A 42,881-nucleotide genomic window follows, 5' to 3' on the forward strand; every position below is an offset into this window, starting at 1 on the left:
AGCGTGTTGGCCATCGCCTGGACGTAGTGAAAGCGTGTTGGCCATCGCCTGGACGTAGTGAATGCCGCAATGCACGCCGGAGGGGCCCAGCGGATAGAAGCCGTTGTCGGCCAGGCTGAGCGCCGTGTAGTAGAGCGCGGCGTCGCGCACCTCCTTGCCGGCCTTGTCTTTGAAGGGGAATTTGAACGAGGGCATGGTCACTCCGTGCGCTTGCGAATCGCCCGAGACGGGAAGAAGAAGTCGCCGGCCGTGTGCTGCAAGGAGAATCTCAGGTCGGACTGACCTGGCATCGTTGACCCCCTTTTTTGGGGACGCCGGGCAATGCCGCTGCATCACGCCGCGTTCGACGGGTCGAAGCCAAGCAGCCTGCCCCATGGGATCGGAGCGCCCGCACGCGAACGCTCAGGCATGCCGACACAAAGAGCCGGACTTCCTTTGAACAAAGCTTATTTGGAATGTTGGTCCAGCCAACTCAGCCTGGATGTAGGAAAAGGCTGGTTTTTACGGTGAAACGTCTGACATGCGACCGAATACTTCTGCCATGGCAGCACGCGCCAAACGCAGTCAGGAGCGCGCTGCTCGGCAGATGAGCCGATGTCATTTACACCGATTGCGCGTGGTCGCAGGCGTATGGTTTTACCCCTTGGCCCATGTATCGGCGTCGACCGCTGTTGAATAGGGTCGTCACATGGCAAAAACCCCCGTCGCCTCAACGGCCGACGGGGGTTTTCAGGTGGTCTGGAACGACGGGAGCGGGTCGATTCAGCTCAAACGTTGATCAGACGTTAAACAAGAAATTCATCACATCCCCATCCTTCACCACATACTCCTTCCCTTCCGCCCGCATCTTCCCGGCTTCCTTGGCGCCTTGCTCACCCTTGAAGGCAATGAAGTCCTCATAGGCGATGGTCTGCGCGCGGATGAAGCCGCGTTCGAAGTCGGTGTGGATCACGCCGGCGGCCTGCGGGGCGGTGTCGCCCACGTGGATGGTCCAGGCGCGCACTTCCTTCACGCCGGCGGTGAAGTAGGTCTGCAGGCCGAGCAGGGTGAAGCCGGCGCGGATCACGCGGTCCAGGCCCGGTTCTTCCATGCCGAGGTCGGCCAGGAACACGGCCTTGTCCTCGTCTTCCAGGTCGGCGATCTCGGCTTCGATGGCGGCGCACACGGCGACCACCGGCGACTTGGTCTTGGCGGCGTGGGCGCGCACGGCGTCCAGGTGCGGGTTGTTCTCGAAGCCGTCTTCGCGCACGTTGGCCACGTACATGGTCGGCTTGGCGGTGATCAGGCAGAGCGGCTTGATGGCGGCCCATTCCTCGTCGGAGAGGTCGAGCGTGCGCACGGCCTTGGCTTCGTTGAGCACGGCCTGGGCCTTCTCCAGCACGGCCACCAGGCGCAGCGCTTCCTTGTCGCCGGCGCGCGCGGGCTTGATGTAGCGGGCGTGGGCCTTTTCGACGGTGGAGAGGTCGGCCAGCGCAAGCTCGGTATTGATCACTTCGATGTCCGACAGCGGATCGACCTTGCCGGCCACATGGATCACGTTCTCGTCTTCGAAGCAGCGCACCACGTGGGTGATGGCGTCGGTTTCGCGGATATTGGCCAGGAACTGGTTGCCCAGGCCTTCGCCCTTGGAGGCGCCCGCCACCAGGCCGGCGATGTCGACGAATTCGACCACGGCCGGCAGGATGCGCTCGGGCTTGACGATCTCAGCCAGCTTGGCAAGCCTCGAATCCGGCACTTCCACCACGCCCACATTGGGCTCGATGGTGCAGAACGGATAGTTTTCGGCGGCGATGCCGGCCTTGGTCAGGGCATYGAACAGCGTGGACTTGCCGACGTTGGGCAGGCCGACGATGCCGCATTTGAGGCTCATGGTAGAAGGCTTGAAATAGCAAAACCCCTATTCTAGCGGATGGGCGTCGCCGGGCCGTGCCTGAGGCGCCGTCAACCGGGGTGCTACGCCGCTTGCCCCGCGGCGTTGGCCGCCGCACGTGGCGCTCAGAGCCAAAGTGCCGGGGTGGCTATAATCTCCCCATGACTCGTCCATCCCCCTCCCGTTTCCAGGTTGCCGTGGTCGGCGGCGGCATCGTCGGCAAGGCTTGTGCGTTGTTGCTGGCCCAGCAGGGCATGCAGGTGGCGCTGATCGCGCCGCGTCCGCAGGCCCCCGCGCCGGAGGCGGACCAGTGGGACAGCCGCATCTACGCATTCTCTTCGAGCTCGCAGGCCTTGCTGGCGCAGTTGCGCGTCTGGGAGGCGCTGAACCCGGCGCGCGTGCAGCCGGTCTGCGACATGCGGGTGTTCGGCGATGCCAGCGCGGCGCGCGAGGATGCTGCCGCTGCCGGAGACCTGCATTTCTCGGCCTACGCGGCCACGGTGCCGCAGCTGGCCTGGATCATCGAGTCGGGCCATGTGGAGCGGGTGCTCGATACTGCCTTGCGCTTCCAGCACCAGGTGCACTGGTTCGACGATACCGCCGCGGCCTTCCTGCGCGATCACGATGGCGCCACGCTGACGCTGGGCGGTGGCGACAAGGTGCGCGCGGCGCTGGTGGTGGGCGCGGACGGCGCGCGCTCGTGGTTGCGCGACCAGTGCCATATCCCGGTTTCCAAGCGTCGCTACCGCCAGCTTGGCGTGGTGGCCAATTTCGAATGCGAGCATCCGCACCAGGACACGGCCTGGCAGTGGTTCCTGGGCGTGCCGCCCAAGCTGATGGCCGACGAGGAGCCGGCCAACGGCGAGATCCTGGCGCTGCTGCCCTTGCCGGGGCGGCGCGTGTCGATGGTGTGGTCTGCCGACGAGGGCCATGCCGCCGAGTTGCTGGCCCTGTCGCCTGAGGCGCTGGCCGACACCGTAATGCAGGCAGCCAGCGGCGCCGTGGGCCGCCAGTTCGGCACGCTGCGCTGCGTGACGCCGGCGCAGGGTTTCCCGCTGGTGCTGCAGCGGGCCGAGCAGTTCGTGCAGCCGCACGTGGCGCTGGTGGGCGACGCCGCCCACGTGGTGCATCCGCTGGCCGGCCAGGGCATGAACCTGGGCTTGCGCGACGTGGCGGAACTTGGCCGCGTGATGGCTGCCAGGGAATCGTTCCGCGGCGAGGGCGACCTGCGCCTGCTGCGCCGCTACGAGCGCGCGCGCGCCACGGACCTGTTGTCGCTGACGGCTGCCACCGATGGCCTGCACCGGCTGTTTTCGCTGCCCGGCGGCATTGCGCACACGGTACGCAATGCCGGCATGCGGGCGGTGGGCGGGCAACCGCTGCTCAAACGCTTTCTTATCGGCCGTGCGCTGGGCTGAGCCCTGAACACTGCGCGCCGAATCACCGAATTTCTGGAGTCATCATGTTGCAATTCCTGCGCCGCCGCCCCGCACTGTCGGCCACCGTCGCCACCATCGCTGGCGGCCTGGCTGCGGCCGGCTTYGCGCTGCACGCCATGGCGGCGGGCGAGCCCGGCACCGATCGCATCAAGGAGTCGATCCAGAAGATGCTGGGCGGGCGCGCCGAGGTCAAGAGCGTGTCCAAGACGCCGGTGCCGGGCCTGTTCGAGGTCAATATCGGCGGGCAGGTGGTCTATACGGACGCCACCGGGCGCTATGTCATCAACGGCGAGATGGTCGACACCAAGACCGGCACCAACCTGACCGAAGAGCGCGTGGCCGACCTGAACCGCATCAAGTGGTCGGACCTGCCGCTGGCGCGCGCCATCAAGTGGAGCAAGGGCGACGGCAGCCGCCAGGTGGCGGTGTTCTCGGACCCGAACTGCGGCTATTGCAAGCGCATCGAGCAGACCTTCCAGCAGATGGACAACATCACGGTCTACACCTTCCTCTACCCGGTGCTGTCGCCGGATTCGGAGGTGAAGGCCAAGCAGGTCTGGTGCGCCACCGACCGCACCAAGGCCTGGCGCGACTGGATGCTCAACCGCGTCGCGCTGACCGGCAACGGCAGCTGCAAGACCCCCGTGGACGAGAACCTGAGCCTGGGCCAGAGCCTCAATATCACTGGCACCCCGGCCGTGTTCTTCATGGACGGCACCCGCATCCCCGGCGCCGCCGACGCCGCCACGCTCGAGCGCAAGCTCGCCAGCCTCAAGAAGTAAGCTCCGCGCCGGCGGCCTTTCCGGCGCCGTGCGTGCCGGACCGGCCGGCGCCTCGTTCATCAGACTTTCGACATCCGCATATCCGGAGGGAGACATCATGACGTTCCAGGCATTGCTGCTGACCCAGGCCGACGGCGCCACCCAGGCCGCCGTTACCGCGCTCGAAGAATCCGCACTGCCGGCCGACGGCGACGTGCTGGTCGCGGTCGACTATTCCACCATCAACTACAAGGATGGCCTGGCCATCACGGGCCGCGCGCCGGTGGTGCGCAAATGGCCGATGGTGGCGGGCATCGACGGGGCCGGCACGGTGCTGGAGTCCGCGCATCCGCGCTGGAAGGCCGGCGACCGCGTGGTGCTCAACGGCTTTGGCGTGGGCGAGACGCACTGGGGTTGCCTGGCGCAGCGCGCACGGCTCAAGGGCGACTGGCTGGTCAGGCTGCCCGACGCGTTCAACGCGCAGCAGGCCATGGCGATCGGCACGGCCGGCTACACCGCCATGCTGTCGGTGCTGGCGCTGGAGCGCGCCGGCGTGAAGCCGGGCGACGGCGAGGTGCTGGTGACCGGCGCCTCGGGCGGCGTGGGCACGGTGGCGATCGCGCTGCTGTCCAGGCTGGGCTACCGCGTGGCGGCGTCCACCGGCAAGACCGCCGAGGCCGATTTCCTCAAGGCGCTGGGTGCGTCGGAGGTGATCGACCGGACCGAACTGGGCAAGCCGAACAAGCCGATGCAGAAGGAACGCTGGGCCGCGGTGGTGGACTCGGTAGGTTCGCACACGCTGGTCAATGCCTGCGCGCAGGTGCGCTACGGCGGCGCGGTGACATGCTGCGGGCTGGCACAGGGGCTGGATTTCCCGGCCTCGGTGGCACCCTTCATCCTGCGCGGCATCACGCTGTACGGGATCGACAGCGTGATGGCGCCGATGGCCCGGCGCGAGGAGGCCTGGCAACGGCTGGCGACCGACCTGGCGCCGGACCGCCTGCGCGCCATCACGACCGAGATCGGCTTGTCCGGGGCCATCGAAGCCGGGCGCAAGATCGTCGAGGGCGGCATGCGCGGGCGCGTGGTGGTCAACGTGAACGCCTGAACATCAGCGTCCGGAGCCGCGCCGGGCACGGGCGGCTCCGGAGGATCGCGCGGGCATGGCGCTACAATCACGCTCATGAAGCCGATCCACTACGCCATCGCCCCGCTTCAACCCGAAGCGCACCTGTTCGCCGTCACCGTCACGGTGGACGCCCCCGATCCCGCCGGCCAGCAGTTCTACCTGCCTGCGTGGATTCCCGGCAGCTACATGATCCGCGACTTCGCCCGCAATATCGTGCGCATCCGCGCCGATGCCGCCGGCAAGCAGGTCGCGCTGACCAAGCTGGACAAGCAGAGCTGGCAGGCGGCGCCCGCAAGCGGGCCGCTGACGCTGAGCTACGAGGTCTATGCCTGGGACTTGTCGGTGCGCGCCGCGCACCTGGACGCCACGCACGGCTTCTTCAACGGCAGCTCGGTCTTCCTCTGCGCCGAAGGGCAGGAACATCAGCCCTGCACGGTGGACATCCTGCCGCCCGCGGGCGAGGCGTATGCCGGCTGGCGCGTTGCCACCGCCATGCGCGAGGCCCCGGGCCGCGGCGGCGCCAGGCGCTACGGCTTCGGCCGCTACCAGGTGGCCGACTACGACGAGCTGGTCGACCACCCGGTCGAGATGGGCACCTTCACGCTGGGCAGCTTCCGCGCCTGTGGCGCCCAGCACGACGTGGTCTTCACCGGCCGCGTGCCGCAGCTGGACCTGGAGCGCGTGTGCCGCGACCTCAAGCGGATCTGCGAAGCGCAGATCCGCCTGTTCGAGCCCAAGACCGAGCGCGCGCCGTTCCTCGACAGCAACCGCCGCTACGTCTTCATGACGATGGTCACCACGGATGGCTACGGTGGCCTGGAGCACCGCGCCAGCACCGCACTGATGTGCGCGCGCGCCGACCTGCCGGCAATCGGCAAGGCAGAGGCCACCGAGGGCTATCGCACCTTCCTCGGCCTGTGCAGCCACGAGTATTTCCATACCTGGAACGTCAAGCGCATCAAGCCGGCGGCCTTCGTGCCGTACCGGCTGCGCGAGGAAACGCACACGCCGCTGCTGTGGCTGTTCGAGGGCTTCACCAGCTACTACGACGACCTGATGCTGGTGCGCAGCGGCGCCATCACCGAGGCGCAGTACGTCGAGCTGCTGGCCAAGACCTGGAACGGCGTGTTGCGCGGCAACGGCCGCACCAAGCAGAGCGTGGCCGACAGCTCCTTCGACGCCTGGACCAAGTACTACCGCCAGGACGAGAACGCGCCAAACGCCATCGTCAGTTACTACACCAAGGGTTCCCTGGTGGCGCTGGCCCTCGATCTCACCATCCGCGCCAAGACCCGCAACCGCCGCTCGCTCGACGACATCATGCGTGCGCTGTGGCAGCGCTACGGCAGCGGCTTCTATGCGCCGGGCGCGCAGCAGCGCGGCGTGACCGAGGCCGAAGTTCATGCCCTGGTCGACGAGGTCAGCGGCCTGCGCCTGGGCTCGTTGCTGCGCGCGCTGACCGAAGGCACGGGCGAGCTGCAGCTGGCGGCGCTGTTCAAGCCGTTCGGCATCAAGGCGGTGCCCACCAAGCCGGAGCGCAATGCCGCGCTCGGCATCAAGACCAAGAGCGAGGACGGCTGGGTGCGTATCACGCAGGTGCTCGACGGCGGCGCCGGCCAGGCGGCCGGGCTGTCGGCGGGCGACCTGCTGGCCGCGGTGGACGGCCTGCGCGCGGCGCCCGGGCAGCTGGACAAGTTGCTGGCGCGCTACCGCGCCGGCGACAGCGCCGAATGTCATGTATTCCGCCGCGACGAGCTGCATGTGCTGCCGGTGACCTTCGCGCGCGAGCCGGCGCTGCAGTACACCGTGACGGCCGAGGGTGGCCGCCAGGCCATGCGGGCGCGCTGGCTCGGCCAGTAGGCCGGCAGGCAGACATTCCGCCGACAAGGCCCAGCCCCCGAGCCGCCACATGCAATACGCGCACGACGCCCGCACCTTTATCTACTCGCACTATGTGTACCGTGGCCTGCGCTCGGCCACGGGGGTGATCGGCGCCACGCTGATCGCCATGCAGTTCGCGGACCTGCCCACTGCCATGGTGGTGTCGATGGGCGCGCTGTGCACCAGCCTGATGGACCTGCCCAGCCCGTTCAACCACAAGTTCAACGAGATGCTGGCCAGCGTGCTGCTGTGCACGGCAGTCACGCTGGCGGTGGCCATGGCCACGCCGTTCCCGCGCGTGATGCCGGTGGTGCTGGTGCTGGTGACGTTCATGGCCGGCATGATGACGGTGTACGGCAACAAGACCTTGCCGCTGCAGTTCTCGGCCTTGTTCGTCATGACGCTCACCATCAACGAGGACTTCGTGGTGCGGCGCGCGCTGGAGCATGCGCTGCTGTTCGGCGTGGGCGCGGTGGCCTACATGGCCTACGCCATGGTGGTGAGCTGGGCCACGCAGCGGCGTACCAAGCAGCAGATCCTGGCCGAAGCGCTGTACGAGATGGCGGGCTACCTCGACATCAAGGCCGGCTTCTACGACGCCGGCAACGACTACGAAGCGCAGTTCAACCAGCTGGTGCGCCAGCAGATCGTGGTGGCCGAGCGCCAGCAGGCCGCGCGCGACCTCGTGCTGCGCGGCAACCGCACCACGCATGACGGGCTGCTGGTGCAGGTCCACATGCGCATGCTGGACCTCTACGAGTACATCCTCTCCACCAACAACGACTACCCGCTGCTGCGCCAGACCTTTGCCGCCACGCCGGTGCTGGACCACCTGCGCCGGCTGGTGCAGCTGATGTGCGAGGACGTGGAGTCGATCGCCTACGACATCACGCCCGGGCGCTACTCCTATGCCGAGGTGGATTACCGGCAGGAGCTGCGCGCGGTCCAGGACGAGATCGCGCAGCTGCGCCATCACCACATCAATCCCGCGGCGATGACAGCGGTGGTCGAGACGCTGGACATGATCAAGGGCGCCATCGCGCTGGTGGGGCAGCTGCACGAGGCGTCACGCACGCCGGTGGAGCCTTCCAAGGTGCTGCCGGGCCCGGACATGACGCCGTTCCTCACGCGCCAGCGCTATGAGCTGAAGGTGCTGCGCGACAACCTCAACTGGAAGTCCCCGGCCTTCCGCTTTGCGCTGCGCATCACGATGGCGGTGTGGGCAGGGCTGTGGATCGCCGACCACCTGCCTTATGTCTCGCACAGCTACTGGATCCTGCTGACCATCATCGTCATCCTGAAGCCCAACTTCAGCATGACCAAGCAACGCTACAACGACCGCCTGATCGGCACGCTGATCGGCTGCGTGATCTCGGTGGCCGTGCTGCGGGTGGTGCACCAGCCGCTGGTGCTGCTGGGCGTGCTGTTCCTGGCGCTGGTGGCGAGCACGGCGTTCTCCACCATCAAGTACCGCTACACGGCCATCGCCGCCTGCGTGCAGGTGCTCATCCAGATCAACCTGCTGATGCCGGGCAGCGCCACGGTGGCGGGGGAGCGGCTGATCGACACGGTGATCGGCGGGGTGATCGCCTCGGTGTTCAGCTTCGTGCTGCCGAGCTGGGAGTACCGCGCGCTGCCCGCGCTGGTAGAGAACGTGCTGCAGTCCAACCGCCGCTATATCGCCGCCACGCGCGACCTGCTGCTGCGCGTGGCCAAGGACGACTTTGCCTACCGCGTGCAGCGCAAGCAGTTCATGGACAGCCTGTCGGCACTGATCGGCTCGTTCCAGCGCATGCTGGACGAGCCCAAGAGYCGGCACCGCGCGGTGGACAACCTGAACCGCTTTATCGTGCAGAACTACCTGGTGGCCGCGCATGTGGCGGCGATGCGTATCCAGGTGCGGGAGCACTACGGCGAGCTTGACCTGCCGGCCGCCGAAGGCGCCATCCGCCAGGCGACCGACGCCGCCACCAACAGCCTGGCGCTGGCAAGCGAGCGGCTGGTGGAAGATGACCGCGCGGGCGGCCGGGGGGCGGGGTTCGTGCGGGCGGCGGGGGAGCCGGCAACCGCCGTGGCGCATGCCGCGCCGCAATCCGGTGTCGAGGCCGGGCCTGCCCGCGCGGCCCCGCTGGCGGCGGCCGCGCTCAATGCTGCGCTCGAGGCCACCTCCACCGCAGACGAGGCCAGCGAGCGCCGGGCCCGCCTGGCCGATTCCGCCGATCGCCGCCGCGCCGACGTGCTGGCGCAGGCCGCCGCCTCGGGCGAGCTGTCCCGCGCCAGCAGCGCCACCCGCGAGCCGGGCGGCACCGCCAGCACGGCCAGTTCCACGGGCCGCGCAGCCAACGCCATCCTGGAGCGCCGCCTGCGCGCGCTGCGCGAGGACGCCGCCAAGATCGCGCTGCGCACCGGCGCCATCGGGCGCGCCATGCGCCAGCGCTAGCGTCGCGTGCGGCCGCTCAGGGCTGGGTACTTGTGCCGCCGGCCGGATGCTCCTCGCGCGGCAGCGTCAGCATGCCGCTGTTGTAGCTGTACTCGTACACCTCGCCATAGCGGCCCCATTCGATGGCGGCGGTCAGCACGCGCTCGGCTTCTTCCGGCTTGAGGAAGTCCTCGAGCTCGCGCAGCACATGTTCCTCGCGGATCTCGCCGTCCTCCGATTGCTCGAGCTCGCGGCGGATATGCGCGGCCAGGGCCACGTGCAGCAGCAACTGCTTGCCGAACAGCACCTTGCGCTCGGGCGGCTCGGTCTCGTAATAGACGCGGCCCAGGCCGGTGGCGCTGATGTCGCCGCGCTCGATGGTGGCCAGCTGCAGCAGATGCAGCGCCTCGCAGGCGGGCAGCAGGTCGTCGTCGGTGAGGCCGGCTTCCTCGGCCAGGTGCGGCAGGTCGGCGCGGCCGTGGAAGGGCGCCTCGCACAGCAGGTCGAGGATGGCTTCCATCTGGCTGATGTCGGCGTCCGGCAGGCGGTAGCCGATATTGCTGGCGGCCGCCAGCGCGGTGACGCGCGGCCCCAGCGCGGCGGGCGAGGTCATCAGCGTATAGACCTCGTCGATCAGCCCGCGCACTTGCGCCGAATCGCGGTTGCGCGGACGCGGGAAGGGTATTTTCACCTCGGCGCGGATACGGCCCGGGTCGCTCGACAGGATCACGATGCGGTCGGCCATCATGACTGCCTCCTCGATATTGTGCGAGACGATCAGGATGCACTTGATATTGGTGCGGCCGTCTTCCCACAGGTCGAGCATTTCGTCGCGCAGCGTCTCGCCGGTGAGCACGTCGAGCGCGGAAAAAGCCTCGTCCATCAGCAGCAGGTCGGGCTCGGTCACCAGCGCGCGCGCAATGCCCACGCGCTGGCGCATGCCGCCGGAGAGCTCGCGCGGCAGCGCGCTGTTGAAGCCGGACAGGCCGATCATGTCGATCGCCGCCTCGGCGCGCCGTGCGCGCGCTTCCTTCTGCACGCCCTGCGCTTCGAGCCCGAGCTCCACGTTCTGCTGCACGGTCAGCCACGGGAACAGCGCGAACGACTGGAACACCATGGCGATGCCCTCGGCGGTGCCGCGCAGCGGCTGGCCGCGGAACTGCACCTCGCCGTGGTCGGCGCGCACCAGCCCGGCCATGATGCGCAGCAGGGTGGACTTGCCCGAACCGGACTTGCCCAGCATGGCGACGATCTCGCCGCGCTTCAGGGTGAGGTCCACGCCTTCAAGCACGGCGCGGTCGGTGCGGTCCGCGGTGCGGAACATCTTGGAGACGCCGCGCAGTTCGACCACGGGTTCGGCTACGGTTGCGGCTGTGGTTGCGGGAGAGCTTGCCATGATGGAATTCCGGTACGGATGCTGAAAATCAGAGACGGGTGCGTTCCTGCGCTAGCAGGTAGAGGCGGTTCCACAGCAGGCGGTTGAAGCCCACCACGAACACCGCCATCACGCCGATGCCCAGCGCGATGCGGGGGAAGTCGCCCTTGGCGGTCATCTCCGCGATATAGCTGCCCAGGCCCGTGGCGACCAGCGTGCGGTCGCCCCAGGTCACGTATTCGGACACGATGCTGGCGTTCCACGAGCCACCGGCCGCGGTCACCAGGCCGGTCAGCAGGCTGGGGAACACCGCCGGCACCAGGAAGCGCTTCCACATCAGCCAGCCGCGCAGGCCGAAGTTGCGCGCGGCCAGCTTCAGTTCGGTGGGGATGCCGGAGGCGCCGGCGATCACATTGAACAGGATGTACCACTGCGTGCCGAAGATCATCAGCGGGCTGAGCCAGATTTCCGGGTTCAGGCCGAAGCGCACGATCAGCATCACCACCAGCGGGAACATCAGGTTGGCCGGGAAGGCCGCCAGGAACTGCGCCACCGGCTGGGCGATGCGCGCCACTTTCGGGTTCAGGCCGATGCGGATGCCGATCGGCACCCAGATCACCGCCGCCAGCGAGATCAGCACGATCACCCGCACCATGGTCAGCGTGCCCAGCCACAGCACGTGGCCGACCTCGCTCCAGCCCACCTCGGTGCGCACGAAGTGCATCACGCGGTACAGCGCCGCCACCGCGATCAGCGTAATGACGATGGTGCTGGCGCGCTCGAACCACAGCGTGCGCCGGCTGTCGCCGTTCTGCGATGCGGTTGCCTTGCGCGCGGAACCCCAGGCCAGCGTGCGCTCGGCCAGCGCGGCGGTGCGGCCCAGCAGCAGGCTGACCCATTCCGAGCGGCGCAGCAGGTTGAGCAGCCACGATTGCGGCTCGTTTTCCTGCGCCATGGTCTCGAAGCGGAAGCGGTCGGCCCAGGCGATGAGCGGGCGGAACAGCAACTGGTCGTACAGGACGATGCCGACCAGCATCGCCAGGATGGCCCAGCCGATGGCCGCCAGGTTCTGCTGCTGGATGGCCAGCGAGATATAGGAGCCGATGCCTGGCAGCTTGATATCGTTGCCAGACACCGAGATGGCTTCGGAGGCCACCACGAAGAACCAGCCGCCGGACATCGACATCATCATGTTCCACAGCAGCCCCGGCATGGCGAACGGCACTTCGAGGCGCCAGAATTTCTGCCATGCGGAAAGCCGGAACATGGCCGCGGCCTCGACCAGGTCGCTGGGGATGGTGCGGATCGACTGGTACAGGCTGAATGCCATGTTCCACGCCTGCGAGGTGAAGATGGCGAAGATCGCCGCGCATTCCACCCCGACCAGGCTGCCCGGGAACAGCGCGATAAAGCCTGTCACGGTGATCGACAGGAAGCCCAGCACCGGGATCGACTGCAGGATGTCCAGCGCCGGCACCATGACCTTCTCGGCGGTGCGGTTCTTGGAAGCCAGCGCCGCGAAGGCGAACGAGAACAGCAGCGAGGCGGCCAGCGCCAGCAGCATGCGGATGCTGGTGCGCAGCAGGTAGTACGGCAGGTAGGCGATGTCCAGGTGCACTTCCAGCGGCTCGCCGGGGCGGTAGGGCACGTCCATCCCCCGCGCGGCGAAGGCCACCAGCACGATCACCGCCAGGATGATGGGCAGCAGCGCCAGGTCGAAGCGGTTCGGTGGCGCGGTCAGCAACTGGCTGACGTAGCCAGGAGAGTTGATCGAGCTGGCCTGGTCGTGTTCGGCTTGCTGCATCTTGTTGGCTGAAGTTCGGTGGCCGCGGTTGCCGGCGGGATCGGATGGCCCGGCTGGCCCGGAAAGACCGGCGCGCGGGGCGTGCGGCGCTGCGTGGCCGCGGGCGGGTTGTGCACGGAACCCGGAGGCCCCGGCAGGGCGCCGGCGCGGCGCTGTCGGCGTTACCCCGGGTGGCATGCCCATACTGGTAACGCTCGGGGTGGCCGCCTAGTTTACCTGTATTGTGTTTTGCAGCCGTTTCAAGCAACGGCGAGGAGGGACCAGATGGATCGCCAGATGGAACAGCACACGGGACCCCAGTGGGCGCATCGGCCGGTAGCCTGGCGCATCGTTGTCACGGGGAGGGTGCAGGGCGTGGGTTACCGCGCCGCCTGCGAGGACCAGGCCCGCGCGCTGGGCCTGGGCGGATGGGTGCGCAACCGGCACGACGGTTCGGTGGAGGTGATGGCCTACGGCCCGCCCGAACAGCTGGCGGCGCTGCGCGAATGGATGCGGCGCGGGCCGCCCGCCGCGCAGGTCAGCGGGCTGGAGGTACAGGCCGGGGAGGGCGAGTTCGACAGTTTCGACTTCCGTCCGACGGCCTAGGGTCCAGGGGCCGGGGCCTGGCGGCTCAGCTCGCGCGCCAGTCCACCGGCGCCACGCCGTGCTTCTCCAGCCATGCATTGGCCAGCTTGAAATGGCCGCAGCCAAGGAAGCCGCGGTGGGCGGACAGCGGCGACGGGTGCGGCGCTTCCAGCACGCAATGCGCGCCGGCCAGCAGCGGCTTCTTGGCCTGCGCGTGGCTGCCCCACAACAGGAACACCAGGTTCGGGCGGGCGGCGGACAGTGCCTGGATCAGGCAGTCGGTCACGGCTTCCCAGCCGCGCTTGGCGTGGCTGGCGGCCTGGCCCTGTTCCACCGTCAGCACCGTGTTGAGCAGCAGCACGCCCTGGCGCGCCCAGCCTTCGAGGTTGCCGGAGGCGGGCGCGGGTACGCCGTCGCCGTATTCGGCGGCGATCTCCTTGAAGATATTGCGCAGGCTCGGCGGCACGCGCACCCCGTCCGGCACCGAGAAGGCCAGGCCGTGCGCCTGCGGGATCTCGCTGCCGCCGACGGTGCCGGTGCCGTGATACGGGTCCTGGCCCAGGATCACCACCTTGACCGTCCCGGGCGGGGTGAGATGCAGGGCGTGGAAAACGTCGTGCGGGAAGACCGGCTTGCCGGCATCGCGCTCGCCGTCGACAAAGGCGGCGAGTTCCTGCCAGCCGGCGCCGTGCATGCACGGCGCCAGCAGTTCACGCCAGGCGGAGGGCAGCGCCGCCGCCTGGGCGGCCAGGCTGGCCGGGGCCGATGGCGCCCTGGCGGCGGCCGGGGCGAACAGGTCGGCCTGTGCGCTCATTGGTTTGCTCATGCGGGTGCTTTGCGGAGGATAGGGGTTGGTGGGGCGCAGGGTGCACCCCGGGTGCGGCACGCCGGCGCGTCAGGCTCCGGCGACACCGGCAAGCCGGTAGCCACGCGCGGCCTTGCTCTGGTCGGATGCCGTGAGCGGCGCCACGTTCTGCAGGCGCCTCGCCAGCGCGCGCAGCGCGGCTTCGGCCACGGCCTGCGTGGGCGACTGGTCTGCCTCGCCTGGCAGCCATTCCAGCTCGAGTTCGTGGATGGTGTCGCGCGCAGTCGTGCCCGGCGCCGTGATCTCGCCCACGTCCAGCGCGGCTTCGATGCGCGCGCCGTCCTGCTCGACCAGCCAGGTACGCCGCGTGAAATCGGTGCGGAACACCGGGCCCAGCGTGGCTGCCAGCGGCGCCAGCAACGCGCGGGCCTCGGGCGGGAAGGCGTCGAGTTCGATGGCCTCGGCGGCGACCTTGGTTTCCCATTCATGACGGGCGGCCAGGCCGGCCTCGCTCTTGCCCGCCGTCTTCAGGGTTTGCAGCCATTGCTCGCCGCGGCGCCGCAGCCGCAGCGCGGCACGGGCGCGGGCCAGGTCGCGCGCGGGGGTGTCGAGGTAGACGTTGAGCAGCGTGTGCTCGCCGCGGGCCTCGCCGTGCGCGTCCAGCCATGCCGCCAGCGCGGGCATGGCGCCGTCCGGCACTGCCAGCTTGAGTTCGATTTCCTGGGCCATCTTGATCGAGGATTCCGGTGGGAGCCGCGGACGGGCGCGGGTCGGGCGAATGCCCGGGCGAACGTTCAGGCGAACATTCAGGCGAACAGGCGTGCCAGCTCGACGCCCGGATCGGGCGCGCGCATGAACGCTTCGCCGACCAGGAAGGCGTGCACATTGGCATCGCGCATGCGCTGCACGTCGGCCGGGCCGAGGATGCCGGATTCGGTCACCACCAGCCGGTCGGACGGGATGCGCGGCAGCAGTTCCAGCGTGTTGTCGAGCGAGACCTCGAAGGTGCGCAGGTTGCGGTTGTTCACGCCCAGCAGCGGCGTCTTCAGGCGCAGCGCGGCATCGAGCTCTTCGCCGCCGTGCACTTCCACCAGCACGTCCATGCCGAGTTCGTGGGCGCAGRCTTCGAGCTCGGCCATCAGGCCGGGGTCGAGCGCGGAGACGATCAGCAGGATGGCGTCGGCGCCCCAGGTGCGCGCTTCATAGACCTGGTACAGGTCGACCATGAAGTCCTTGCGCAGGGCGGGCAGCGGGCAGGCGCCGCGCGCGCGCTTGAGGAAATCGGCGTGGCCCTGGAAGAAATTCACGTCGGTCAGCACGGACAGGCAGGCCGCGCCGTGGCTGGCGTAGCTTTCCGCGATCGCCTCGGGCACGAACTGCTCGCGCAGCACGCCCTTGGACGGCGAGGCTTTCTTCACTTCGGCGATCACGCCGGCGTGGCCGGCGGCGATCTTCTCGCGCAGCGCGCGCTCGAAGCCGCGCGGCGCCAGGCCGGGCTCGGCGCGCAGGCTCTCGGCTTCGGCGCGCAGGCTGGGCAGGTCGCGCTTCTTGCGCGCGGCGCTGACTTCATCGGCCTTGACGGCCAGGATCTTCTGCAGGATATCGGACATGCGTGTTTCTCTTGCGGTGTGTCGGCGCGGCTCGCGGCCCGGCTTACTTGAACTGCTGGGTGGCGCGCACGAACTGGTCGAGCTTCTCGCGCGCGGCGCCGCTGRCGATGGCTTCGCGTGCGCGGCGGATGCCGTCCTCGATCGAGCTGGCCACGTTGGCGGCGTACAGCGCGGCGCCGGCGTTGAGCGAGACGATCTCGCGCGGGGTGCCAGGCACATCGGTCAGCGCCTCGCGCAGCATTTCCTTGGACTCGGTGGCGTCGGCCACCTTGAGGCCCCGGTTGGAGATCATCGACAGGCCGAAGTCCTCGGGGTGGATCTCGTATTCGCGCACCTCGCCGTCCTTGAGCTCGCCGACCAGCGTGGCGGCGCCGAGCGAGACCTCGTCCATGCCGTCCTTGCCGTAGACCACCAGCGCGTGCTTGGCGCCCAGGCGCTGCATCACGCGCACCTGGATACCGACCAGGTCGGGATGGAACACGCCCATCAGGATATTGGGCGCGTCGGCCGGGTTGGTCAGCGGGCCCAGGATATTGAAGATGGTGCGCACGCCCATTTCCTTGCGGATCGGCGCCACGTTCTTCATGGCCGGGTGGTGGGTGGGCGCGAACATGAAGCCGATGCTGGTCTGCTCGATGCAGTGGCCGACCTGCTCGGGCGTGAGCATGATGTTGACGCCCAGCGCTTCCAGCACGTCCGCGCTGCCCGACTTGGAGCTCACGCCGCGGTTGCCGTGCTTGGCGATGCGCGCGCCGGCCGCGGCCGCGACGAACATCGAGGCGGTGCTGATATTGAAGGTATGCGAGCCGTCGCCGCCGGTGCCGACGATGTCGACGAAGTTCTCGCGGTCTTGCACCGGCACCTTGTTGGCGAATTCGCGCATGACCTGCGCGGCCGCGGAGATCTCGCCGATGGTTTCCTTCTTCACGCGCAGCCCGGTCAGGATGGCCGCGGCCATCACCGGGGACATCTGCCCCTGCATGATCTGCCGCATCAGGTGCAGCATTTCGTCATGGAAGATCTCGCGGTGTTCGATGCAGCGGGTGAGGGCTTCCTGGGGCGTGATGGACATGGCGGTCTCGGTCTGGTGTTGTTCTTCGGCGTTCGCGTGAAGTCTCGGGTGGCCGCTGGCCGGCGTGGGCGCGCTGGGCGTGTCGGTGCGCCTCATCGGCGCGCCTTGACGAAGTTGGCCAGCAGCGCGTGGCCGTGCTCGGACAGGATCGACTCGGGGTGGAACTGCACGCCTTCGATGTCGAACTCCTTGTGGCGCACGCCCATGATCTCGCCGTCCGGCGTCCAGGCCGTCACTTCCAGGCAATCCGGCAGCGTCTCGCGCTCGATCGCCAGCGAATGATAGCGCGTCACGTCGAAATGCCTGGGCAGCCCGGCGAACACGCCTTCCTGCGTGGTCTCGATGCGGCTGACCTTGCCGTGCATCACCTGCTTGGCGCGGATCACCTTGCCGCCGAAGGCTTCGCCGATGGCCTGGTGGCCAAGGCACACGCCCAGCAGGGGCACGCGGCCGGCGAAGTGCTGCAGCACTGCCACCGAGATGCCGGCTTCCCTGGGGCTGCACGGTCCGGGCGAGACGCAGATATGGTCGGGCGCCAGCGCCTCGATTTCCTCGAGGGTGATTTCGTCGTTGCGATAGGTGCGCACGTCGGCACCGAGCTCGCCGAAATACTGGACGATGTTGTAGGTAAACGAATCGTAGTTGTCGATCATCAGCAGCATATCACACCTAATTACTTGATTTTAAAGGGGAAAATTCTAGCAACTACTGTTTGATATGCGCCTTGATATACACAGCGGTAGCAAAAGGGCGACCGAAGGCATCCGCGGGTGCTGATCTCAGCGTGTCGGAGAGCCCACGGCAATCCATGGCCGTTGCAGGCAATGCCGGAGCGGCATGCCAGGCGCTGGAAGTGGGCCATGCCATGCCTGCCGCTGCGGCACGCCAAGCCCGGCCACGGAACGCGCGCAACGGGCGTCCTGGAGCAGGTTTGCAGTACAGGGAAGACTTGCTTGGCATGGGGCGATCTCCTAGAGATTGGAGCCGCCACATCGGTGAGCTATCGGGGTCCTGGAAACCTGCTTGCCGATGATGGCGGCAGGGTTCGGTTTCAAACCGCAACGACGTGCCGCTTCCTATTGGAAGCGCCACCACTGAGCGAAACGGTTCGTTGCGATGCAGGTCATGCTACCTAGCCATAGAGGGGAAAACGGGACATGGTCGACGGCCATGCCTGATCAAACACACGCGTGATTGTAGCGTCGATTTTGTCGTCTCGTCGATTCCTATTTTTCGCCATTGTGGCGGGGTCGGCGCCCGTCTCCATGGCGGCCCCGTCTGCACTTGTGCGTTCGCCCAGGTGTGGAGACGGCAAATCGGTAACGCCGTTCTTCCACGCCAGGCAAAGGATGCCTCCGGGGCAGAAACGAGGAACTACAAAACGAACAGCAAACTATTTGCTGCCGGTGCGCCGGAGGACTTGGCAGATGTGCCGCATCCTTTCGTTGTTGGTATGTCCCGCGCGGGCTGGTCAGCGATCCGCCCGCCGCTGACCGCACCAGGCGACACTCGGCCGACGCCACGGCAGCCCTCAGAAAGAGCGCCCGCAACGCACGACTCCTGCCCTATACTGGCGATTGATTGTTCAACAATCATTGCCAGCAAAGCCAAGATGATTTCAGGAGGCAGACCATGTCGAATTACCCTGCGGCGTACCAGGTAAGCAAGGGCTCGGTATTGCATGTGGACCGGGACTTCTACCGTGCCATCGCCACCGATGCGTCCCAGCGCAAGCTGATCGCTTCCCACGTTGTCCCCATCCGCAGCGGCTTTGCCTGGAAGGTCCCCGCGGGCCACGTCTTTCGCATCGTGACCCTGGAAGGCCCCCAGGTCGCGGACTTCAATATGTGGAATCTGCACAATCCGCGCGAGCGCATGTGGGCCTCCCGTACCCGGCAGCTACAGCAGGCGCATGTCAGTACGTATGACCGACTCTGGTCCACGCTGCCGTACCTGCGTCCCATGGTCACCATCACCGATGACACGCTGGCCGACTACGGCAAGGATGGCGATGGCGGCCGCGTGCATGACCTGCTGGGCACCCGCTGCGACCCCTACGTCAACAAGCTGCTGACGGGCGAGGACTTCCACTTCCACTGCCACTCCAACCTGACACGCGCGGTGGCACCGCATGGCCTGACGGAGTTCGATGTACATGACGTGCTCAACGTATTCCAGGTAACGGGCCTGAACGACGACGACAAGTACTTCATGAAGGCGTGCCCCGCCAAGCCAGGCGACTACCTGGAGTGCTTCGCGGAAATGGACCTGCTGTGTGCGTTGTCCACCTGCCCGGGCGGCGATCTCTCCGTGCCGATGTGGGGACCGGATGCGCGCGATCCCATCGACGTGTGCCGGCCGTTGGGCGTCGAGGTCTATGAGCTGGATCCCGCCTTGCTTCAAGGTTGGGCCTCACCCGAAGTCTCCCCGTATAAGGGCGTCCACGGACTGCACCCCGAAAAGATCGAGTGGAAATAACAACCGGAGCCACACCTTCATGCCTGCAGAACGCGAGAACGGGATCTCAATCGCCGAGCGCATCAGTCATCAACTGCGCGACGACATCATGGGAGGGAAGCTCCCTCCGGGCACGCAACTGGTCGAGGTGGACCTGGCGGCCCTCTACGGGGCCTCGCGCAACACCGTCCGCGAAGTTCTGCACCAACTGGGACGGGAGGGCCTGGCCACGTTTATCCGCCACAAAGGCGTTGTCGTGCGGCGCATGGAACGCAAGGACTTGCGCGAAATCTATGCCGCGCGCCGCGCACTGGAGCTGCAAGCCATCAACGGCGATCTACCCTTGCAGCCCGCCCTGCTCGACAAGATGCTCACCGCCATCCATGCCGCCGAACGCGCGCTGGCCAAGAAGAACTGGCGCCATGTCGGCACGCTGAGCCTGCAAGTTCACCAGCACATCGTGGCGCAGTTGGGCAGCCGATTGCTGGACGAATTCTTTCGCACACTGTGCGCGCAGCTACGCCTGGTGTTTGCCTCGGAGGCCGATGAAAGTCGCATCCAGACACCCGACTGGATCGAGCGTGAACACCGGATTCATGACCTGCTGGTGCGCGACCAACGCGGAGAAGCGGCACAAGCCCTGTCAGCCTACCTCGACGATTCCGAGCGCACCCTGATGGCCGTGCTTACACGCCTGAAAAACCAGCCAGCCAAGTAGGGCAGAGGTAGGGTGCGGAGGCTTGGCGGCATGCCACCGGAGATCAAGCGCGCGTCACCCATCACGCGGTGCCGGATGCCAGGGCAATCCGGCCACCACACCCTGTCCGCTTGATGGGTTGCACACGACCGGCTTCACGTCGGCGTTGCATCCTCCGGCTCCGCGTAGCTGCCGTCTTCGCGATGTGTCTCGCACCCGCTCAAGGGCGGGTTGAATATGCACACCAACCGCAGGTCGCCCTTGGTCGCCCGCAACACATGCTTGTCGTTCTTGTCCAGCGCATACAGCGTGCCCGGCCTGATGGCATGCACGGCGCCGCTGGCCACGTCCAGCACCTCGCCTTCGCCGGCCATGCAGTAGTTCGCCTCGTAGTGGTGCTTGTAATGCAGGTGCAGTTCCGCGCCTTCAAAGACTCGGGTTTCATGTACCGRATAGCCGATGCCATCACGCTTGACGACGATGCGCCTGCTTTCCCAACCGGGCCCCCGGGCATGGCGTTCGGTATCGGTCAGGTCTTCGCTGTGAATGACGATCATGGAGACGCTCCAGAGGAAAAGTAGTGACGATGACTCAATGCCGCGACATGGGCTGCGTCCCGGGACGCAGCACGCACTCGATCGCGCGCGCCATCTGAAGCAGCCCACCGTCGCGCCTGGTGCGGCCCGTCACGAGTAGCCCCACTGCCTGCCTGGCATTCAGGTCGCCCGGCAGGGAAATGCTGGGCAGATCCAGGCGGTTCGCAAATTCGGTCAGGCTGAACGCCCTGGCGTTCTTGCTCAGGTACGTGCTGTCGTCACGCAGTTCGGCCAGCGACGGCGGTAGCATCGGCACGGTGGGTGTCAGCACGGCATCGGCGCCGCCCAGTTCGTCTTCGTACTGCCTGCCCAGGGCAAGCAGCCGTTGTTGGGCAAGCGCATAGGCGTGGGCCGGCACCTGCGCGCCCAGCAGCATGCGCGGCCCCACGCGAGGGTCATAGGCCGACGCCTTGGCAGCCAGCCGGCCGGCATGCAGGGCGTAGGCTTCCGCCGCGATGATGCCTCCCTCCCGCGCCACCTTGCCGGCCAACGGCAGGCTGGGCATGGGCGCGCGGCGCAACACGGCGCCCGCCGCGCCCAGGCGCTCCATCCATGTTGCGAACACGTGCCGTACCCCAGGCTCCAGTTCATCATCCAGGTGGTCCGGTATCACGAACGATGTTCGCGCCAGCGATGTGCCGGCAGTCGGCGCCGAGCGGTCCCACGGCGCCAGGGCCTGATCCACCCGCAAGCATTGCGCGACGTCCGCGGCGATCACCCCGGGAACGTCAAAGCTGGGAGACAGATGCATCATGCCCGCATCGTCGTAACGGCCCCGCGAAGGCTTGAAACCCGCGACGCCGCAGAACGCGGCCGGAATCCGGACGGAGCCGCTGGTGTCCGAACCGAGCGCAAGGCTCACCATGCCCAGCGCCACCGCCACTGCGCCGCCACTACTTGAACCGCCGGCCACGCGAGGCACGTCGCTGGGCAACGGCGATACCGGCGTACCGAACCAGGGGTTCAAGCCCAGCGCGCCATAGGCGAACTCGGTCATGTTGTTCTGCGCCAGCAGCACCGCGCCCGCCTGCCGCAACGCGCGCACCAGCGCCGCGTCCTCGCTTGCGGCAGGAGCGTCCGCCAGCACCTGCGATCCCGCGTGGGTGACCCATCCGCGCACGTCAAAGCAGGCCTTCACGCCCAGCACCACGCCCGCCAGCGGCGCATCATGTCCAGACAGCCGTGCCATCGCATCGCGCGCATGGGCTTCACGCCGCGCGTCGTCGTCGCGGCGGGCCAGCAAAGCGCTCGACGCGCTAGTGGGATAGGCCTCGATATTCCGCAGGCATTGCGTCAACGCGCCGGCATGCGTGCCCGTGCGTTCAGGACACATGGACATGGCTCAGAAAGTCCTTGATACGCGCATCCTGGCTTGCCTGCACGGCGGCGGGCGGGGAATCCAGAAGGATGCGACCGTTTTCCATGAAGACCACTCGGTCGGACACCTTGAAGGCAAAGGCCATCTCGTGCGTCACGATCAGCATCGTCATCCCTTCGCGCGCCAGCGTTTCCACCACCTTGAGCACTTCCGCGACCAACTCGGGGTCGAGCGCCGACGTGGGTTCGTCAAACAACATGATGGATGGCCGCATGGCCAGGGCCCGGGCAATCGCCACACGCTGCTGCTGGCCGCCGGAGAGTTGGTGCGGGTATTTATGGGCGTGGTCGAGCATGCCCACCTTGTTGAGCAGTACCAGCGCCTCGCGCCGCAATGAGGCCGGCTTGCCCCGACGGTGGTAGGCGGGCGCCAGCATCACGTTCTGCAGCACGGTTTTGTGCGGGAACAGGTTGAAGCTCTGGAACACCATGCCGATGTCCAGGATGCGGTCCCCCTGTGCGGCCGTGGTGCCGGTCTCGGGCGACCCCAGGAATGGCTTGCCGTGTAGCAGCACCTGACCGCCATCCAACGTCTCCAGGCCGTTGAGTGTACGTATCAGCGAGGTCTTGCCCGAACCGGACGGACCGATGATGCTGATGACTTCGCCGGCCCTGACCCGCAAGTCGATGCCCTTGAGCACCTCGTGGTCGCCAAAGCGCTTGCGCGCCTGCCGCACCTCCAGTGCCGCCGCGTTGCCGCTGGCGGTCAGCGTGGGCTGGGCCATCCCCTCCTGCACCTGACGCCGGGTTTCCGCATCCAATGCCAGGGGCTTGGGCGCGCGGCGCAGGATGTTCATGTGCGACTCCAGCCAACCCAACAGCTTGTCGAACAGGGTGACGATCAGCACGTAGTAAAGCGCGACCGCCAGCATGGTCTCGAACACCAGAAAGTTCTGTGTGTACAAACGCTGCCCCACCAGCAGGATCTCGGCCAGAGAAATCACCGACACCAGCGATGTCAGCTTGGCGATGGTAATGAACTCGTTGCTCAGCGCCGGCAGGGCAATGCGCAACGCCTGTGGAATGACCACCATGCGTTGTATGCCGGTGTAGCGAATGCCCAGCGCGCGGCCCGCTTCGATCTGCCCGCGCGGTACGCCGAGAATGCCGCCGCGGTGTATCTCCGCAATGAACGCGGTCTCGCTCGCCACCAGCGCGGCCAGGCCCGCGTAGAACGGGTCGCCCAGCACGGCGCCAGTCGCGGGGAAGACCTGGGGCAGGTTGTAGATGAACACCAGCAGCACCAGCAAAGGCAGGCTGCGGAAGAACCAGATATACAAGCCTGCCAGACGCCTGAGCACAGGGTTCTTCGCCTGTTTGCCCAGCGCCAGCAGAAAGCCCGCCGCGACCCCGACGAACCAGGTGGCCGTGCTCAGTTTCACCACTACCCAGCATGCATGCCAGAAATCGGCATCCCAGAACAAGCTGACGGTATAGTCCCAATCAAAACGCATTTGTCCTGCCTCCCCTTCCGCTGCGGCGTTACTGGCTCGTGCCGATGAGCGCGCTCTGGACTTCTGCGGCGGTAGGCGCTTCAAGCCCGTAGCGGGTGAGCAAGGCCTGGTATTCGCCGCTATCGTGGGCGCGCTGCAAAGCCATCTTTAGCTCGCCCTGCAATTGCTGGGCCTCCTTGTGGAGACCCAGCCCTATCACGATGGGGTAAAGCAGCGAGGTGGAGGTGACTTTCAAGCTGTTCTGCGACTGCGCAAGCATGCCGTGGACCACGGCCGCATCCTCGATCATGACGTCCGCTGCCTGCGAACGCAGCGCCATCATGGCCTCGGGCGAAGTAGGAAACTCCAGCACCTTGATCTCGTCCTCGCCCTTCGGCCGGCAAGTCTCGCGCGACACCTTGCGCAGCTTGGGCGTCCAGGAGGCGCCCTTGATCGATGCCACACGCTTGCCACAAAGCGCCTCGGGCGACGGCGGCGCATACGGGCTTGCCGCCAGCACCACCAGAGACGCGCCCGTCTTCAGGTAGGGAATGAAATCGATCAGCTTCGAGCGCTCCGACGTCACGTAGAGCGCCGAAGCAATCGCATCGAAACGGCGCGCACGCATCCCCAGGATCAGGTCAGGAAAGCGGGTATCCACGAATACGGGTTTGAGCGACAGCTTGGCCGCCAGCAAACGGGAGAAGTCGGCATCGAAGCCAACAGGCTTGCCAGCCTCCATGTAGGCATAGGGGGGATAGGTAAGGTCCGAGCCGATCGTCAGACTGTCGGCCTTGATGGTGGAGGCGGCAAGCGCCCATGTGGAGGCCGCGCACAAGATCAGCGCGGCCACGGCGGCCGTGCGTCGGCGCCGCGACGACGCCAAGGTCGAAGTGGACATGATTACTCCTGCTGAACGCACTGGAACCCGCAAAAAACTCGGTCTTCCTTGCACCGAGAGGCATTTTGCTGCCGAGGATTGTTGAACAATTTCGATGATTCTGGGACAGTGGATAAGCAGGAGAAATGGGTATTTTCCCTAGCGCATCGACAGACGGCGKCACAAGCCCGTGGGGGGACTCCTTTCACCAAGGCCTTTCGGAGCAGGGCGGGAAGATAAGCGCCGAACGCGATCACGTACCCCACACCATGCCAACCGGCATCACCTGGCCGATCACGCCGGGCCCGGGGCATCAAACTGCGCTCGCGGGTCCCGGATATGGCGTTGGTGGTGCCGGTGCCCGCACCGGCTAGCCAATACGATGCGGCCGGCCATTACTGTCGCCGGACGCGCTTTGAAAACCTTCGCTTCTTCACGGCACGCGCGGCCCGAAGGTTGTGCATTTTTCATCACGAGCCTCGACCGATGTCCGTTGCTGCCGGCTGCATCCCGCCCCCGGATTGCAGCGGAAATGACGTCAGCAAATGACGCATTTATCCTCGCGAAAATGCTTGCATTTGGCGTCCGGAAAACTACCTTAGACATACAAAGTGAACCGTATCTCGGCACTGGAGGAGACCATGCCGGCGACACGTATGATGATTGCGCGCCGGGCTGGCGTCAGCGTCGCCACGGTCGATCGTGTGCTGCGCGACGATGCCTCCGTGCGTGCCGAGACGGCTGCCCGCGTCCACCAGGCCCTCGCGGACCTGCGTGACGAACGGGCCAGCCGCGGGCGCCCGCCGAAGGCGGCTGCGTTTCGCATTGCATTCGTCCTCCCGCAGATCAATTCCCGCTTCCTCGACCAGGTCGAGCGCGACATCGCGCTGTCTGCCAGTTTCTTTCGCGAGCACCGCGTCATCCCTTCGTTCTACCGCTGCGACTTCGCCAGCCAGCGCGACACGTCGCGCTTTGCCGAGCAGGCGGCGGGGTACGACGCGCTGGTCCTGGTGCCGCTCGACTACCCGTGGGTCGGCCGCCTGATCGAGGAACTGAGCGACGCGAGCGTGCCGGTCGTCACGGCGTTCTCCGATCTGCCGGGCAGCCGCCGCGCCGCCTACATCGGCGTGGACAACCGCATTGCGGGGCGCACGGCCGGGCTGCTGATGGGCGGCTTTCTCGGCTCGCGGATCGGCTCGGTCGCCGTGCTGTCGGGGTCGTCGCGCCTGCATGACCAGGTGGAGCGGCGCACCGGCTTTTCGCAGGTGCTGGAGGAGGATTTCCGCAATCTGCGCGGCATCGCCGAGCCGGACTTCACCGAGGACGACGACGGCGCCGACCTGGCCGTGCAGGGCTTGCTGGCGCGTCACGCCGACCTGGTCGGCATCTACGTCACCGGCGGCGGCATCCGCGGCATTGCCTCGGCCTTGCAGGATTCCGGCGACAAGGCCCGCATCTTCCTGATCGGCCACGAGCGCACGGCGGACACGCGCGAGCAACTGTCCGGGCGCGCGATCGATGTGATCCTGGACCAGGACGTGCGCGGCATCGTGCATCGCGCGGGTCTTGCCGCGGTGGACTTCCTGAACGATGTGCGCGGGGCGCTTGCGATCCCCACGCCGGAAACCCGAATCTATCTTCGTGAGAATGCGCATGCCTGATGCTCGCGACACCCGGACTGACGCTTGAATTTGCCAGAGCCGAAATACAGCGCCCGGCGCATGGACGTTGCTTGTCAGCAGGAATGGAGACAACTGGGAAGTAAAAGGAGAAGACAAATGTTACGTCTATTAGCAAGGGTGATGGCGGCGGCCGCCTTGTCACTGGGACTGGCAACCGGCGCGCACGCGCAGGCGAAGCAATTGACGCTATGTTGGGCGGCGTGGGATCCGGCCAACGCGCTGGTCGAGCTGTCGAAGGACTTTACGGCCAAGTCCGGCATACAGATGAAATTCGAGTTCGTGCCCTGGACCAGCTATGCGGACCGGTTTCTCAACGAACTCAATTCCCACGGCAAGTTGTGCGACCTGATCATCGGCGACAGCCAGTGGATCGGCGGCGCGGCGGTGAACGGCCACTACGTCAAGCTCAACGATTTCTTCGCGAAGAACAATATCTCGATGAACGACTTCGTGCCGGCCACCGTGGTGGGGTATGCCGAATGGCCGAAGAACACGCCCAACTACTGGGCCCTGCCCGCGATGGCGGACGCGGTGGGCTGGACCTATCGCAAGGACTGGTTCGCGCGGCCGGAGCTGCGCGCGGAGTTCAAGCAGAAGTACAAGAGGGAACTGGAGCCGCCCACCACGATGGATGAGCTCAAGCAGACCGCCGAGTTCTTCCAGGGGCGCAAGATCGACGGCAAGACCGTGTACGGCGCGTATATCTTCACCGAACGCGGCTCCGAGGGCATCACGATGGGCGTGACCAACGTGCTCTATAACTTCGGCTTCCAGTACCAGGACCCGAAGAAGCCCTATCGCCTCGAGGGCTTCGTCAACTCGCCGGGTGCGGTCAAGGGCCTGGAGTTCTACAAGGCGCTGTACAAGTGCTGCACCGCGCCGGGCATGACCAACGCGTACATGCAGGAAGGGCTCGACGCGTTCAAGTCCGGGCAGGTGGCGATGCAGATGAACTGGTTCGCGTTCTTCCCCGGCCTCTACAAGGACCCGAACGTGGGGGGCGACAAGATCGGCTTCTTCGTCAATCCGAAAGAGGTGCAGCAGTTCACGCAGCTTGGCGGGCAGGGCATCTCGGTGGTCTCCTATTCGGATCACAAGGCCGATGCGCTCGAGTACATCAAGTGGTTTGCCCAGCCCGCGGTGCAGAAGAAGTGGTGGGAGCTGGGCGGCTACTCGGCGGCCAAGTCGGTGGTCGATGCGCCTGACTTTCCCAAGAGCCAGCCCTTCGCGCCGGCGTTCCTGAAGTCGATGGCAATCGTCAAGGACTTCTGGGCCGAGCCTGCCTATGCCGAACTCCTGCTCGACATGCAGAAGCGCGTGCATGACTACGTCGTCGCCGACAAGGGTACGGCGAAGGAGGCGCTCGACCTGCTGGTGAAGGACTGGAACAAGGTGTTCAAGGCGGAAGGAAAGAACTGAAACCGAGACGAGCGGGCATTGCGGCGACATGCATCGGGCTTGCCGGCCGCCGCCGGCCCGCGACAAGGAGTCAGCCATGCTGGCAGACAAGCCTTTTCCCGCGCAGAACCTGGCAGCCGCTGCGCCGGTGCACGGTGCCGCGCGCCTGCGCGGCCTGTCGGACCGCACGATCGCATGGCTGTTCATTCTCCCCACGATCCTGCTGCTGCTCGCGGTCAACATCTTTCCGCTGATCTGGGCGCTGCGGCTGTCGTTCACGAACTTCAAGTCGAACATGCCGAGCATCCCGGCGCGCTTCGTCGGCATCGACAACTACGTCGACATCCTGACGGACGAGGACATCTGGTACGCCATGCAGGTCACCGCGCGCTTCGTGTTCTGGTCGGTCGGGCTGGAGGTGCTGCTGGGCTTCGGCCTGGCCTTGCTGATCAACCGGCGTTTTCGCACGCACAGTTTCTGGACCACCCTGATCCTGCTGCCGATGATGCTGTCGCCGGCCGTGGTCGGCAATTTCTGGACCTTCCTGCTGCAGCCGCAGACAGGCCTGTTCAACGATATCGTGAGCTTCTTCACGGGCGTTGCGCCAGGCTCGTTCCAGATGATCGGGGACGTCTCGCTTGCGCCATGGACCATCGTGATGGTCGACACCTGGATGTGGACGCCCTACGTCATGCTGATCTGCCTGGCCGGGCTGCGCTCGATCCCGGAATACATCTACGAAGCCGCGGAAGTGGATCGCGCCACGCCGTGGCGGCAGTTCTGGTCGATCACGCTGCCGATGACGCTGCCGTTCCTGATGCTGGCCGTGCTGTTCCGCGCCATCGAGAACTTCAAGATGTTCGACCTGGTGAACCTGCTGACCTCGGGCGGCCCGGGCTCGGTCACGGAAACGGTGTCGATCACGCTCAAGCGCGCCGCGTTCGAGAAGTGGCAGACCGGCTACTCGTCGGCGCTGGCGATCATCCTGTTCGTCACGGTGTTCGGCGCGGCGAACATCTACATCAAGGCACTCAACCGGGTGAAACAGCGATGAGCAAGACAGCACAGCCCGCCGGCGCGCATTCGGTGGTGGCCGCGTCGACGCGCGGCAAGACCTTCGCGGCGATCGTGGTCATCGCCTATGCGCTGATCGCGACCTTGCCGATGGTCTGGATCATCATGACGAGCTTCAAGACGCAGGAAGACGCCATCGCCTATCCGCCCGTCGTTTCGTTCCAGCCGTCGCTCGAAGGCTATGTCAACCTGTTCACGATCCGCTCGCGGCAGACGCCCGAGTTCATCGCGAGCCTGCCGCCCGCGCAGACCTGGTACGAGCGCGACGTGCGCAAGCGCGGCATGGTGATCGCCGGGCCGTCCAAGGTCCTGCCGCGCTTCGTCAACTCGCTGGTGATCGGTTTCGGCTCGACCTTTCTCGCGGTCTTCCTCGGCACGCTGGCGGCGTACGCGTTCTCGCGCTTCAAGGTGCCGTGGGCGGATGACCTGCTGTTCTTCATCCTGTCGACGCGGATGATGCCGCCCATCGCGGTGGCGATCCCGATCTACCTGATGTACCGCGCGCTGGGGCTGAGCGACAGCTATCTCGGCATGATCGTGCTGTACACGGCCGTCAACGTTTCGCTGGCGGTGTGGCTGCTCAAGGGCTTCATGGACGAGATCCCGCGCGAGTACGAAGAGGCGGCGCTGGTCGACGGATACACGCGGCTGCAGGCCTTCGTGAAGGTGGTGCTGCCGCAGGCGATCACCGGCATCGCGGCGACCGCGATCTTCTGCCTGATCTTCGCCTGGAACGAATACGCGTTCGCGCTGCTGCTGACCAGCGGCGATGCGCAGACCATGCCGCCGTTCATTCCCTTCATCATCGGCGAGGGCGGGCAGGACTGGCCGGCGGTGGCGGCGGCCACCACGCTGTTCGTCCTGCCGATCCTGTTCTTCACCGTCGTGCTGCGCAAGCACCTGCTGCGGGGCATTACCTTCGGAGCGGTCCGCAAATGAAAAACCCGACAGTTGCGCGCCGGCCCCGCATGCTGCGCCGGCGCTTCGGCGAAGGTGCGGCGACGGCAGTGATCGGCACTGGTATCGCGATGCTTGTGCAGCCGTTTTCGCTGGCGCTGTTCACGTGGTCGTTCCCGGTGATCCTCGTGGGCGCGGCCGCGTTCGTCGTCACCAGCCATTTCCCGGACTGAACCATGGCCACCATCGCGCTGGCGAACCTGCACAAGCGCTTCGGCGATTTCGTCGCGGTGCGCAACACCAACCTCACTGTCGGCGCCGGGCGCTTCGTGGTCCTGCTCGGCCCTTCGGGCTGCGGCAAAACCACCACGCTGCGCATGATTGCCGGGCTGGAGCTGCCGAGCGCCGGTCAGATCCTGATCGACGGCGAGGACGTGACCGCCTTGCGCGCTCGCCAGCGCGACATCGCCTTCGTGTTCCAGATGTTCGCGCTCTACCCGCACATGACGGTGCGCGACAACATCTCCTTTCCGCTGCGCAACGAGCATTTGCCTCGCCATGAGATCGCCGCGCGCGTCGGCGCGGCGGCGCGCATGCTTCGCATCGAAGCCATCCTGGACCGCAAGACCGGCGGCTTGTCCGGTGGCGACCGCCAGCGCGTGGCGCTCGGCCGCGCCATCGTGCGGCAACCGAAGGCATTCCTGATGGACGAGCCGCTGGGCACGCTGGACGCCGATTTCCGCGAGCTGATGTGCCTGGAGCTGCGCAAGCTGCACAACGCGCTCGCCGCCACCACGGTGTACGTCACGCACGACCAGAGCGAGGCGATGGCCATGGCGGACGACATCGTGGTGATGAACGAGGGCGAGGTGCTGCAGGCTGCCGCGCCGCACGAGATCTATCATTTTCCGGCGACGGTGTTCGTGGGCAACTTCATCGGCAGCCCGCCGATGAACTTCCTGGCGGTCGACGGCGCCGTCGCCGCCGGCCAGGAACAGGTCTTCCTGCGCGGCGCGCCGGTGCCGGTCCCGCGCTGCGCAATGGCGGCCGAGCGCGCGCTGCTGGGCATCCGCCCGGAGCATATCGTCATCGACGAGCGCAGCCCCTTGCGCGGGCGCGTGATCGCGGACGAGTACCTCGGCTCGCACCAGGTGCTGATGATCGAGACGGCGCTGGGCGTGGTGCGCGCGCGGGTCGGCAAGGACGAAGGCCTGGCGGCGGGCGCGCCGGTCGGCCTGTCGTTCCGCAAGGAGCGCACGCTGCTTTACGACGAGGCGTCGGGGCGCCTGCTGCCCGGCGCGACGCAGGCGGGAGACCGGCATGGCTGAAATCCAGTTGCGCAATGTGTCGAAGCACTTTGGCGACGTGAGCGCGGTCGACGATCTTTCGATCGACGTGAAGGACGGCGAGTTCGTCGTGCTGCTGGGGCCGAGCGGTGCCGGCAAGACCACCACGCTGCGCCTGATCGCGGGGCTGGAGCGGCCCGATGCCGGCGATGTGCTGATCGACGGCGAGGTGGCCACCGGCGTGCACCCGTCCGATCGCGATGTGGCGTTCATTTTCCAGCAATACTCGCTGTATCCGCACCTGACGGTGTTCGGCAACCTGGCTTTCCCGCTGCGCGCGCCGCGCCGGCGCACCGGCGAGGCGCAGATCCGCGCGCGCGTGCAGGCGGTGGCGGAGATGCTGCATATCGGCTCCAAGCTCGACAATATGGCAACGCACCTGTCGGGCGGCGAGATGCAGCGCGTGGCCATCGGGCGCGCGCTGGTGCGCGAACCCCGCGTGTTCCTGATGGACGAGCCGCTGTCTTCGCTCGATGCGAAGCTGCGCGAGGAACTGCGTATCGAGCTCAAGCGCCTGCACCGCACCATCGGCGCGACCATCCTCTACGTCACGCACGACCAGGTCGAGGCCACCACGCTGGCCGACCGCATCGGCATCCTGGAGCACGGCCGCCTGGTGCAGATCGGCACGCCGCGCGAGGTCTACGGCAACCCGGCGTCGCTGAGCGCGGCCCAGCGGTCGCCGTTGCGGCACCTGTTGATCCTGGATCACCAAGGCACGACCGTGGTCGCGACCAGCGTGGGCGAGCGCAATTTCAGCCTCGGGCAATCCGTTGGCGTTTCGCTGCCAGCACGCAGCCTCTTATATTTCCGCTCCGACGGCAGGAGGATCCCGACATGAACGGCAAGACGGTCATGGCATGCATCGACGCAGCGCATGCGGCGTTGCGAGAGAACATGGACGAGATCGCGTTGCTCGACCAGCAGATCGGCGACGGCGACCATATCTTCAACCTGCTGCGCGGCATGGAGGCGCTGCGCTCGCTGCGCGCGGAGATCGAGGCGGCGGCACCCGGGGCGGCGCTGGAACTCGCCGCGGCCAAGGTGTTGTCCACGGTCGGCGGATCGGCCGGTCCGCTGTTCTATTCGCTGCTCAGCGGCATGGCGAAGGCGGTGCCCGCGCAGGCCATGGATGTCGCGGGGTTCGCGCGCATCTACGCCGCCGGTGTCGACGCGGTCGGCCTGCGCGGGAAGACCGGCGTGGGCAGCAAGACCATGATGGATGTGCTGATTCCCGTGGCGATGCGCGGCGAGGAGCTCGCCGCGGCGGGCGCGTCCGCCCGCACCGTGCTCGACGAACTGCCGCGCGTGGCGGAGCAGGGCATGCTGGCCACCCGCGACATGGTCGCCACCAAGGGCCGCGCATCGTTCCTCGGCGAGCGCTCGCGCGGCCACCTGGACCCCGGCGCGCGCTCCAGCCAGCTCATGATCAAGGCGGTGTGCGAACGACTGGCTCAATCGATCGACGGCAAGGAGTAGAGACCATGAAAAAATTCATCAATCACGTCGACGATTTTCTGACCGAGAGCCTGGCCGGGTTCGCCGCCGCGCACGGCGAGCTGGTCGCGCTCAATACCGAACCGGTGTTCGTGCGGCGCCAGGCCCTGAAGCCAGGGAAGGTCGCGCTGGTGTCCGGCGGCGGCGCGGGGCACGAGCCGCTGCACAGCGGCTTCGTCGGCTACGGCATGCTGGACGCCGCCTGCCCCGGGCAGATTTTCACTTCGCCCACGCCGGACCAGATGATGGCCGCGGCCAAGGCGGTCGATACCGGCGCCGGGGTCCTGTTCATCGTGAAGAATTATTCCGGCGACGTGATGAACTTCGAGATGGCCGCGGAGATGTCGGAAGTGCCCAACGAGATGGTGCTGATCAACGACGACGTCGCGGTCGAGAACTCGAGCTACACGACCGGGCGGCGCGGCGTGGCGGGCACGGTGATCGTCGAGAAGATGGTCGGCAGCATGGCCGAAGGCGGCGCCAGCCTCGAGCAATGCAAGGCGTTCGGCGACCGCATCAACAAGCGCACGGCGACCATGGGCGTGGCGTTCACGAGCTGCACCGTGCCGGCGGCGGGTACGCCCACGTTCAAGATCGGCGAGGACGAGATCGAGGTCGGCGTCGGCATTCACGGCGAGCCGGGCAGGCGCCGCGCCAGGTTCGCATCGGCCGATACCATTGCGGGCGAGTTGCTCACGGCGATCGTCGACGACCTCCGGCCGCCGGCTGGCACCGAGTTGCTGGTGCTCGTAAACGGCCTGGGTGGTACGCCGCTGAGCGAGCTATACCTGCTCTTCAACTCGACGCGCCTGTGGCTGCAGCAGCGGGACCTGCGGGTCGGGCGGGCGCTGGTCGGCGCCCTGACGACTTCGCTCGAGATGGCGGGCGCGTCTGTCACGCTATGCGTGCCTGACGACGAGATGCTGCACCACTGGGACAGCCCGGTGCATACGCCGGCGCTGCGCTGGGGGATGTAGCGCGGCAGGGGCAGGACGCCGGTGCCGGGGTCCTGCCCTCTGCGGCCTCTGCGGGCCCGCCGCGGCCCGCCGTGTCGAAACCGTCAGATATCCGAGTCCAGTCCGTCCTGGACCTGCTCGGCGGCGCGGATCACGGCGCGCGCCTTGGCTTCGGTTTCCCTCCATTCGGCTTCGGGGTCGGAGTCGGCGACGATGCCGGCGGCGGCCTGCACATACAGGTTGCCGTCCTTGACGATGCCGGTGCGGATAGCGATGGCCAGGTCCATCTCGCCGCCGAAGGACAGGTAGCCCACCGCGCCGCCGTAGATGCCGCGCTTGCGCGGCTCCAGCTCGTCGATGATTTCCATCGCGTGCACCTTGGGCGCGCCGGAGAGCGTGCCGGCCGGGAAGGTGGCGCGCAGCACGTCGAGGTTGCTCATGCCGGGCTTGAGCGTGCCTTCCACCGAACTGACGATGTGTTGCACGTGCGAGTATTTCTCGATCACCATCTGGTCGGTGACCTTGACCGAGCCGATCTCGGCGATGCGGCCGATATCGTTGCGCGCCAGGTCGATCAGCATCACGTGCTCGGCGATTTCCTTGGGATCGTTCAGCAGTTCGGTGGCCAGCTGCGCGTCCTTCTCCGGCGTGTTGCCGCGCGGGCGGGTGCCGGCCAGCGGGCGAATGGTGACGATATGGTCTTCGCGCTGCTCGCCGTTGGTACCGGTGCGGCGGCTTTCCTGGCGCACCAGGATCTCGGGCGACGCGCCCACGATCTGGAAGTCGCCGAAGTTGTAGAAATACATGTACGGCGACGGGTTCAGCGAGCGCAGCGCGCGGTACAGCGTCAGCGGCGAGTCGCGGTACGGCTTGACCAGGCGCTGGCCGATCTGCACCTGCATCATGTCGCCGGCCATGATGTACTCCTTGGCCTTGTGCACGGCGGTGAGGTAGTCGGCCTTGTCGAATTCGCGGTAGACGTCGGTCTGCACCGAGGGGCTGGTGATCGGCACATCCACCGGCTGGCGCAGCTTCATGCGCAGCTCGCGCAGGCGCTGGCGGGCGCGGGCATAGGCCTCGGGCGTGGTCGGGTCGGCGTAGACGATCAGGTAGAGCTTGCCCGAGAGGTTGTCGATCACGGCCAGCTCTTCGCACAGCAGCAGCTGGATGTCGGGCAGGTTGAGGTCGTCCGGCTTTTGTGTGCTGGCCAGCTTCTTCTCGATGTAGCGCACCGCGTCGTAGCCGAAGTAGCCGGCCAGGCCGCCGCAGAAACGCGGCAGCCCCGGGCGCAACGCCACCTTGAAACGCTTCTCGAAATCGGCGATGAAGTCGAGCGGGTTGCCCTCGTGGGTTTCCACCACGCGGCCGTCGGTGACCACCTCGGTGCGCATGCCGGAGGCGCGCAGCAGCGTGCGGGCGTGCAGGCCGATGAAGGAGTAGCGGCCGAAGCGCTCGCCGCCCACCACCGATTCGAGCAGGAAGGTGTTGACCCCGCGCGTTTGCGACTGCGCCAGCTTGAGATACAGCGACAGCGGCGTTTCCAGGTCGGCGAAGGCTTCCGCGATCAGGGGGATGCGGTTGTAGCCCTGCTCTGCCAGCGATTTGAATTCCAGTTCGGTCATGTCGATCCTCTTGTGCGGCGGCGCGGGTGCCCTGGGCTGTGCGCTCGGCCGCGGTGTCGGCAGTTTGGGGCTGGAAGGTCGTCAGACCCGCCCCGGGGAAGGACCTGGCACGGACAGCAGTCCGCGCACGGCCGGGGTGGGCGTGCAGCGCGTTCGGGTGACAGCAGGCGCAATGCCTGGGATGTCGGGCGGCTGGAAATTCTGTGAAGGTCCGGCAACCTGCCGGCCTGGCCGGCCCCGTTCCATCTTAGTGCATCGGCCGGTACCGCGGCGATGCAGGAAAACGGGGGCGGTCAGGAGACTCGCGAACGCACTTTACGCCTGTTGGGAGGCGCGCCAGCGACGCCAGGGCCAGGCCTGCCGATCACTGCCAGAAGAGATGCGTTTGCGGTTCAGAAACATGAAATCGTGTTCAGCGATTTACGGTTTGGATGCGGCGGTTCGGGTGGTGCCTCGGGCCGCGGGGATCATGCCCGGTGTGCTGCAAACACCTCTGCAGCCTGGGCAATGGAATCGACTATACCATCGGCGTCGACGCCTTGTACAGGATTGCCATGGTTGTAGCCATAGGGCACCAGCAGCACACCCATGCCGGCCGCGCGTGCCGCCTGGGCATCATTCTCCGAGTCGCCGATGGCGGCAATCTCGGCCGGCTCGAGCCGGAATGCATCGGCCACCTTGAGCAGCGGCAGCGGGTCGGGCTTGCGCAGGGCGAAGGCGTCGCCGCCGTAGACCAGTTCGAAAAAGCGCGCCAGGCCGGTCTTGGCCAGCAGCGGCTCGGTGAAGTTGTGTGGCTTGTTGGTCACGCAGGCCAGGCGCAGGCCGGCCGCCTTCAGCGCTGCCAGCCCCTCGCCCACGCCGGCGTAGACCTGCGAGAACTGGCCGTTGATGCGCAGGTACTCGCGGTCGTACAGGGCCAGCGCATCGGCGAACATGCCATTGGCGTGGGCCGGCGGGAAGCGCGCGTCGAGCACGCGCCGGATCAGGTTTTCCGAGCCCTTGCCGACGAAGCTGACGATTTCTTCCCGGCSCAGCGGCGCCGCGGGGCGGAGCTGCGGGTGCAGGCGCACCAGCGCGCTCAGCATCGCATTGACCGCGGCATGGAAGTCGCCCGCGGTGTCGACCATGGTGCCGTCCAGGTCGACGATGACGGCGCGGATGCCGTGCCAGTCGGTGCGCTTGAGCCGGGCCGCGCTCATTGGCCTGCCTTGCCGGCCTTGGCCAGTTCGGCGCGCAGGGCGCCCAGCACGCCCTTGTAGCCGCCGTCGGCGTCCGGCTTGCCGAACACGGCCGAGCCGGCCACGAAGGTATCGGCCCCGGCCGCGGCGATCTCGGCGATGTTGTCCACCTTCACGCCGCCGTCCACTTCCAGCAGGATGCGCCGTCCGCTGCGCTCCGCGTATTCGTCGATGCGCCGGCGCACCGCGCGCAGCTTGTTGAGCGTCTCGGGGATGAAGGACTGGCCGCCAAAGCCGGGATTGACCGACATCAGCAGGATCACGTCGAGGCGGTCCATGACGTGGTCCAGGTAGTTCAGCGGCGTGCCCGGGTTGAATACCAGGCCGGCCTGGCAGCCGTGGTCGCGGATCAGCGCCAGGGTGCGGTCGACGTGCTCGCTGGCTTCCGGGTGGAAGGTGATGATGTTGGCGCCGGCCTTGGCGAAATCCGGGACGATGCGGTCCACCGGGCGCACCATCAGGTGCACGTCGATGGGCGCCGTCACGTGCGGACGGATTGCCTCGCACACCAGCGGGCCAATGGTCAGGTTCGGCACGTAATGGTTGTCCATCACGTCGAAGTGGATCCAGTCGGCGCCGTCCGCGGTCACGCGTTTGACTTCTTCGCCCAGGCGGGCGAAATCGGCGGACAGGATGGACGGGGCGATGCGGTAGTCGGGGGTGCTCATGGCGGCGGGCTCGTGGGGTGCGTTCAGCGCAATTCCAGCGCGAAGTCCGCTATTTTACCCTTCCCGGGCGGGGTTTCGCTGCCGGGCGGCCCCGCCGCCGGCCCTCCTGCCGGCGGGGCCCGGCTTGCCGCCCCCCCGGCCTTGCCGCACAATGCGCCTACCTTAGCCCGCCGTGATGTGCCGACAATGAGCGAATACGCGTTTTCCGTGGCCGTGCGTACCCAGTACCTGGCCGATCAGTCCGACCCCGAGCGCGGGCGCCACGCCTTCGCCTATACCATCACCATCCACAACACCGGCGAGGTGGCCGCGCAGCTGATCTCTCGCCACTGGGTGATCACCGATAGCGACAACGGCACGCAGGAAGTGGCGGGCCTCGGCGTGGTGGGCCACCAGCCGCTGCTCAAGCCGGGCGAGCATTTCGAGTACACCAGCTGGGCCACGATCTCGACGCCGATCGGCTCGATGAAGGGCGAGTATTTCTGCGTGGCCGAGGATGGCCATCGCTTCGAGGTGCCGATCCCGGAGTTCGCGCTGGTACTGCCGCGCATGCTCCACTGAGAGCGGCCTTCCGCCCGCGCGGTGCGAAACCTAGCGGCCTGGCGTGCTGTCCTGATCCTGTCGGGCGTGGGCGCCGGACTGGCTGTCGCCCTGGCCGGCGCGCGAAGGGTGATCGTCCGGCGCGCGGGTGGGGCGGGGGTTCTTCTTCGCCGTGCCCATGGTCCAGACCACGATGAAGATCAGCAAGAAGAGCGCCACTCCGGCCTCGAGGGCGAACAGCAGCATGGGATGGGCTTCGAAAAACTTGCTCATGACAGGACCACGTGGAGGCGACGCTGGGCATTGTAGGGCATCCGCAGATGCGACCGGCCGCCTGTCTCCGCGTACTCACCCAATCAAGATGGCATACCTGGATTCCTTTTTCCGCTTACCCATTCCTCCCGCGCGCGCTTCGCGCGGCGCCGCAGGGGCCCGCCGGCTCGGCTGGCTCGGGCTGTCCGCCGCGGCTGCGCTGCTGGCCGGTTGCATGAGCGGCCCGCCGCCGCGCATCGAAGGCCCTGGCACGCAGCCCGTGACGCCGCCGGCCGCCTCCGCGCAGAAGGGGCAACTGCAGGCGGCCAGCTGGGCCGAAATCGGCGGCTGGGGCCAGGACGACGTGCGCGCCGCGTGGCCGGCGCTGCAGGCCAGCTGCCAGGCACTGAAGAAGCGCGCCGAGTGGAACCGCGTCTGCGCGATCGGCCTGATGGTCGACGCCGGCGACCTGGGCGCCATGCGCGCCTACTTCGAGTCCAACTTCCAGCCGTTCCGCGTGGTCAACGGCGACGGCACCGACAGCGGCCTGATCACCGGCTACTACGAACCCATCCTGCACGGTTCGCGCACGCGCCAGGGCCAGTACCAGGTCCCGCTCTACCGCAAGCCGCCGCAATGGGGCAACCGGCCGCTGCCGGCGCGCGGCGAACTGCTGCAGAACCCGGCGCTGCGCGGGCAGGAACTGGCGTGGGTGGACGACGCCGTGGAGGCCGCCTTCCTGCAGATCCAGGGCTCGGGCCGCATCCGCCTGGCAGATGGCACCGTGATGCGCGTGGGCTTCGGCGGCACCAACGACCAGCCGTTCCGCTCCTTCGGCAAGTGGCTGCTGGATCGCGGCGAGATCACGCCCGCGCAGGCCACCATGCAGGGCATCAAGGGCTGGGCGCGCGCCAATCCGGGCCGCGTCGAGGAAATGCTCAACGTCAATCCGCGCTTCGTGTTCTTCCGTGAGCTGCCGCCGACCAATGAAGGCCCGGTCGGCGCGCTGGGGGTGCCGCTGACGGCCGAGCGCTCGATCGCGGTCGACCCGGCCACGATCCCGCTGGGGGTGCCGGTCTTCCTCTCCACCACCAGGCCGCTGTCGGCCGAACCGATCCAGCGCCTGATGTTCGCGCAGGATACGGGATCGGCCATCAAGGGCGGAGTGCGCGCGGACTTTTTCTGGGGCGCCGGCGATGCGGCGGGCGAAGCGGCCGGCCGCATGAAGCAGGGCGGGCGCATGTGGGTGCTGATGCCGCGCAGCTGACGCGAGTACGCCCGGCCCGCCGCGGGCCGGGCTGCCTCGTCAGCGCGGGCGCTGGTCGACGATGCGGCGCGCCTTGCCCACCGAGCGTTCCACGCCGCCCGCGGGCAGGATCTCGATGCCCACGGTCACCCCGATATATGCCTTGATGTCGTAGGTCAGCTGCGCACTGGCCTGCTGCGTGGCGCCAGGCTCCACGCCGTGTGCGCATTCCACGCGCACGGTCAGCACGTCGAGATGGCCGTCCCTGGTCAGCACGCACTGGTAATGCGGCGCCAGCTCAGGGTGCTTGAGGATCATCTCCTCGATCTGGGAGGGAAACACATTGACGCCGCGGATGATCATCATGTCGTCCGAGCGGCCGGTGACCTTCTCCATGCGGCGGAAGGCGGCGCGGGCGGTGCCGGGCAGCAGCCGGGTCAGGTCGCGGGTACGGTAGCGCACGATCGGCAGCGCTTCCTTGCTCAGCGTGGTGAAGACCAGTTCGCCGAATTCGCYGTCGGGCAACACTGCGCCGGTGTCCGGGTCGATCACCTCGGGATAGAAATGGTCTTCCCAGATGGTCGGGCCGTCCTTGGTCTCGGCGCATTCGCTGGCCACGCCCGGGCCCATCACTTCGGACAGCCCGTAGATATCCACAGCCGAGATGCCCATGCGCTTCTCGATGGCCAGGCGCATTTCCGGCGTCCACGGCTCGGCGCCGAAAATGCCCACGCGCAGCGAGGTGGAGGCCGGATCGATGCCCTGGCGCTCGAACTCGTCGGCGATGGCCAGCATATAGCTGGGCGTGACCATGATCACCTCGGGCTTGAAATCCTGGATCAGCTGCACCTGGCGCTCGGTCTGGCCGCCGCCGAAGGGAATCGCGGTGAGCCCGGCCTTCTCCACGCCGTAATGCGCGCCGAGCCCGCCGGTAAACAGGCCATAGCCGTAGCTGATGTGCACCTTGTCGCCGCGCCGCGCGCCGGCCGCGCGGATCGAGCGCGCCACCACCGTGGCCCAGGTCTCGATGTCGCGGAGCGTGTAGCCCACCACGGTCGGCTTGCCGGTGGTGCCCGACGAGGCATGGATGCGCGCGATGCGGTCCTGCGGCACGGCGAACATGCCGAACGGATAGTTGTCGCGCAGGTCTTGCTTGGAGGTGAACGGAAAGCGGGCAAGGTCGGCCAGCGTGCGCAACTGGTCCGGATGCACGCCGGCCTCGTCGAACTTGCGCCGGTAGACCGGCGAATTCCCGTAGGCGTGGTTGAGCGACCATTTCAGCCGTTCAAGCTGCAAGGCCTGCAATGCGTCGCGGCTGGCGGTCTCGATCGGCTCTAGCGGCAGATCTGTGAGGCGCGTGCTCATATTGTCTCCTGCGCGGGGCTTATGTTTCTGGCTTGCGTTCGACTGGTATGCGTTCGATTGGTATGCGTACGGATAGGGAGCTTACCGCGCGGGCCCGGGCGGGGCGACCACGTGCCCCTTGATCTGGGCGGATTTGCCGCGGAACATCGCCACCGTCTCGCCGGCGCGGTTGGTGACGCGGATATCGTAGATGCCATGCCGCCCGGACAGGACCTGCTCGGTAGCCTCGGCCGTCAGCAGGTCGCCGCCCTGCACGGGTTTGAGGAACTCGATGCTGCAGCCGGCCGCGACCGTATTGATATTGTGGCTGTTGCAGGCGAAGGCGAAGGTCGAGTCGGCCAGCGTGAACATCAGGCCGCCGTGGCAGATGCCATGGCCGTTGAGGAACTCCTGCCGCACCGGCATGGACAGGCGCGCATAGCCGGGGCGCACGGCTTCGAGGGTGATGCCGAGCCAGCGGCTGCAGGCATCGGCTTCGTACATGCTGGCGGCGGCCGCTTCGGCGAGGGCCTGGGGAGTCTGGGGAAGCTGGGTCAAGCTGGTCTCCTGGTGGGGCGGGGGACGAAAGCCGTGGTGCTAGCGCCCGCTGAAGCGGGGCGCGCGCTTTTCCAGGAAGGCGTTCACGCCTTCCGCGTAGTCGTGCGAGGCGCCGAGCTCGCGCTGCAGGTCGCGCTCGAGGTCCAGCTGGGCATCGAGCCCCTGCGTCGCCCCGGCGTGCATGGCCTGCTTGATGGCCGCCAGCGCGCGCGTGGGTTGCGCCGCCAGGTGGGTGGCCAGCGCCAGCGCCTGCTCGGGCAGCAAGGGATCGTCCATGACCTCCCAGATCAAGCCCCATTTTTCGGCCTCGTCGGCGCTGAGCTTGTCGCCGGTCATGGCCAGGCCCATGGCGCGCGCCATGCCGATGCGCTTGGGCAGCAGCCAGGTGCCGCCGGAATCCGGCACCAGGCCGATCTTGACGAAGGCCTGGATAAAACTGGCCGAGCGCGCCGCCAGCACCATGTCGCAGGCCAGCGCCAGGTTGGCGCCGGCGCCGGCGGCGGTACCGTTGACGGCGGCAATCACCGGCAAGGGCAGCTTATGCAGGCGGCGGATCAGCCGGTTGAACCAGACATCGATCAACTCGCCCAGGTCAGTCATGGCGCCCGGGGTGAAGTCCAGGTCGGCCAGGTCCTGCCCGGCGCAGAAGCCGCGGCCGGACCCCGTCAGCAGGAGGGCGCGGGCACCGCCGGCCTCGACATGGTCGAGCGCCTGCTGGAGCACGCCATGCATCTCGCGCGTGAAGGCATTGAGCTTGTCGGGACGATTGAGGGTGATCACTGCGACCTGGCCATGCCAGGCTAGCAATACCGGGCCGGAAGTCAGGCTGGCCTGAGGGGGCGTATCTGGCATCTTTGTCTCCTGCCTTGATGGTGGCTGGTAGTCCTGGCCGCGGTGCGATCGCGGATCGGGGCCGATGGCGCGGATCCCGGTACCCGGCACGCGGCCGCGGTTCCTCTTCTATATAGAGGGATCTGCCGCACCCACGCTGAGGCGGCGGCGCCACGATCTGGGGCAAACGGGTTGGCCATTTCCGGCTCCGCTCGAAGCGATCGGGCGAGCGTGCCTCAGCGGCCGGCAGGTGCCAGCATGGCCCGCGCGCCGTATAGCCAGCGATTCCCGGAGCGAGTATCGTCTCGCGGACGACTGATATATCCCCATCCCGATCCATATCCAAAGAGGAGAACACATGCCGTACGAGAACATTCTGGTGGAGACGCGCGGACGCGTGGGCTTGGTGACCCTGAACCGGCCGAAGGCGCTCAACGCGCTCAACGATGCCCTGATGGACGAAGTGGGTGCCGCCCTGCTGGCGTTCGACGCCGATGACGCCATCGGCAGCATCGTCATCACCGGCAGCGAGCGAGCCTTCGCCGCCGGTGCCGATATCGGCATGATGGCCAAGTACTCCTATATGGATGTGTACAAGGGCGACTACATCACGCGCAACTGGGAAACCATCCGCCGCATCCGCAAGCCGGTGATTGCCGCGGTGGCCGGCTACGCGCTGGGCGGCGGCTGCGAGCTGGCAATGATGTGCGACATCATCATCGCGGCGGACAGCGCCCGCTTCGGCCAGCCGGAAGTCAAGCTGGGCACCATGCCGGGCGCCGGAGGCACGCAGCGCCTGCCGCGCGCCGTCTCCAAGGCCAAGGCCATGGACCTGTGCCTGACCTCGCGCATGATGGATGCGGCCGAAGCCGAGCGCGCAGGCCTGGTGTCGCGCGTGGTTGCTGCCGACAAGCTGCTGGATGAAGCCGTGAGCGCGGCGGAGACGATTGCCGGCTTTTCCCTGCCTGTCGTCATGATGATCAAGGAGTCGATCAACGCCGCCTACGAAACCAGCCTGAGCGAAGGCGTGCATCTGGAACGGCGCCTGTTCCATTCGACCTTTGCGACGGACGACCAGAAGGAGGGAATGGCGGCGTTTGTGGAGAAACGAGCACCCGAGTTCCGCCATCGCTAAAAACTTGATAGGGAAATACCCGAGTAACTCAATTGGGTATTCCTTTCTCCGCGACTTTCTGAAAAGCCATATTTCCTTTGAATATCAAAGGCTTGCTTCCCGCGATCGCGGATGCCACTCATGATTCTGTGACAAAACGGTTGCCAAGGCGGAGTCGGGACCTTAATATTCGCTCCCTCGCAACACGAAGCGCGGCTGCAAAGCAGACGGGACAAGGGTTGCGGGGTGAACGGGTGAGGTTGGCGGTGCGGATAGCGCGGCGAACCGGAGCAAAAAAAGATTGCGAAACCTGTTGACGAAACGTAGAAAGTTCTTCATAATCTCGTTTCTCTGCTGCTGACAACAAAGCAGCGACGCGGTAAGCAAAGCGAATCGCGGCAAGTTCTTTAACAAACAAACAACCGATAAGTGTGGGCGCTTGATAGCGG

At 66.9% G+C, this 42,881-nt stretch carries 41 protein-coding genes; 20 read left to right on the top strand and 21 right to left on the bottom strand.

All coding sequences use genetic code 11. The features are described 5' to 3' along the window. Together AC1DK4_RS34915 and ychF are read right to left on the bottom strand one after the other, a co-directional pair. Nucleotides 1-195 (bottom strand): hypothetical protein (locus AC1DK4_RS34915; protein WP_477132086.1); only part of this gene is annotated, 195 nt, incomplete at its 3' end. Between the two features lie 583 nt (nucleotides 196-778). Beyond that, on the bottom strand, nucleotides 779-1,870 hold the full coding sequence (gene ychF / locus AC1DK4_RS34920) for a redox-regulated ATPase YchF (protein ID WP_477132087.1): 1,092 nt from the start codon (nucleotides 1,868-1,870) through the stop codon (nucleotides 779-781). 161 nt (nucleotides 1,871-2,031) lie between these two features. On the opposite strand from ychF, the gene AC1DK4_RS34925 reads away from it, so the two are divergent. The 5 genes from AC1DK4_RS34925 (at nucleotide 2,032) to AC1DK4_RS34945 (ending at nucleotide 9,520) form a co-directional block, all read left to right on the top strand. Further along, nucleotides 2,032-3,288: a UbiH/UbiF family hydroxylase gene (locus tag AC1DK4_RS34925; protein WP_441622654.1), complete on the top strand. Its 1,257-nt coding sequence runs from the start codon at nucleotides 2,032-2,034 to the stop codon at nucleotides 3,286-3,288. Nucleotides 3,289-3,332: 44 nt separating this feature from the next. Then, nucleotides 3,333-4,091 (top strand): DsbC family protein, encoded by a 759-nt coding sequence (locus tag AC1DK4_RS34930; RefSeq protein ID WP_441622656.1) that lies wholly within the window; start codon nucleotides 3,333-3,335, stop codon nucleotides 4,089-4,091. Between the two features lie 97 nt (nucleotides 4,092-4,188). Next, nucleotides 4,189-5,178, top strand: coding sequence for an acrylyl-CoA reductase (NADPH) (acuI, locus tag AC1DK4_RS34935; RefSeq protein ID WP_441622658.1), 990 nt, complete (start codon nucleotides 4,189-4,191; stop codon nucleotides 5,176-5,178). 75 nt (nucleotides 5,179-5,253) lie between these two features. Then, nucleotides 5,254-7,059 carry a M61 family metallopeptidase gene (locus AC1DK4_RS34940; RefSeq protein WP_441622660.1) on the top strand — a complete coding sequence of 602 codons (1,806 nt, stop codon included), beginning with the start codon at nucleotides 5,254-5,256 and terminating at the stop codon, nucleotides 7,057-7,059. A 49-nt stretch (nucleotides 7,060-7,108) separates the two neighbouring features. Next, nucleotides 7,109-9,520: an FUSC family protein gene (locus AC1DK4_RS34945; protein ID WP_477132088.1), complete on the top strand. Its 2,412-nt coding sequence runs from the start codon at nucleotides 7,109-7,111 to the stop codon at nucleotides 9,518-9,520. A 16-nt stretch (nucleotides 9,521-9,536) separates the two neighbouring features. Here the strand turns inward: AC1DK4_RS34945 and AC1DK4_RS34950 are convergent, their stop codons facing one another. Together AC1DK4_RS34950 and AC1DK4_RS34955 are read right to left on the bottom strand one after the other, a co-directional pair. Continuing rightward, nucleotides 9,537-10,895 (bottom strand): ABC transporter ATP-binding protein, encoded by a 1,359-nt coding sequence (locus AC1DK4_RS34950; protein ID WP_441622664.1) that lies wholly within the window; start codon nucleotides 10,893-10,895, stop codon nucleotides 9,537-9,539. A 28-nt stretch (nucleotides 10,896-10,923) separates the two neighbouring features. Continuing rightward, entirely contained in the window at nucleotides 10,924-12,678 is a 1,755-nt protein-coding gene (locus AC1DK4_RS34955; RefSeq protein WP_441622666.1) for an ABC transporter permease, read from the bottom strand. Between the two features lie 276 nt (nucleotides 12,679-12,954). On the opposite strand from AC1DK4_RS34955, the gene AC1DK4_RS34960 reads away from it, so the two are divergent. Next, nucleotides 12,955-13,263, top strand: coding sequence for an acylphosphatase (locus AC1DK4_RS34960; RefSeq protein ID WP_441622722.1), 309 nt, complete (start codon nucleotides 12,955-12,957; stop codon nucleotides 13,261-13,263). Nucleotides 13,264-13,288: 25 nt separating this feature from the next. Here AC1DK4_RS34960 and AC1DK4_RS34965 read toward each other — a convergent pair whose 3' ends face one another. From AC1DK4_RS34965 to AC1DK4_RS34985, 5 genes are all read right to left on the bottom strand, one after another. Next, nucleotides 13,289-14,068 (bottom strand): uracil-DNA glycosylase, encoded by a 780-nt coding sequence (locus AC1DK4_RS34965; protein ID WP_441622668.1) that lies wholly within the window; start codon nucleotides 14,066-14,068, stop codon nucleotides 13,289-13,291. 69 nt (nucleotides 14,069-14,137) lie between these two features. After that, nucleotides 14,138-14,776 (bottom strand): CYTH domain-containing protein, encoded by a 639-nt coding sequence (locus AC1DK4_RS34970; protein WP_441622670.1) that lies wholly within the window; start codon nucleotides 14,774-14,776, stop codon nucleotides 14,138-14,140. Between the two features lie 77 nt (nucleotides 14,777-14,853). Continuing rightward, nucleotides 14,854-15,657 carry an indole-3-glycerol phosphate synthase TrpC gene (trpC, locus tag AC1DK4_RS34975; RefSeq protein ID WP_477132089.1) on the bottom strand — a complete coding sequence of 268 codons (804 nt, stop codon included), beginning with the start codon at nucleotides 15,655-15,657 and terminating at the stop codon, nucleotides 14,854-14,856. A gap of 43 nt (nucleotides 15,658-15,700) precedes the next feature. Further along, complete coding sequence (trpD, locus tag AC1DK4_RS34980) at nucleotides 15,701-16,729, bottom strand: anthranilate phosphoribosyltransferase (RefSeq protein ID WP_477132096.1); 1,029 nt, start codon at nucleotides 16,727-16,729, stop codon at nucleotides 15,701-15,703. A 92-nt stretch (nucleotides 16,730-16,821) separates the two neighbouring features. Then, nucleotides 16,822-17,391: an aminodeoxychorismate/anthranilate synthase component II gene (locus tag AC1DK4_RS34985; RefSeq protein WP_441622674.1), complete on the bottom strand. Its 570-nt coding sequence runs from the start codon at nucleotides 17,389-17,391 to the stop codon at nucleotides 16,822-16,824. Between the two features lie 970 nt (nucleotides 17,392-18,361). Here AC1DK4_RS34985 and AC1DK4_RS34990 point away from each other — a divergent pair. Both AC1DK4_RS34990 and AC1DK4_RS34995 read left to right on the top strand, forming a co-directional pair. After that, nucleotides 18,362-19,207 carry an urea carboxylase-associated family protein gene (locus tag AC1DK4_RS34990; RefSeq protein WP_441622676.1) on the top strand — a complete coding sequence of 282 codons (846 nt, stop codon included), beginning with the start codon at nucleotides 18,362-18,364 and terminating at the stop codon, nucleotides 19,205-19,207. A gap of 19 nt (nucleotides 19,208-19,226) precedes the next feature. After that, nucleotides 19,227-19,904, top strand: a complete 678-nt coding sequence (locus AC1DK4_RS34995; RefSeq protein ID WP_441622678.1) for a GntR family transcriptional regulator — start codon at nucleotides 19,227-19,229, stop codon at nucleotides 19,902-19,904. Between the two features lie 134 nt (nucleotides 19,905-20,038). On the opposite strand, the gene AC1DK4_RS35000 is transcribed toward AC1DK4_RS34995, so the two are convergent. The 4 genes from AC1DK4_RS35000 to AC1DK4_RS35015 are packed head-to-tail and all read right to left on the bottom strand — an operon-like array spanning nucleotide 20,039 to nucleotide 24,190. Further along, on the bottom strand, nucleotides 20,039-20,440 hold the full coding sequence (locus AC1DK4_RS35000) for an ectoine synthase (protein ID WP_477132090.1): 402 nt from the start codon (nucleotides 20,438-20,440) through the stop codon (nucleotides 20,039-20,041). A 34-nt stretch (nucleotides 20,441-20,474) separates the two neighbouring features. Continuing rightward, the gene (locus AC1DK4_RS35005) at nucleotides 20,475-21,818 is read right to left on the bottom strand and encodes an amidase (protein ID WP_477132091.1); all 1,344 of its coding nucleotides are present in this window, start codon (nucleotides 21,816-21,818) and stop codon (nucleotides 20,475-20,477) included. Next, nucleotides 21,802-23,310, bottom strand: a complete 1,509-nt coding sequence (locus AC1DK4_RS35010) for an amino acid ABC transporter permease/ATP-binding protein (protein WP_441650138.1) — start codon at nucleotides 23,308-23,310, stop codon at nucleotides 21,802-21,804. The genes AC1DK4_RS35005 and AC1DK4_RS35010 overlap by 17 nt, the downstream gene beginning before the upstream one ends. 28 nt (nucleotides 23,311-23,338) lie before the next feature. Then, nucleotides 23,339-24,190: an ABC transporter substrate-binding protein gene (locus tag AC1DK4_RS35015; RefSeq protein ID WP_441622684.1), complete on the bottom strand. Its 852-nt coding sequence runs from the start codon at nucleotides 24,188-24,190 to the stop codon at nucleotides 23,339-23,341. Nucleotides 24,191-24,810: 620 nt separating this feature from the next. On the opposite strand from AC1DK4_RS35015, the gene AC1DK4_RS35020 reads away from it, so the two are divergent. From AC1DK4_RS35020 to dhaK, 9 genes are all read left to right on the top strand, one after another. Then, nucleotides 24,811-25,830 carry a LacI family DNA-binding transcriptional regulator gene (locus tag AC1DK4_RS35020; protein WP_441622686.1) on the top strand — a complete coding sequence of 340 codons (1,020 nt, stop codon included), beginning with the start codon at nucleotides 24,811-24,813 and terminating at the stop codon, nucleotides 25,828-25,830. 117 nt (nucleotides 25,831-25,947) lie between these two features. Continuing rightward, nucleotides 25,948-27,270 carry an ABC transporter substrate-binding protein gene (locus tag AC1DK4_RS35025; protein ID WP_441622688.1) on the top strand — a complete coding sequence of 441 codons (1,323 nt, stop codon included), beginning with the start codon at nucleotides 25,948-25,950 and terminating at the stop codon, nucleotides 27,268-27,270. Nucleotides 27,271-27,346: 76 nt separating this feature from the next. Next, nucleotides 27,347-28,303: a carbohydrate ABC transporter permease gene (locus tag AC1DK4_RS35030; RefSeq protein WP_441622690.1), complete on the top strand. Its 957-nt coding sequence runs from the start codon at nucleotides 27,347-27,349 to the stop codon at nucleotides 28,301-28,303. Then, nucleotides 28,300-29,262, top strand: coding sequence for a carbohydrate ABC transporter permease (locus tag AC1DK4_RS35035; protein WP_441622692.1), 963 nt, complete (start codon nucleotides 28,300-28,302; stop codon nucleotides 29,260-29,262). Before AC1DK4_RS35030 ends, AC1DK4_RS35035 begins: the two co-directional genes overlap by 4 nt. After that, nucleotides 29,259-29,453: a hypothetical protein gene (locus AC1DK4_RS35040; RefSeq protein ID WP_441622694.1), complete on the top strand. Its 195-nt coding sequence runs from the start codon at nucleotides 29,259-29,261 to the stop codon at nucleotides 29,451-29,453. The genes AC1DK4_RS35035 and AC1DK4_RS35040 overlap by 4 nt, the downstream gene beginning before the upstream one ends. Before the next feature lie 3 nt (nucleotides 29,454-29,456). Beyond that, entirely contained in the window at nucleotides 29,457-30,548 is a 1,092-nt protein-coding gene (locus AC1DK4_RS35045; RefSeq protein WP_441622696.1) for an ABC transporter ATP-binding protein, read from the top strand. Continuing rightward, nucleotides 30,541-31,407 (top strand): ABC transporter ATP-binding protein, encoded by an 867-nt coding sequence (locus AC1DK4_RS35050; RefSeq protein ID WP_477132092.1) that lies wholly within the window; start codon nucleotides 30,541-30,543, stop codon nucleotides 31,405-31,407. The genes AC1DK4_RS35045 and AC1DK4_RS35050 overlap by 8 nt, the downstream gene beginning before the upstream one ends. Further along, on the top strand, nucleotides 31,404-32,045 hold the full coding sequence (gene dhaL / locus AC1DK4_RS35055) for a dihydroxyacetone kinase subunit DhaL (protein ID WP_441622700.1): 642 nt from the start codon (nucleotides 31,404-31,406) through the stop codon (nucleotides 32,043-32,045). Before AC1DK4_RS35050 ends, dhaL begins: the two co-directional genes overlap by 4 nt. Before the next feature lie 5 nt (nucleotides 32,046-32,050). Further along, entirely contained in the window at nucleotides 32,051-33,040 is a 990-nt protein-coding gene (gene dhaK, locus AC1DK4_RS35060) for a dihydroxyacetone kinase subunit DhaK (RefSeq protein WP_441622702.1), read from the top strand. Nucleotides 33,041-33,123: 83 nt separating this feature from the next. On the opposite strand, the gene trpE is transcribed toward dhaK, so the two are convergent. The 3 genes from trpE to rpe all read right to left on the bottom strand — a co-directional run bounded on the left by trpE (nucleotide 33,124) and on the right by rpe (nucleotide 36,547). Then, complete coding sequence (gene trpE / locus AC1DK4_RS35065; RefSeq protein ID WP_441622704.1) at nucleotides 33,124-34,641, bottom strand: anthranilate synthase component I; 1,518 nt, start codon at nucleotides 34,639-34,641, stop codon at nucleotides 33,124-33,126. Nucleotides 34,642-35,108: 467 nt separating this feature from the next. Further along, complete coding sequence (gph, locus tag AC1DK4_RS35070; protein ID WP_477132093.1) at nucleotides 35,109-35,840, bottom strand: phosphoglycolate phosphatase; 732 nt, start codon at nucleotides 35,838-35,840, stop codon at nucleotides 35,109-35,111. Further along, the gene (rpe, locus tag AC1DK4_RS35075; RefSeq protein ID WP_441622708.1) at nucleotides 35,837-36,547 is read right to left on the bottom strand and encodes a ribulose-phosphate 3-epimerase; all 711 of its coding nucleotides are present in this window, start codon (nucleotides 36,545-36,547) and stop codon (nucleotides 35,837-35,839) included. Before rpe ends, gph begins: the two co-directional genes overlap by 4 nt. Before the next feature lie 186 nt (nucleotides 36,548-36,733). Between rpe and apaG the strand changes: the two genes are divergently transcribed. Beyond that, complete coding sequence (apaG, locus tag AC1DK4_RS35080) at nucleotides 36,734-37,108, top strand: Co2+/Mg2+ efflux protein ApaG (protein WP_020201965.1); 375 nt, start codon at nucleotides 36,734-36,736, stop codon at nucleotides 37,106-37,108. Between the two features lie 30 nt (nucleotides 37,109-37,138). Here the strand turns inward: apaG and AC1DK4_RS35085 are convergent, their stop codons facing one another. Further along, the gene (locus AC1DK4_RS35085) at nucleotides 37,139-37,360 is read right to left on the bottom strand and encodes a hypothetical protein (RefSeq protein WP_441622710.1); all 222 of its coding nucleotides are present in this window, start codon (nucleotides 37,358-37,360) and stop codon (nucleotides 37,139-37,141) included. A gap of 88 nt (nucleotides 37,361-37,448) precedes the next feature. On the opposite strand from AC1DK4_RS35085, the gene mltA reads away from it, so the two are divergent. Further along, complete coding sequence (gene mltA, locus AC1DK4_RS35090; RefSeq protein WP_441622712.1) at nucleotides 37,449-38,606, top strand: murein transglycosylase A; 1,158 nt, start codon at nucleotides 37,449-37,451, stop codon at nucleotides 38,604-38,606. A gap of 39 nt (nucleotides 38,607-38,645) precedes the next feature. On the opposite strand, the gene paaK is transcribed toward mltA, so the two are convergent. From paaK to paaG, 3 genes are all read right to left on the bottom strand, one after another. Further along, a complete protein-coding gene (gene paaK, locus AC1DK4_RS35095; protein ID WP_477132094.1) occupies nucleotides 38,646-39,950 on the bottom strand; it encodes a phenylacetate--CoA ligase PaaK in 1,305 nt (434 codons plus the stop codon). 81 nt (nucleotides 39,951-40,031) lie between these two features. Then, nucleotides 40,032-40,433 (bottom strand): hydroxyphenylacetyl-CoA thioesterase PaaI, encoded by a 402-nt coding sequence (gene paaI, locus AC1DK4_RS35100; protein WP_441622727.1) that lies wholly within the window; start codon nucleotides 40,431-40,433, stop codon nucleotides 40,032-40,034. A 93-nt stretch (nucleotides 40,434-40,526) separates the two neighbouring features. Further along, nucleotides 40,527-41,339, bottom strand: a complete 813-nt coding sequence (gene paaG, locus AC1DK4_RS35105) for a 2-(1,2-epoxy-1,2-dihydrophenyl)acetyl-CoA isomerase PaaG (RefSeq protein ID WP_441622716.1) — start codon at nucleotides 41,337-41,339, stop codon at nucleotides 40,527-40,529. 337 nt (nucleotides 41,340-41,676) lie between these two features. Between paaG and AC1DK4_RS35110 the strand changes: the two genes are divergently transcribed. After that, entirely contained in the window at nucleotides 41,677-42,453 is a 777-nt protein-coding gene (locus tag AC1DK4_RS35110; RefSeq protein ID WP_441622718.1) for an enoyl-CoA hydratase, read from the top strand. 118 nt (nucleotides 42,454-42,571) lie between these two features. On the opposite strand, the gene AC1DK4_RS35115 is transcribed toward AC1DK4_RS35110, so the two are convergent. Then, a partial coding sequence (locus AC1DK4_RS35115) for a hypothetical protein (protein ID WP_477132095.1) occupies nucleotides 42,572-42,881 on the bottom strand: 310 nt, incomplete at its 5' end.

The sequence above is a fragment of the Cupriavidus sp. 05N38 genome (assembly GCF_056397345.1).

Coding starts and splice junctions, on each gene's coding strand:
- AC1DK4_RS34925 (WP_441622654.1), top strand. CDS start 2,032: ATGACTCGTCCATCCCCCTCCCGTTTCCAGGTTGCCGTGGTCGGCGGC.
- acuI (WP_441622658.1), top strand. CDS start 4,189: ATGACGTTCCAGGCATTGCTGCTGACCCAGGCCGACGGCGCCACCCAG.
- AC1DK4_RS34940 (WP_441622660.1), top strand. CDS start 5,254: ATGAAGCCGATCCACTACGCCATCGCCCCGCTTCAACCCGAAGCGCAC.
- AC1DK4_RS34950 (WP_441622664.1), bottom strand. CDS start 10,895: ATGGCAAGCTCTCCCGCAACCACAGCCGCAACCGTAGCCGAACCCGTG.
- AC1DK4_RS34955 (WP_441622666.1), bottom strand. CDS start 12,678: ATGCAGCAAGCCGAACACGACCAGGCCAGCTCGATCAACTCTCCTGGC.
- AC1DK4_RS34960 (WP_441622722.1), top strand. CDS start 12,955: ATGGAACAGCACACGGGACCCCAGTGGGCGCATCGGCCGGTAGCCTGG.
- AC1DK4_RS34965 (WP_441622668.1), bottom strand. CDS start 14,068: ATGAGCAAACCAATGAGCGCACAGGCCGACCTGTTCGCCCCGGCCGCC.
- AC1DK4_RS34970 (WP_441622670.1), bottom strand. CDS start 14,776: ATGGCCCAGGAAATCGAACTCAAGCTGGCAGTGCCGGACGGCGCCATG.
- AC1DK4_RS34985 (WP_441622674.1), bottom strand. CDS start 17,391: ATGCTGCTGATGATCGACAACTACGATTCGTTTACCTACAACATCGTC.
- AC1DK4_RS34990 (WP_441622676.1), top strand. CDS start 18,362: ATGTCGAATTACCCTGCGGCGTACCAGGTAAGCAAGGGCTCGGTATTG.
- AC1DK4_RS34995 (WP_441622678.1), top strand. CDS start 19,227: ATGCCTGCAGAACGCGAGAACGGGATCTCAATCGCCGAGCGCATCAGT.
- AC1DK4_RS35005 (WP_477132091.1), bottom strand. CDS start 21,818: ATGTCCATGTGTCCTGAACGCACGGGCACGCATGCCGGCGCGTTGACG.
- AC1DK4_RS35010 (WP_441650138.1), bottom strand. CDS start 23,310: ATGCGTTTTGATTGGGACTATACCGTCAGCTTGTTCTGGGATGCCGAT.
- AC1DK4_RS35015 (WP_441622684.1), bottom strand. CDS start 24,190: ATGTCCACTTCGACCTTGGCGTCGTCGCGGCGCCGACGCACGGCCGCC.
- AC1DK4_RS35020 (WP_441622686.1), top strand. CDS start 24,811: ATGCCGGCGACACGTATGATGATTGCGCGCCGGGCTGGCGTCAGCGTC.
- AC1DK4_RS35025 (WP_441622688.1), top strand. CDS start 25,948: ATGTTACGTCTATTAGCAAGGGTGATGGCGGCGGCCGCCTTGTCACTG.
- AC1DK4_RS35030 (WP_441622690.1), top strand. CDS start 27,347: ATGCTGGCAGACAAGCCTTTTCCCGCGCAGAACCTGGCAGCCGCTGCG.
- AC1DK4_RS35035 (WP_441622692.1), top strand. CDS start 28,300: ATGAGCAAGACAGCACAGCCCGCCGGCGCGCATTCGGTGGTGGCCGCG.
- AC1DK4_RS35040 (WP_441622694.1), top strand. CDS start 29,259: ATGAAAAACCCGACAGTTGCGCGCCGGCCCCGCATGCTGCGCCGGCGC.
- AC1DK4_RS35045 (WP_441622696.1), top strand. CDS start 29,457: ATGGCCACCATCGCGCTGGCGAACCTGCACAAGCGCTTCGGCGATTTC.
- AC1DK4_RS35050 (WP_477132092.1), top strand. CDS start 30,541: ATGGCTGAAATCCAGTTGCGCAATGTGTCGAAGCACTTTGGCGACGTG.
- dhaL (WP_441622700.1), top strand. CDS start 31,404: ATGAACGGCAAGACGGTCATGGCATGCATCGACGCAGCGCATGCGGCG.
- dhaK (WP_441622702.1), top strand. CDS start 32,051: ATGAAAAAATTCATCAATCACGTCGACGATTTTCTGACCGAGAGCCTG.
- trpE (WP_441622704.1), bottom strand. CDS start 34,641: ATGACCGAACTGGAATTCAAATCGCTGGCAGAGCAGGGCTACAACCGC.
- rpe (WP_441622708.1), bottom strand. CDS start 36,547: ATGAGCACCCCCGACTACCGCATCGCCCCGTCCATCCTGTCCGCCGAT.
- apaG (WP_020201965.1), top strand. CDS start 36,734: ATGAGCGAATACGCGTTTTCCGTGGCCGTGCGTACCCAGTACCTGGCC.
- AC1DK4_RS35085 (WP_441622710.1), bottom strand. CDS start 37,360: ATGAGCAAGTTTTTCGAAGCCCATCCCATGCTGCTGTTCGCCCTCGAG.
- mltA (WP_441622712.1), top strand. CDS start 37,449: ATGGCATACCTGGATTCCTTTTTCCGCTTACCCATTCCTCCCGCGCGC.
- paaI (WP_441622727.1), bottom strand. CDS start 40,433: ATGTACGAAGCCGATGCCTGCAGCCGCTGGCTCGGCATCACCCTCGAA.
- paaG (WP_441622716.1), bottom strand. CDS start 41,339: ATGCCAGATACGCCCCCTCAGGCCAGCCTGACTTCCGGCCCGGTATTG.
- AC1DK4_RS35110 (WP_441622718.1), top strand. CDS start 41,677: ATGCCGTACGAGAACATTCTGGTGGAGACGCGCGGACGCGTGGGCTTG.